The 54,501-nt window shown below is 67.2% G+C and carries 58 protein-coding genes and 1 tRNA gene (2 of these 59 running past the window's edge); 31 read left to right on the top strand and 28 right to left on the bottom strand.

Annotated elements, in window-relative coordinates:
• On the bottom strand, positions 1-822 hold the 5' portion of the coding sequence (locus ASE66_RS07575; RefSeq protein WP_082613276.1) for an AbrB family transcriptional regulator. Its footprint begins 300 nt before the window's first position; the window shows 822 of its 1,122 coding nt (coding positions 1-822); its start codon is at positions 820-822; its stop codon lies beyond the left edge, outside the window.
• 231 nt (positions 823-1,053) lie between these two features.
• Here ASE66_RS07575 and ASE66_RS07570 point away from each other — a divergent pair, with 231 nt between their 5' ends.
• Positions 1,054-2,157 (top strand): DMT family transporter, encoded by a 1,104-nt coding sequence (locus ASE66_RS07570; protein WP_082613275.1) that lies wholly within the window; start codon positions 1,054-1,056, stop codon positions 2,155-2,157.
• A gap of 19 nt (positions 2,158-2,176) precedes the next feature.
• Complete coding sequence (locus ASE66_RS07565) at positions 2,177-3,112, top strand: acetamidase/formamidase family protein (RefSeq protein ID WP_057189009.1); 936 nt, start codon at positions 2,177-2,179, stop codon at positions 3,110-3,112.
• 55 nt (positions 3,113-3,167) lie between these two features.
• On the opposite strand, the gene ASE66_RS07560 is transcribed toward ASE66_RS07565, so the two are convergent.
• Both ASE66_RS07560 and ASE66_RS07555 read right to left on the bottom strand, forming a co-directional pair.
• Entirely contained in the window at positions 3,168-3,620 is a 453-nt protein-coding gene (locus tag ASE66_RS07560) for a PIN domain-containing protein (protein WP_057189008.1), read from the bottom strand.
• A 4-nt stretch (positions 3,621-3,624) separates the two neighbouring features.
• Positions 3,625-3,870, bottom strand: coding sequence for a type II toxin-antitoxin system Phd/YefM family antitoxin (locus ASE66_RS07555; RefSeq protein WP_057189007.1), 246 nt, complete (start codon positions 3,868-3,870; stop codon positions 3,625-3,627).
• A gap of 112 nt (positions 3,871-3,982) precedes the next feature.
• Here ASE66_RS07555 and ASE66_RS07550 point away from each other — a divergent pair, with 112 nt between their 5' ends.
• From ASE66_RS07550 to ASE66_RS07525, 6 genes are all read left to right on the top strand, one after another.
• On the top strand, positions 3,983-4,666 hold the full coding sequence (locus ASE66_RS07550; RefSeq protein ID WP_057189006.1) for a winged helix-turn-helix transcriptional regulator: 684 nt from the start codon (positions 3,983-3,985) through the stop codon (positions 4,664-4,666).
• Positions 4,663-5,049 (top strand): DUF488 domain-containing protein, encoded by a 387-nt coding sequence (locus tag ASE66_RS07545; protein WP_057189005.1) that lies wholly within the window; start codon positions 4,663-4,665, stop codon positions 5,047-5,049. The genes ASE66_RS07550 and ASE66_RS07545 overlap by 4 nt, the downstream gene beginning before the upstream one ends.
• Positions 5,050-5,127: 78 nt before the next feature.
• Positions 5,128-6,066 (top strand): PLP-dependent cysteine synthase family protein, encoded by a 939-nt coding sequence (locus tag ASE66_RS07540; RefSeq protein ID WP_057189004.1) that lies wholly within the window; start codon positions 5,128-5,130, stop codon positions 6,064-6,066.
• Between the two features lie 48 nt (positions 6,067-6,114).
• A complete protein-coding gene (gene trpA, locus ASE66_RS07535; RefSeq protein ID WP_057189003.1) occupies positions 6,115-6,960 on the top strand; it encodes a tryptophan synthase subunit alpha in 846 nt (281 codons plus the stop codon).
• 35 nt (positions 6,961-6,995) lie between these two features.
• Entirely contained in the window at positions 6,996-7,892 is an 897-nt protein-coding gene (gene accD / locus ASE66_RS07530) for an acetyl-CoA carboxylase, carboxyltransferase subunit beta (RefSeq protein ID WP_057189002.1), read from the top strand.
• 34 nt (positions 7,893-7,926) lie between these two features.
• Positions 7,927-9,249: a bifunctional folylpolyglutamate synthase/dihydrofolate synthase gene (locus ASE66_RS07525; RefSeq protein WP_057189001.1), complete on the top strand. Its 1,323-nt coding sequence runs from the start codon at positions 7,927-7,929 to the stop codon at positions 9,247-9,249.
• Here ASE66_RS07525 and ASE66_RS07520 read toward each other — a convergent pair whose 3' ends face one another.
• Together ASE66_RS07520 and ASE66_RS07515 are read right to left on the bottom strand one after the other, a co-directional pair.
• On the bottom strand, positions 9,250-9,669 hold the full coding sequence (locus ASE66_RS07520; protein WP_057189000.1) for a type II toxin-antitoxin system VapC family toxin: 420 nt from the start codon (positions 9,667-9,669) through the stop codon (positions 9,250-9,252). It abuts the gene before it with no gap.
• Positions 9,669-9,926: a type II toxin-antitoxin system prevent-host-death family antitoxin gene (locus ASE66_RS07515; RefSeq protein ID WP_057188999.1), complete on the bottom strand. Its 258-nt coding sequence runs from the start codon at positions 9,924-9,926 to the stop codon at positions 9,669-9,671. Before ASE66_RS07515 ends, ASE66_RS07520 begins: the two co-directional genes overlap by 1 nt.
• A gap of 74 nt (positions 9,927-10,000) precedes the next feature.
• On the opposite strand from ASE66_RS07515, the gene ASE66_RS33140 reads away from it, so the two are divergent.
• Together ASE66_RS33140 and ASE66_RS07510 are read left to right on the top strand one after the other, a co-directional pair.
• Positions 10,001-10,576, top strand: coding sequence for a hypothetical protein (locus ASE66_RS33140; protein WP_244494831.1), 576 nt, complete (start codon positions 10,001-10,003; stop codon positions 10,574-10,576).
• A complete protein-coding gene (locus ASE66_RS07510; protein ID WP_244494840.1) occupies positions 10,464-11,273 on the top strand; it encodes an aldo/keto reductase in 810 nt (269 codons plus the stop codon). The genes ASE66_RS33140 and ASE66_RS07510 overlap by 113 nt, the downstream gene beginning before the upstream one ends.
• Positions 11,274-11,279: 6 nt before the next feature.
• Here ASE66_RS07510 and ASE66_RS07505 read toward each other — a convergent pair whose 3' ends face one another.
• The 3 genes from ASE66_RS07505 to ASE66_RS07495 all read right to left on the bottom strand — a co-directional run bounded on the left by ASE66_RS07505 (position 11,280) and on the right by ASE66_RS07495 (position 14,113).
• Positions 11,280-12,017: an SIMPL domain-containing protein gene (locus tag ASE66_RS07505; RefSeq protein WP_162262461.1), complete on the bottom strand. Its 738-nt coding sequence runs from the start codon at positions 12,015-12,017 to the stop codon at positions 11,280-11,282.
• A gap of 198 nt (positions 12,018-12,215) precedes the next feature.
• Positions 12,216-13,433 carry a tryptophan synthase subunit beta gene (gene trpB / locus ASE66_RS07500; protein WP_057188996.1) on the bottom strand — a complete coding sequence of 406 codons (1,218 nt, stop codon included), beginning with the start codon at positions 13,431-13,433 and terminating at the stop codon, positions 12,216-12,218.
• Positions 13,430-14,113: a phosphoribosylanthranilate isomerase gene (locus ASE66_RS07495; RefSeq protein ID WP_057188995.1), complete on the bottom strand. Its 684-nt coding sequence runs from the start codon at positions 14,111-14,113 to the stop codon at positions 13,430-13,432. Before ASE66_RS07495 ends, trpB begins: the two co-directional genes overlap by 4 nt.
• A gap of 88 nt (positions 14,114-14,201) precedes the next feature.
• Here ASE66_RS07495 and ASE66_RS07490 point away from each other — a divergent pair, with 88 nt between their 5' ends.
• Positions 14,202-15,497: a TAXI family TRAP transporter solute-binding subunit gene (locus ASE66_RS07490; RefSeq protein WP_057188994.1), complete on the top strand. Its 1,296-nt coding sequence runs from the start codon at positions 14,202-14,204 to the stop codon at positions 15,495-15,497.
• 72 nt (positions 15,498-15,569) lie between these two features.
• Complete coding sequence (locus ASE66_RS07485) at positions 15,570-15,905, top strand: hypothetical protein (RefSeq protein WP_057188993.1); 336 nt, start codon at positions 15,570-15,572, stop codon at positions 15,903-15,905.
• A gap of 7 nt (positions 15,906-15,912) precedes the next feature.
• Here ASE66_RS07485 and ASE66_RS07480 read toward each other — a convergent pair whose 3' ends face one another.
• Both ASE66_RS07480 and ASE66_RS07475 read right to left on the bottom strand, forming a co-directional pair.
• Positions 15,913-16,818, bottom strand: coding sequence for an NAD(P)/FAD-dependent oxidoreductase (locus ASE66_RS07480; protein ID WP_057188992.1), 906 nt, complete (start codon positions 16,816-16,818; stop codon positions 15,913-15,915).
• Positions 16,793-17,254 carry an Rrf2 family transcriptional regulator gene (locus ASE66_RS07475; RefSeq protein ID WP_057188991.1) on the bottom strand — a complete coding sequence of 154 codons (462 nt, stop codon included), beginning with the start codon at positions 17,252-17,254 and terminating at the stop codon, positions 16,793-16,795. The genes ASE66_RS07480 and ASE66_RS07475 overlap by 26 nt, the downstream gene beginning before the upstream one ends.
• 193 nt (positions 17,255-17,447) lie before the next feature.
• Here ASE66_RS07475 and typA point away from each other — a divergent pair, with 193 nt between their 5' ends.
• From typA to ASE66_RS07425, 10 genes are all read left to right on the top strand, one after another.
• Positions 17,448-19,271: a translational GTPase TypA gene (gene typA / locus ASE66_RS07470; protein WP_057188990.1), complete on the top strand. Its 1,824-nt coding sequence runs from the start codon at positions 17,448-17,450 to the stop codon at positions 19,269-19,271.
• 221 nt (positions 19,272-19,492) lie between these two features.
• Positions 19,493-21,058, top strand: a complete 1,566-nt coding sequence (locus tag ASE66_RS07465; protein WP_057188989.1) for a putative bifunctional diguanylate cyclase/phosphodiesterase — start codon at positions 19,493-19,495, stop codon at positions 21,056-21,058.
• The gene (locus tag ASE66_RS07460; protein WP_057188988.1) at positions 21,055-21,633 is read left to right on the top strand and encodes a hypothetical protein; all 579 of its coding nucleotides are present in this window, start codon (positions 21,055-21,057) and stop codon (positions 21,631-21,633) included. Before ASE66_RS07465 ends, ASE66_RS07460 begins: the two co-directional genes overlap by 4 nt.
• 58 nt (positions 21,634-21,691) lie before the next feature.
• Positions 21,692-21,934: a type II toxin-antitoxin system VapB family antitoxin gene (locus ASE66_RS07455; protein ID WP_057188987.1), complete on the top strand. Its 243-nt coding sequence runs from the start codon at positions 21,692-21,694 to the stop codon at positions 21,932-21,934.
• Positions 21,934-22,332 carry a type II toxin-antitoxin system VapC family toxin gene (locus ASE66_RS07450; RefSeq protein ID WP_057188986.1) on the top strand — a complete coding sequence of 133 codons (399 nt, stop codon included), beginning with the start codon at positions 21,934-21,936 and terminating at the stop codon, positions 22,330-22,332. Before ASE66_RS07455 ends, ASE66_RS07450 begins: the two co-directional genes overlap by 1 nt.
• 24 nt (positions 22,333-22,356) lie before the next feature.
• Complete coding sequence (locus ASE66_RS07445) at positions 22,357-23,295, top strand: aldo/keto reductase (RefSeq protein ID WP_057188985.1); 939 nt, start codon at positions 22,357-22,359, stop codon at positions 23,293-23,295.
• 154 nt (positions 23,296-23,449) lie between these two features.
• Positions 23,450-24,682, top strand: a complete 1,233-nt coding sequence (locus tag ASE66_RS07440; protein ID WP_057188984.1) for a hypothetical protein — start codon at positions 23,450-23,452, stop codon at positions 24,680-24,682.
• Positions 24,683-24,871: 189 nt separating this feature from the next.
• Positions 24,872-25,921 (top strand): D-xylose ABC transporter substrate-binding protein, encoded by a 1,050-nt coding sequence (xylF, locus tag ASE66_RS07435; RefSeq protein ID WP_413814251.1) that lies wholly within the window; start codon positions 24,872-24,874, stop codon positions 25,919-25,921.
• Positions 25,914-27,218 (top strand): sugar ABC transporter permease, encoded by a 1,305-nt coding sequence (locus ASE66_RS07430; RefSeq protein ID WP_057188983.1) that lies wholly within the window; start codon positions 25,914-25,916, stop codon positions 27,216-27,218. Before xylF ends, ASE66_RS07430 begins: the two co-directional genes overlap by 8 nt.
• Positions 27,219-27,235: 17 nt before the next feature.
• Positions 27,236-28,009 (top strand): ATP-binding cassette domain-containing protein, encoded by a 774-nt coding sequence (locus tag ASE66_RS07425; protein WP_413814250.1) that lies wholly within the window; start codon positions 27,236-27,238, stop codon positions 28,007-28,009.
• A gap of 31 nt (positions 28,010-28,040) precedes the next feature.
• On the opposite strand, the gene ASE66_RS07420 is transcribed toward ASE66_RS07425, so the two are convergent.
• From ASE66_RS07420 to ASE66_RS07405, 4 genes are read right to left on the bottom strand one after another with little or no spacing between them, the layout of a single operon-like run.
• Entirely contained in the window at positions 28,041-28,625 is a 585-nt protein-coding gene (locus tag ASE66_RS07420) for an amino acid synthesis family protein (protein WP_057188981.1), read from the bottom strand.
• On the bottom strand, positions 28,622-29,206 hold the full coding sequence (locus ASE66_RS07415; protein ID WP_057188980.1) for an amino acid synthesis family protein: 585 nt from the start codon (positions 29,204-29,206) through the stop codon (positions 28,622-28,624). Before ASE66_RS07415 ends, ASE66_RS07420 begins: the two co-directional genes overlap by 4 nt.
• The gene (locus ASE66_RS07410) at positions 29,199-30,089 is read right to left on the bottom strand and encodes a UPF0280 family protein (protein WP_057188979.1); all 891 of its coding nucleotides are present in this window, start codon (positions 30,087-30,089) and stop codon (positions 29,199-29,201) included. The genes ASE66_RS07415 and ASE66_RS07410 overlap by 8 nt, the downstream gene beginning before the upstream one ends.
• 4 nt (positions 30,090-30,093) lie before the next feature.
• Positions 30,094-31,578, bottom strand: coding sequence for a hypothetical protein (locus ASE66_RS07405; RefSeq protein ID WP_057188978.1), 1,485 nt, complete (start codon positions 31,576-31,578; stop codon positions 30,094-30,096).
• A 392-nt stretch (positions 31,579-31,970) separates the two neighbouring features.
• On the opposite strand from ASE66_RS07405, the gene nadC reads away from it, so the two are divergent.
• Both nadC and phnN read left to right on the top strand, forming a co-directional pair.
• Complete coding sequence (nadC, locus tag ASE66_RS07400; protein WP_057188977.1) at positions 31,971-32,804, top strand: carboxylating nicotinate-nucleotide diphosphorylase; 834 nt, start codon at positions 31,971-31,973, stop codon at positions 32,802-32,804.
• 21 nt (positions 32,805-32,825) lie between these two features.
• Positions 32,826-34,868: a phosphonate metabolism protein/1,5-bisphosphokinase (PRPP-forming) PhnN gene (phnN, locus tag ASE66_RS07395; RefSeq protein ID WP_057188976.1), complete on the top strand. Its 2,043-nt coding sequence runs from the start codon at positions 32,826-32,828 to the stop codon at positions 34,866-34,868.
• Positions 34,869-35,033: 165 nt separating this feature from the next.
• On the opposite strand, the gene ASE66_RS07390 is transcribed toward phnN, so the two are convergent.
• From ASE66_RS07390 to ASE66_RS07370, 5 genes are all read right to left on the bottom strand, one after another.
• The gene (locus tag ASE66_RS07390) at positions 35,034-35,489 is read right to left on the bottom strand and encodes a MarR family winged helix-turn-helix transcriptional regulator (RefSeq protein ID WP_057188975.1); all 456 of its coding nucleotides are present in this window, start codon (positions 35,487-35,489) and stop codon (positions 35,034-35,036) included.
• A 99-nt stretch (positions 35,490-35,588) separates the two neighbouring features.
• Positions 35,589-36,701 (bottom strand): Gfo/Idh/MocA family protein, encoded by a 1,113-nt coding sequence (locus ASE66_RS07385; RefSeq protein ID WP_057188974.1) that lies wholly within the window; start codon positions 36,699-36,701, stop codon positions 35,589-35,591.
• A 150-nt stretch (positions 36,702-36,851) separates the two neighbouring features.
• Positions 36,852-37,649: an ATP-binding cassette domain-containing protein gene (locus tag ASE66_RS07380; RefSeq protein ID WP_057188973.1), complete on the bottom strand. Its 798-nt coding sequence runs from the start codon at positions 37,647-37,649 to the stop codon at positions 36,852-36,854.
• A gap of 2 nt (positions 37,650-37,651) precedes the next feature.
• On the bottom strand, positions 37,652-38,800 hold the full coding sequence (locus ASE66_RS07375) for an ABC transporter permease (protein ID WP_057188972.1): 1,149 nt from the start codon (positions 38,798-38,800) through the stop codon (positions 37,652-37,654).
• A 66-nt stretch (positions 38,801-38,866) separates the two neighbouring features.
• Entirely contained in the window at positions 38,867-39,802 is a 936-nt protein-coding gene (locus tag ASE66_RS07370) for a sugar ABC transporter substrate-binding protein (RefSeq protein WP_057188971.1), read from the bottom strand.
• 393 nt (positions 39,803-40,195) lie between these two features.
• Between ASE66_RS07370 and ASE66_RS07365 the strand changes: the two genes are divergently transcribed.
• Positions 40,196-41,440, top strand: coding sequence for a Zn-dependent hydrolase (locus ASE66_RS07365; RefSeq protein ID WP_057188970.1), 1,245 nt, complete (start codon positions 40,196-40,198; stop codon positions 41,438-41,440).
• A gap of 99 nt (positions 41,441-41,539) precedes the next feature.
• On the opposite strand, the gene ASE66_RS07360 is transcribed toward ASE66_RS07365, so the two are convergent.
• Positions 41,540-41,935: a RidA family protein gene (locus ASE66_RS07360; protein ID WP_057188969.1), complete on the bottom strand. Its 396-nt coding sequence runs from the start codon at positions 41,933-41,935 to the stop codon at positions 41,540-41,542.
• A 42-nt stretch (positions 41,936-41,977) separates the two neighbouring features.
• Positions 41,978-42,628, bottom strand: a complete 651-nt coding sequence (locus ASE66_RS07355) for a TetR/AcrR family transcriptional regulator (RefSeq protein ID WP_057188968.1) — start codon at positions 42,626-42,628, stop codon at positions 41,978-41,980.
• Between the two features lie 123 nt (positions 42,629-42,751).
• Here ASE66_RS07355 and ASE66_RS07350 point away from each other — a divergent pair, with 123 nt between their 5' ends.
• Genes ASE66_RS07350 through ASE66_RS07335 form a run of 4 tightly spaced genes read left to right on the top strand, consistent with a single transcriptional unit; the run spans position 42,752 to position 46,755 of the window.
• On the top strand, positions 42,752-43,528 hold the full coding sequence (locus ASE66_RS07350) for a cyclase family protein (protein WP_156412070.1): 777 nt from the start codon (positions 42,752-42,754) through the stop codon (positions 43,526-43,528).
• Positions 43,529-43,551: 23 nt separating this feature from the next.
• Positions 43,552-44,478 (top strand): 3-keto-5-aminohexanoate cleavage protein, encoded by a 927-nt coding sequence (locus ASE66_RS07345; RefSeq protein WP_200964566.1) that lies wholly within the window; start codon positions 43,552-43,554, stop codon positions 44,476-44,478.
• Between the two features lie 8 nt (positions 44,479-44,486).
• Complete coding sequence (locus ASE66_RS07340; RefSeq protein WP_057188966.1) at positions 44,487-45,515, top strand: SMP-30/gluconolactonase/LRE family protein; 1,029 nt, start codon at positions 44,487-44,489, stop codon at positions 45,513-45,515.
• Positions 45,516-45,546: 31 nt separating this feature from the next.
• Positions 45,547-46,755: an ABC transporter substrate-binding protein gene (locus ASE66_RS07335; protein WP_057188965.1), complete on the top strand. Its 1,209-nt coding sequence runs from the start codon at positions 45,547-45,549 to the stop codon at positions 46,753-46,755.
• A gap of 9 nt (positions 46,756-46,764) precedes the next feature.
• Here ASE66_RS07335 and ASE66_RS07330 read toward each other — a convergent pair whose 3' ends face one another.
• The 6 genes from ASE66_RS07330 to ASE66_RS07300 all read right to left on the bottom strand — a co-directional run bounded on the left by ASE66_RS07330 (position 46,765) and on the right by ASE66_RS07300 (position 52,139).
• The gene (locus ASE66_RS07330; protein WP_057188964.1) at positions 46,765-47,514 is read right to left on the bottom strand and encodes an ABC transporter ATP-binding protein; all 750 of its coding nucleotides are present in this window, start codon (positions 47,512-47,514) and stop codon (positions 46,765-46,767) included.
• Entirely contained in the window at positions 47,490-48,368 is an 879-nt protein-coding gene (locus tag ASE66_RS07325; RefSeq protein ID WP_200964565.1) for an ABC transporter permease, read from the bottom strand. Before ASE66_RS07325 ends, ASE66_RS07330 begins: the two co-directional genes overlap by 25 nt.
• A 2-nt stretch (positions 48,369-48,370) precedes the next feature.
• Positions 48,371-49,384 carry an ABC transporter substrate-binding protein gene (locus ASE66_RS07320; RefSeq protein WP_244494830.1) on the bottom strand — a complete coding sequence of 338 codons (1,014 nt, stop codon included), beginning with the start codon at positions 49,382-49,384 and terminating at the stop codon, positions 48,371-48,373.
• A gap of 91 nt (positions 49,385-49,475) precedes the next feature.
• A complete protein-coding gene (locus ASE66_RS07315) occupies positions 49,476-50,822 on the bottom strand; it encodes an LLM class flavin-dependent oxidoreductase (protein WP_057188962.1) in 1,347 nt (448 codons plus the stop codon).
• Between the two features lie 723 nt (positions 50,823-51,545).
• Positions 51,546-51,621, bottom strand: a tRNA-Ala gene (locus ASE66_RS07305).
• A 116-nt stretch (positions 51,622-51,737) separates the two neighbouring features.
• Complete coding sequence (locus ASE66_RS07300; protein ID WP_057188960.1) at positions 51,738-52,139, bottom strand: TIGR02300 family protein; 402 nt, start codon at positions 52,137-52,139, stop codon at positions 51,738-51,740.
• 240 nt (positions 52,140-52,379) lie between these two features.
• Here ASE66_RS07300 and cmk point away from each other — a divergent pair, with 240 nt between their 5' ends.
• Entirely contained in the window at positions 52,380-53,006 is a 627-nt protein-coding gene (gene cmk, locus ASE66_RS07295; protein WP_057189236.1) for a (d)CMP kinase, read from the top strand.
• Between the two features lie 203 nt (positions 53,007-53,209).
• Positions 53,210-54,025 (top strand): DUF1194 domain-containing protein, encoded by an 816-nt coding sequence (locus tag ASE66_RS07290; RefSeq protein ID WP_082613296.1) that lies wholly within the window; start codon positions 53,210-53,212, stop codon positions 54,023-54,025.
• Between the two features lie 3 nt (positions 54,026-54,028).
• Here the strand turns inward: ASE66_RS07290 and ASE66_RS07285 are convergent, their stop codons facing one another.
• Positions 54,029-54,501: the 3' end of a multidrug effflux MFS transporter gene (locus ASE66_RS07285; RefSeq protein ID WP_057188958.1), read on the bottom strand. Its footprint extends 724 nt past the window's final position; only the last 473 of its 1,197 coding nucleotides appear in the window; the start codon falls outside the window, past its right edge; its stop codon occupies positions 54,029-54,031.

Here is a 54,501-nt window from a genome sequence, read left to right as displayed (position 1 = left end):
GCAGCCGATGGTGACGCCGAGGATGAGCTGGGCGACATTGACGATCTCGTAGGGTGGCACGGAATCGCTGAAGCCGACGAGATGCACGATGGCCGAGACCAGCATCGGCCCGAGCAATTGCTTGGCCGGCATGCGCAGCGCATGGGCGAGCATCACGCCGGCGATCGCGCTGGCGACCAGCCAGAACCAGCCCAGCGCCGAGGTCTGGAACATCGACGGGCCCTGATTGCGGTTGATGCCGAGCGAGACGCCTTCGAGCCATTGCACGATGAAGGGCAGCGTCATCACCACCAGCAGGATGCGGGCGGAGTGGATCAGCGCGATGGTGCGGGCATCGCCGCCCTTCTCCTCGCCGGTGATCACCATCTCGACGAGGCCGCCCGGCATGCCGGAGAAGAAGGCGGTCACGGGGTCGTAGCCAGCGACGCGGCGGAAATAGGTGACGCAGCACAGGCCGCAGGCGACCATGAACAGCACGAGCCCGCCGATGGTCGGCAGCCAATTCGGCATCTGCGCGATGATCTCCGGCTTGAATCCGGAGCCCAGCATCACGCCGATCACCGCCGACATGGGCGGGCGGATCACCGGGGGAGCGGCCACCGGCGCGCGGGCGATGGCAGCGACGGTGCAGAACACCATCGAGCCGAGCATCCAGGGCAATGGCAGGCGGTAATGGGCGAAGAGCCAGCCGCCGAGGGTGCCGAGTGCCAATGCGAACAGAAAACGGCGCCAGGGAAAGCGTCGCGGCGACAACTCGCTGATGCCGTTGACCGCATCCCTCAGCAGATCCCGCATCGCCCCGATCACCTCCCTGAGACGCATGCCGATGGCAGCGCCACGGCGTTGCTATACGCCATTCGCATGACGATGACAGGGCCTTGTCGGCATGCCGCCCTTGCCCTCGCGGCGGAACGAATGGACGTGGCGGCAACCCCGACAGGCAACCCTGCCATGTCCGCAAGTCACTGACGAACGGGCGGAAAATCGGCGACAGTCGAATCCTGCAGGATATCTGATAGGCCGTCGGCGTCTTCCGCCCGGCTCGGGGCAGCCATGAGCGAAGACCGCCTTTCGGAAGCGACGGGTCGCGGCAGCGAGAGCATCGGCGTGGCCGAAGCGCTGCCTGTTTCAGCCGACGAGGATGGCAGTCCGGGAGAGCCTCCCGAACCGTCCGATTCGCGTCTGGCAGCTGTTCCTCTCCCGCCGGTCCTGTCCGCGCCGTCCCGCGAGAGCTGGCTCGGCACACGTCGCAATCGCTCCCGTCTATGGTGGCGGGGGGCGAGCCCGAACCTGCGCGGCACCGTCTACATGATCACCGCGCTGCTCGTTTATGCGGTGATGGTCGGCGCCTTCAAACATCTCGGTACTGCGATCCCCCTGATCGAGACGCTGATGATCCGCCAGATCATCATGAGCGCGGTTGTCTTCGTCATCGCCGGCCGCAGCCTGCCTCTGGCCTTCAAGACCGATCGGCCGGGCCTTCAGATCTTCCGCGGCCTGATCACGCTGGCCTCGATGCTCTGCGGCTTCAGCGCGCTCATCCATATCCCGCTCGCCCAGGCGACGGCGATCAGCTTCAGCCAGGTGCTGTTCGTCACCATCGCCGCCGTGCTGATCCTGAAGGAGCGCGTCGACACCGCCCGCTGGATCGCGACCGCCCTCGGCTTTGCCGGCGTGCTGATCATGCTCAATCCGTCGGGCGATGGGTTGAACATCTGGGCGCTGATGTCAGTCGGCGGGGCGCTGTTCGGCGCCGGTATCACCATCAGCGTGCGCATCCTCGGCACCAGCGAGCGCACCGAGACGATCCTGATTTATCAGGGCCTGGTGCTGATGGTCGTCCTGGCATGGCCGGCCTGGGCGCTCTGGGTCTGGCCAACAGCCGAGCAATGGTTCTGGCTGGTGCTGCTCAGCCTGTTCGGCACCGCCGGGCAATGGCTGATCACCAAGGCCTATCAGGTCGGCGAGGCGTCGGCGCTGGCGCCGCTCGATTTCAGCCGCCTGATCCTGGCTGGATTCACCGGCTTCGTCTTCTTCGCCGAGGTGCCTTCGCTGACGACGCTCGCCGGCGCCGCCATCGTCATCGGCGCGACACTCTACACCATGCGCCGCAATGCCCGCAGCCGCGTCGGCTCCGACCTCTCTTCCCCGCCTTGACCGACCAGCGAGACAGACCATGGCGCACCATCAGCTCGATGCCTCCCTCGCCACCTGCCATTGGGGCTATTTCGATGCCGGGCTGAAACCGGTGCTCGAGATCGAGAGCGGCGACAGCGTCACCATCCGCACCGTCACCGGCGGCCCCGCCCATCTGCCCGAGGGCAATGCGACGATTCCGCCCGAGATCCACGAGATCCATGACAAGGCCGAGCGCATGCTGCCCGGCCATATCCTCACCGGCCCGATCGCGGTGAAGGGCGCCAGGCCCGGCCAGGTGCTGGAGGTGCAGATCAGGAGCGTGAAGCCGCGCACCGATTTCGGCTACACCATGTTCCGCCCGCTCGGCGGCACGCTGCCGGACGAGTTCGATTACCATGCCTTCCGTTACATCCATCTCGACCGCGAGCGGAACGTCGCGAACCTGCCCTGGGGCATGGAGCTGCCGCTTTCGCCCTTCTTCGGCGTGATGGGCACGGCGCCGCCGGCGCATTGGGGCCGGGTGACCTCGCTGATCCCGCGCGCCTTCGGCGGCAATATCGACAACAAGGAGCTCGGCGCCGGCGCGACGCTCTATCTGCCGGTTTTCGTCGAGGGCGCGCTGTTCTCCTGCGGCGACGGCCATGGCGCCCAGGGCGATGGCGAGGTCTGCATCACCGCGATCGAGACGGCGCTGGAAGGCACCTTCGAGTTCCATCTGCGCGAGGACCTGTCCTACGCGATGCCGCGTGCCGAGACGAAGAGCCACCACATCACCATGGGGATCGATCCCGACCTCGACATCTGCGCGAAAGATGCTCTGCGCGAGATGATCGGCCTGATCACCTCGCGGACCAAGCTGACGCGGGACGAGGCCTATATGCTCTGCAGCCTCGCCGCCGATCTGCGGGTGACCCAGACGGTCAACGGCTCCAAGGGCATTCACTGCATGCTGCCGAAGAGCCTGGTGGCGTGATCCCGGCCTGAGCCTCTCGGATCTCCGCTTCGCCGCGCACCAGAATGGCGCCGGGTCAGCCGTGATGCCGCAGCGCATCCGCGAGGAGCGGATGCTGCAGCTCCGCGAACGGATTGGCGACCGTCACGCCGCGATGGACAAAACCGTCCTGCATGTCTTCGGACAGCAGCAGGGCGCAGCCGGCCTCCGCGGCCGTGACGAGGATGAGCGCATCCCAGAACTGCAGACCGTGGGTGGCGGCAAGTGCGAGCGCGCCGTCCCAGCAGGCGGCATCGACCAGCCGGAAGCTGGTAGTGCTGCGCCATTCCAGGCAGATCTCCCGCGCACGGCCACGCGGCACACCGAGCTTGCGCGTCAGGGCATTGAAGAGCTCCCCGATGACCTGCGACGGCAGCACGATACGCTCTTCCCCCAGAGCGCTCCTGATCTGTCGCGCTCGTGCCACGCGCGGCTGATCATTGAAGCCCTCGGCATAGATCAGAATGTTGGTGTCGAAGCCGACGCGCATCGCCTCAATCGTAGAAGTCGTCGCGCGTGAGACGCGGCAGATTCTGGGCGGGCTGCGAATTCAGCCGCTCCGTCAACCTGTCGAACGCCTCGCGTCGGCGCGCCTTTTCGGCGTCGGCCTCCTCGACGCGGGTGATTTGCACCTTCGGCTGGCCGCGCGAGGTCACGACGACGCGCTCGCCGCTCTCGGCGAGCTTCATCAGCTTCGAGAATTCGCGATTGGCCTGCGCAGCCGAAACCGTCTTCACCATGACGGCCTCCCGATGTAGTGATGTCACTACATTTATGGATATGGTCTCGCGGGAATGCAAGCGGTCCGGATTTCGGACCGCATCGGTCGATCCTTCGTGTTAGGCTGGCGCCATGAGCAGCTATGGCCAGTTCTGCGCGATGGCGCGCGCCCAGGAGACGCTCGGCGGGCGCTGGACCTTGCTGATCGTCCGCGAGATCCTGTGCGGCAGCGGCCGTTTCAATGACATCCGCCGCGGCATTCCGCGGATATCCAAGACCATGCTGTCTGAGCGGCTGCAGGCGCTTGTCCAGGCAGGCGCGCTCCGTCGTAGCGTAGGGGCTGCCGGCCCCGAATACGCGCTGACCCCGGCCGGGCTGGAGCTCGCCGAGCTCGTCAAGGCGATGGGCGTCTGGGGTCAGCGCTGGCTGCCGCGCCATGCCGAGCAGGAAGACCTCGATCTCGAGCCGCTGCTGATCGACATGCAGCGGCGCGTGCGCTTCGCGGCTCTGCCGGACGAGCCGCTGGTGGTGCGGTTCGAGATCAATGGCCATCCCGTGCGGTTTCTGCTGCTCAAGCGCACGGAAGCCTCCTTTTGCAGCCTGAATCCGGGCTTTCCGGAAGCGCTCACCTTGCGCGGCCCGCTGCCGGCGCTGGCCGCCTGGTGGCGCGGCGATGTCAGCTTTGCCGGAAGCAACCGGCTTGGCCTGTCGCTATCGGGGCCGCGCGACCTGATCCGGGCGTTTCCCGGCTGGTTCGAGCTCTATCTTTTCGCCGGCATCTCGCCGGCCCATAGCGATCAAAGGGCCAGCGCATGAGCGTCCGCGTCATCCGCCTCGGCACACCACGCGATCCCGCCGAGGGCACGCGCATCGGCACGGTCCGGCGCGTGCCCCGCGGGGTGCCGAAGGAGCGCTATGCCAGCGAGAACTGGTTCGACGTCTGGTTCCCGGTGCTGTCGCCGACGCCCGAGCTGATGGCGCAGGCCAAGGCCGCCGAGAGCGAGAAGGACTGGACCGGCTTCACCCGCGCCTTCAAGGCAGAGATGGCGGAGCCGGCGCCGCGCCATGCGCTCGACCTGCTGGCGACCCTGTCGCATGGCAGCGATTTCTCGGTCGGCTGCTATTGCGAGGACGAGGCGCATTGCCATCGTTCGGTGCTACGGGCGCTGCTGGCCGAGCGCGGCGCCAAGTTCGCCTGAGGCGGTCCGGATTTCGGACCTGACCTGAGGCGGCTTTCAGACGAGAAGGCGAAAAGCCCCGCTCGCAAGGACCGCCGCATGCCCCCCACCATTCTCGACCGTATCGGCAAGACCTCGCTCGTGCCGCTGCGCCATGTCGTGCCGGCCCATGGCGCCCGCATCCTCCTCAAGCTCGAAAGCGAGAACCCGACCGGGAGCATGAAGGACCGGATGGCGCTCGCCATGATCGAGGCCGCCGAGGCGGATGGGCGGCTGAAACCCGGCGGGGCCGTGGTCGAGTATACCGGCGGCAGCACCGGGGTCTCGCTGGCGCTGGTCTGCGCGGTGAAGCGGCATCCCCTGCACATCGTCACCTCCGACGCCTTCAGTCGCGAGAAGCTCGACCATATGGCGATCCTCGGCGCGAAGCTGACCGTGATCGAAAGCGAGAGCGGCAAGATGACCGGGAAGCTGACCCGCGACATGATCGCGGCGGCCGGCGCGATCGCACAGCAAACTGGCGCCTTCTGGACCGACCAGATGAAGAACCGTGACCAGCTTTCCGCTTATGATGCGATGGCGGCGGAGATCTGGGAGCAGACAAGCGGGCGCATCGACGGCTTTGTCCAGAGCGTCGGCACCGCCGCGTCGCTGCGCGGCATTACCGCCAGCCTGCGAGCCCGGAAGGACAGCATTCGTATCACCGCGGTCGAGCCGGCGGAGTCGCCGGTACTCTCCGGCGGCCCTCCCGGCGCGCACAAGATCGACGGCATCGGCGCCGGCTTCGTCGTGCCGCTCTGGCAGGACGATATCGCGGATACGATCGAGCTGGTTTCGACCGAAGAGGCGCGGGCGATGGCGCTCCGGCTGGCGCGCGAGGAAGGGCTGTTCGCCGGGCTCTCCACCGGCGCCAATGTCATCGCCGCCTTGCGGCTGGCCGAGAGCCTGCACCCGGACGCGACGGTCGTCAGCGTGATGTGCGACACCGGCATGAAGTATTTCGGCAGCTATCGCGCCGCGCTAGCGGCCCCGGCCTGACCCCACGCCCTCTCGCCAGCCGGGCGCGGCCATGCTAACCGCTCCGGCATGAACGAGACCGGACAAGCCCGCATCGAAGCCCGCTTTGCCGCCTGTGCTACGGCGGGCCGCGCCGCGCTGGTGACCTATGTCACCGCCGGCGATCCCGATTTCGACACCGGCAGCGCGATCCTGAACGCCCTGCCGGCAGCCGGCGCTGACATCATTGAGCTCGGCGTGCCCTTCACCGATCCGATGGCCGACGGCGTCCCGGTCCAGCTCGCCGGCCAGCGCGCCCTCAAGGCCGGGCAGACGCTGCGCAAGACGCTCGCCATGGTCACGGCCTTCCGCAAGGCCGGACACGACACGCCGATCGTGCTGATGGGCTATTACAACCCGATCTGGGCCTATGGCGTCGACACCTTCCTCAAGGACGCCCGCAGCGCCGGAATCGATGGACTGATCGTCGTCGACCTGCCTCCCGAGGAAGACGCGGAGCTCTGCCTGCCGGCGCTCGCCGCCGGCGTGAGTTTCATCCGCCTGGCGACGCCGACCACCGACGACAAGCGCCTGCCGCGCGTGCTGCAGAACACCTCCGGCTTCGTCTACTATGTCTCGATGACCGGCGTGACCGGCGGGGCGATCGCGAATTACGACGCGGTCGGCGCAGCGGTCGGCCGGATCAAGCAGCACACCAGGCTCCCCGTTGCGGTCGGCTTCGGCGTCAAGACGCCGGCCGATGCGATCGCGATCGCAAGGGACGCCGACGGCGTCGTCGTCGGCTCGGCCCTGGTCGAGCGCGTCCGGCTCTCGCTCGACGCCGAGGGCAAGGCCACGGAAAAGACGGTTTCGGCTGTCACCTCGCTGGTCGCCGAGCTCGCGGCCGGCGTCCGCACGGTTGTCAAGGCAGCCTGAGCCGTTAGCGGCTTACGCAATTCAAGGATGATCCGATGAACTGGATTTCCGAAGTCGTCCGTCCGCGCATCAAGACGCTGTTCAAGCGCGAGACCCCGGAGAATCTCTGGATCAAGTGCCCGGATTCCGGACAGATGGTCTTCCACAAGGATGTCGAGGCCAATGGCTTCGTCATCCCTGGCTCCGACCACCATATGCGCGTCGCCGCGCAGGACCGGCTGCGGCTGACCTTCGACGAAGGCAAATGGATCGATGTCGCCCTGCCGGAGGCCGTGGCCGACCCGCTCAAGTTCCGCGACGAGAAGCGCTACAGCGACCGGATCAAGGACGCCCGCGCCAAGACTGGTGCAACGGACTCGATCAAGGTCGGCTATGGCCGGGTCAAAGGCCTGCCGATGACGGTCGCGGTGCAGGACTTCCACTTCATGGCCGGCTCGCTCGGCATGGCCGCCGGTGAGGCCTTCATCAAGGCCGCCGAGACGGCGCTGGAGAAGAAGACGCCTCTGGTCGTGTTCGCCTGCGGCGGCGGCATGCGCATGCAGGAGGGCATCCTGTCGCTGATGCAAATGCCGCGCACGACTGTGGCCGTGCGGCGCCTGAAGGCAGCGAAACTGCCCTATTTCGTGGTGCTCACCGATCCGACGACCGGCGGTATCACCGCGTCCTATGCGATGCTGGGCGATGTCCACATCGCCGAGCCGGGCGCCCTCATCGGCTTCGCCGGCCCGCGCGTGATCGAGCAGACGATCCGCGAGAAGCTGCCCGACGGTTTCCAGCGCGCCGAGTATCTCAAGGAACACGGCATGGTCGACATGGTCGTGCATCGCCACGATATTCCGGCGACGCTGGCGCGGCTCGGCCGTCTGCTGACCAAGCAGCCGCTCCCGGCCGTGAACGCACCGGAACCCGAGCCGCAGCCGGCCGCTGCCTGACCGCTTTCCACCCCGGCCGGAGGCCGGTGTCCTGATGAGTACATCCGACCTCCTGCTGGCGCGCTTCCTCGCGCTGCATCCCAAGCTGATCGACCTCTCGCTCGGGCGTATCCTGCGCCTGCTCGAACGGCTGGGCGATCCGCAGAAGAAGCTGCCGCCGGTGATCCATGTCGCCGGCACCAACGGCAAGGGCTCGACGATCGCCTTCATGCGGGCGATCCTCGAAGCGGCCGGCCTCTCGGTCCATATCTACACATCGCCGCATCTGGTGCGCTTCCATGAGCGCATCCGGCTCGGCCGGCCGGGCGGCGGACGCTTCGTCGACGAAGCCTTGCTGGTCGATGCGCTGGAGCGCTGCGAGAAGGCGAATGCAGGCGATCCCATTACCTTCTTCGAGATCACCAACGCCGCAGCCTTCCTGCTCTTCTCCGAGCACAAGGCCGATGTCGTGCTGCTCGAGGTCGGGCTCGGCGGGCGCTTTGACGCGACCAACGTGATCGACCACCCGGCCTGCACGGTGGTGACGCCGGTCTCGCTCGATCATTCCGAATATCTCGGCGACACCGTCACCAAGATCGCCGGCGAGAAGGCCGGCATCTTCAAGCGCGGCGCCCCGGCGGTGATCGCACCGCAGGAGCCGGAACCGACCGCCGTGCTGGAAGCTGCGGCCGAGCGCGTCGGTGCCTCCAAGATCCTGGTCGGCATGCAGGACTTCAACGTCCACGAAGACAGCGGCCGGCTGGTCTACGAGGACGGCGACGGCCTGCTCGATCTGCCGCTGCCGCGTCTCGCCGGGCGCCACCAGCACACCAATGCCGGTACCGCGATCGCAGCCCTGCGCGCCGCCGGCTATGGCGGGCTGCCGGCAACCGCCTTCGAGCGCGGCATGACCGAAGCGGAATGGCCGGCCCGCCTGCAGCGGCTGGCGCGCGGCAGGCTTGCCGAGCTCGCGCCAGCCGGCGCCGAGCTCTGGCTCGATGGCGGCCATAATCCCGATGGCGGGCGCGTGCTCGCCCAGGCCATGGCCGATCTCGAGGAGAAGAACCCGGCGCCGCTCGTCATGATCGCCGGCCTGCTCGCGACCAAGGATGCGCGCGCCACGCTCGGCCACTTCAAGGGGCTGGCGCAAGGCCTTTTCGCCGTCTCGATCCAGAACCAGCTCGCGGCGCGCTCGGCCGAGGACGTCGCGACGCTGGCGCGGGAAGCTGGCCTGAAGGCCGAGGTCGCAGGCTCGGTCGAGCAGGCGCTGCGCGAGATCGCATCTCGGACCTGGCCGGCGCCGCCGCGCATCCTGATCTGCGGTTCGCTCTACCTCGCCGGCGAGGTTCTGGCAGCCAACGGCACGCCGCCGGTTTGATCAATCTGGTTTGAGCCAAGGGTTGAGCGTGGGGACGCCGCAAGACGCGAAATCCCTCTTATTGCGCGTCACCACCGTCAGTGAATGCACCAGAGCCGTCGCTGCGATCATCGCATCGCGCTCGGGGCGCGGATCGGGAACGTGCAGCGCGGCGCAACGCAAGGCTACTGCCGTGTCGAACGCCAGAACGCGGCCTTCGAACTGCGGGAGGATGCGTTTGTGCAGCCAGTTTGCGAAGAGATGCGCCTGTTGCGGATCGCGACGTTCAACGCGAAGGACTCCCTGCTCGATCTCGAGGACGGTCACAGCGGAAATATAGAGGAGGTCGGCGGGAACCGCCTGTGACCAGGCCCAGACGGCCTGATCCGCCCGGTGCATGCGGCGAATCTCCGACAGCACATTGGTGTCGAGCAGATACATCAGTCGAATTCGATCGGCTTGAAGCCGATCTTGTCGCTCATTCTCGGCGGGTCGAACTCGAAATCCGCGCTGTCGGGATCGCCAACCGCCTCCGCCAGGCTGAGGCCTTTACCCGTGAGTTTTCGATACTCGTTGATCGTCAGCAGGACATGCGAAGGCTGGCCGCGATCTGTGATGAAGACGGGCCCTTGCTGGGCGGCCCTCTTGGCGCGTCCGACATCCTGGTTGAATTCGCGGCTGGACAAGGTCATCGGCATCGGCAAACTCCTGTCACAACCTCGAATGTAGATATGTTGCTACATTCTGCAAGCGCCCAGCGACAAGGAGCGCCATGCCAATCCCCGGACTGACGACGCTCGGGCTCATCCTGCTCTGCAGTGCGCTCGGTGGCTGCGTGACCTCGGGCGACACTACCGTCGACGGCATCGACCGCGCCGTCGCCGGCGAGGCGACCTTCATGCAGCAGACCTACATGACCATGGACACGCGTTGCCGCCAGGTGAAGCGGCCGACCGCCGTGCTGACGCAGAAGCCACGGCATGGCACGGTCAGGATGCTGACGCGCAAGGCCAAGGCGGTCTATGGCCCCGGCCCCTACGAGCATTGCGATGGCAGGGTCGGCAACGCGCTCGCCTTCGAATACACCTCCCACCCCGCTTATCGCGGTCGCGACGGCTTTTCGGTGCGCATCCGCTTTCCGACGGCGAGGTCCGCCATGGCCGCTACGAGGTCGATGTCCGCTGAACGACAGGACGACAGCAATGACGCAGGCTTTCGGCAAGGGCGGTCCCGCGGTGTCGCGGATCGGCCAGGGCACCTGGAACATCGAGCGGGCAACGCGGGGCGACGCGATCGCGGCGCTGCGCAGTGGGCTCGATCTCGGACTCTCCCATATCGACACGGCTGAGATGTACGGCGATGGCCTCGCCGAGGAGATCACCGGCGAGGCGATCGCCGGGCGGCGTGACGAGGTCTTCCTGGTCTCGAAGGTGCTGCCGCACAATGCCTCGAAGGCCGGCACGCGCAAGGCCTGCGAGCAGTCGCTGCGCCGGCTCGGAACCGACCGGCTCGACTGCTATTTGCTGCACTGGCGCGGTTCATACCCGCTGGCGGAGACCTTCGCAGCGTTCGAGGAGCTCAGGGCCGAGGGCAAGATCCTGTCCTGGGGCGTCAGCAATTTCGACGTCGGCGATCTCGACGAGGCGCTGCGCGTCGCCGGGCCCGGCAGGATCGCCTGCAATCAGGTGCTCTACCACCTGCGCGAACGGGCGATCGAGCATGCGGTGATCCCCTGGTGCGAGCGCAACGGCGTCGCCGTCACAGCCTACAGCCCGTTCGGGCAGGACGACTTTCCGGAAGCTGGGTCGCCGCCGGGCAAGGTGCTGGCCGAGATCGCCGCGGCCCATGGCGTGAGCCCGCGCCAGGTCGCGCTGGCGTTCCTGACGCGCAATCCCAGCGTCTTCGCGATTCCGAAGGCGGCCAAGGCACGCCATGCGCAGGACAATGCCGGCGCGCTGAAGCTTGAACTCGGCGATGCGGACATCGCCAAGCTCGACGCCGCCTTCCCGCGCGGTCCAAAACCGCGCGGGCTGCCGATGCTGTAGAGAAACCTACCTCTCGATCCGCCAGACCGTACGCAACGCGGCGCTGACGGTGACCTCGCCCGGCTCGACCTGGATCGGCGCGGCGCCTGCCGCCATGCGATAGGCCCGCGCATCGGCCATGGGCCGTACCGGCGGCTCGGCCTCCGCCTCGACGATCGAGACGAGCTCGCCGACCTTGACGCCGAGGCGCTTGGCATAGATCTCGGCCCGGCCGCGCGCCGCTTCCGCCGCCTTGTCGCGGGCCTGGTCCTTGGCCTTGTCCTCGTCGGCGAGGCCGAAGCTGATGCCGGACATGTCGTTGGCGCCGGCAGCGACGAGGGCGTCGATCAGCGGGCCGGCCTTGGCGAGGTCGCGGACGATCACGGTGATGCCGGTGCGGGCCTCATAGCCGTCGATCTTCGGTGCGCGCGCCTGAGGCGAGGACGAGGCCGAAGGCTGCGTCATCCGCGGCGATAGCGCGATCTGCGAGGTCGAGAGATCGCCCTGGGCGACGCCGGCGGCCTTCACCGCCTCGATCAGCTTGGCCAGTGCCGGGGTGTTCTTCGACAGTGCTTCGGCCGCGGTCTTGCCCTCGCTGACCACGCCGGCATGGACGGTGGCGAGGTCGGGCTTCACCCTGACTTCGCCAGTGGTCTGGATCACGATGCCTTCCGCCGGCGCGAGCGGGCCGGAGGTCTGAGCGTGCACGGGAGCGGCGAGCACCGCGAGCGCGGCGATGATGAGGGCCTTCTTCGTCTTCGACATGATCGTCCTTCGCTGGGAATAGTCCGCAGAAGCAAGCGCCGCTTCTGCGGCGCGCACCATGCGCAACCTATTGGGGCAGCATCAGGACGATCCAGAGCATTTCCGCGTTTCTCCGAATCGCGGAAATGCTCTAGGTCTTTGTTTTATCGCATTTTCTTTATGCGAACCGGTGTCCACTTCGCTCGAAAATGCTCTAGGTCACCGCCCCGCCAGAATCTCCGCGACCTGCGGGATGTCCTTGTCGCCGCGGCCGGAGAGGTTGACGACCATCAGATGGTCCTTCGGCTTCTTCGCGGCGAGCTCCGCGACCCTGGCTAGCGCATGCGCCGATTCCAGCGCCGGGATGATGCCTTCGAGCTTGGAGATCAGCTGGAAGGCTTCAAGCGCCTCCTCGTCGGTAGCCGAGAGATAGGTGGCCCGGCCGATATCGTGCAGCCAGGAATGCTCCGGGCCGATGCCGGGATAGTCGAGCCCGGCCGAGATCGAATGGGCATCGTTTATCTGCCCGTCCTCGTTCATCAGGAGATAGGTGCGGTTGCCGTGCAGCACGCCGGGGCGCCCGCCGGTCAGCGAGGCCGCGTGCAGGCCGGACGGGATGCCGTGGCCGGCGGCCTCGACGCCGTAGATCTCGACGCTCTTGTCGTCGAGGAAGGGATGGAACAGCCCCATCGCGTTCGAGCCCCCGCCGATGCAGGCGACGAGCGAATCCGGCAGGCGGCCTTCGAGCTCCTGCATCTGCACGCGGGTCTCGTTGCCGATAACGCACTGGAAGTCGCGCACCATCGCCGGATAGGGATGGGGGCCGGCGACCGTGCCGATGCAGTAGAAGGTCGACGCGACATTGGTCACCCAGTCGCGCAGCGCCTCGTTCATCGCGTCCTTCAGCGTCTTGGTGCCGGATTCGACCGGCACGACGGTCGCGCCGAGCATCTGCATGCGGAAGACGTTCGGCGCCTGCCGGGCGACGTCGACCGCGCCCATGTAGACGATGCATTCGAGGCCGTAGCGAGCGCAGAGCGTCGCGGTCGCGACGCCGTGTTGGCCGGCGCCGGTCTCGGCGATGATCCGCTTCTTGCCCATACGCCGGGCGAGCAGAATCTGGCCGAGCACATTGTTCACCTTGTGCGAGCCGGTGTGGTTCAGTTCCTCGCGCTTGAGGTAGACCTTGGCGCCGCCGAAATGTTCGGTCAGGCGCTCGGCGAAATACAGCGGCGAGGGCCGGCCGACATAATGCTTCAGCCCGTAGGCGGTCTCGGCATGATAGGCCGGATCGACCTTGGCGGCGTTATAGGCCTGCTCCAGCTCCAGGATCAGCGGCATCAGCGTCTCGGCGACAAAGCGGCCGCCGAACTGGCCGAAGCGACCGTTCTCGTCCGGGCCGTTGCGGAAGCTGTTCGGTGCGTGCGGCGCGTTCATGCCTGGCCTACCTTCTTCAATTCTTCTGCCGCCGAGCGGGCGGCCCTGACGAAGTCCGCGATCCGCGCGACATCCTTGATACCGGGTGCGCTTTCGACCCCGGAGGAGACGTCGACACCGGCCGGCCTGGCGATGCGGATGGCCTCCGCGACATTCGCCGGATCGAGCCCGCCCGATAGCATGAAGCGGAAAGCCGGGTCGAGACCGGCGAGCAGACCCCAGTCGAACGGCCTGCCGTGCCCGCCGGGATAGGCGGCGTCCTTCGGCGGCTTGGCGTCGAGCAGGATGCGATCGGCGATGCCGTGATAGAGCGCGACCTGATCCAGATCGGCGGCTGTCGCGACGCCGAGCGCCTTCATCACCGGCAGGCCGGTCGCGGCCTTGATCGCGGCGGCCTGCTCCGGCGTCTCCTTGCCATGCAGCTGGAGCCAGTCCGGCTTTACAATCTTCGCGAGCTCGGCCGCCTGCTGCGGCGCGTAGTCGACGACCAGCGCGACGATCCCGGTCCGGCCGCGAGCCTGGGCGGCGAGCTCGACCGCGCGCTCGGGCGTGACGTAGCGCGGGCTTTTCGGATGGAAGTTGAGGCCGATCATGTCGGCGCCGGCGGCGAGCGCCGCTTCCAGCGTCTCGGGAGTCGAGAGGCCGCAGATCTTGATGGGAAAGGCGTCGTCGCGTGTCATGCGGGCGCTCTAGCACATAGCCCTTCCCGCCGCACTCGTGACATGATGTCGGTCGAAATCGGTAACGCGCGGCGAGAGTGGACGACGAATGGGGCGACGTTTCTTTGCAGGCCTGGCGGCGTTCCTGCTGATGGCCGGCCTCGTCTCGCTCGGCGTCTACATGTGGAGTCAACCCAGGACGCTGAAGCTCGCTGTCGGCCCGCTCGGCTCGGAGGATGCCCGGCTCGCCGCCGCCCTCGTCCAGGGCCTCAGCCGCGAGAAGAAGCCGGTGCGGCTGCGGCTTGTCCTGACCGAGGGCTCGGCCGAGAGCGCGAAGCGGATCGATGACGGCAAGGTCGATCTCGCCATCGTCCGTCCCGACATCGCCCTGCCGGCCAAGGCCGATACCGCGCTGATCACCCGCCGCTCCTTCCCCTTCTTCATCGGTTCCAAGGATTTGGGCACCGACCGCATCTCCGGGCTACGCGGCAAGCGCATCGGCGTGGTGCAGACCCCCGCCGGCAATCTCGACCTGCTAAAGCTCGTGCTCTCGCAATATGAAGTGCGGCCGGAGGAGGTGACGGTCGTCCCGCTCTGGCCGGAGGACGTCTCGACCACCATCGCAGATGGCCATATCGACGCGCTCTTCGCCGTCAATGCACTGAATGCCCGGGTCGTCACCGAGGTGAGCTCTCGGCTGCACCGGGCTTTCGGCGAGCATCCGACCATCATCCCGATCCGCGAGGCCGACGCGCTCGCCGCCCGCAATCGCGCGATCGAGAGCGGCGAGATCGTCCGCGGCGCGCTTGGCGGCGACCCGCCGCTCCCGGCCGAGAACCTGCCGACGATTTCGATCACCTCGCGGCTGATGGCGGCGCAGTCCCTCGACGGTGCCCGGGTCGGTGAGCTCGTCGGCGCGATTCTGTCGCTGCGCGTCACGCTCGCCGCGGAATTGCCGGCGATCCAGGGGCTGGAGACACCCGAGACCGACAAGGACGCGCCGCTCGCGGTACATCCCGGCGCCGCCGCCTTCATCGATGGCGAGCAAGAGACCTTCTTCGAGCGCTATGGCGACTGGTTCTATCTCGGTGTGATGGCGCTCTCGCTGGTCGGTTCCGGCGCGGCCGGCCTGTTCGGTGTCGAGAGCGCGACGCGACGCAAGCGGGCGATGGCGGATCTGAGCCGTCTCGTCGTCCTGCTCGGCGGCATGCGGACCGCCGCCGATGAGCCGGAGCTCGCAGCGATGGAGCGCGAGGCTGACGCCATCCTCGCCGGCGTGCTGGCAAACTATGCGCGCGGCGACATCGATTCCGGCGGGATCGGCGCCTACCGCTTCGCCATGGACCAGCTCGGCCGCGCGGCGACCGAGAGGCGCATCGTCCTGGCCGAAGCGGAAGCCGAGTGATCAGCTTTATTCCTGCCGCAAAGCCGGGGCATGCGGATGGCGCGGCCGCACCGACAGCTTCGAGAGCTCCTCATGACCTCCGCCTTTGCCTCGCTCGCCCTCGGGACGCTGCTGACGCTCTCCGCAGCCGTGCCGCTCCGAGCCCAAGCGCCTGAAAACTGGCCGCAAGTGAAATGCGAGCGCTGGCGTAGCGCCTATGACGAGGCGCTGAAGCGTTTCGGCAGGAAGGGGCTGGGGCAGGAGTTCATTGCCGGCAACGAGGCCTTCATCGCCTCCGGCTGCCAGAACCCGCCCGATGTCTGCCCGCGCAGTGCCGAAGAGCTCAACTTCGCCAATGTCATGGTGATGGCCGGCATGAATGCCGGCGTGTCCTCGACCTTCATGCCCTACGCCTGCCGGAAGTCGTGATCCGGCGCTACAGCAAGGACATGTGCAGGCCGGTCCCGGCAAGCACGCCGTCGGCGACCGCGAGCGCGACGCTGTGCCGGCCGGTCGCGGCATCGCCCGCCGCATAGACGCCGGCGACGCTGGTCTGCTTCATCCCGTCGACGCGCAGCAGCGGGCCGAACGGGCCGTCGTCGAACACACAGCCGAGCTCTTCTGCCAGCGGGCTCGCCGGGCAGATGCCGGCGGCGACGAACAGCGCCTTGACCGGCGCCAGCCGGCCATCGGCAAGCCGCAAACCCGCCATCGCGGTCCCCTCGCCCTCGGCTACCACGATCCGGGCACGCTCGACCGCAACGCCGCGCCGCTCCAGCATGGCGCTCGCTTCGGCATCGGGCTCGGCCTCGCCGTTGAGGAACAGCGTGACCTCGCCCCAATCGGCAACGAGCGACGCCTTCAGCGCCGAGAATGAACCACTCGCCAGCACGCCGAGCTTGCCGCCGCCGAGCTCGTAGCCATCGCAATAGGGGCAGTGCAGGACGCTCTTGCCCCAGCGCTCCCTCAGGCCGGGGATCGCGGGCAGTTCGTCGCGCACGCCGGTCGCGAGCAACAGGCGCCGCGCTTGGTACTCGTCGCCGGCGGAATCTACGACGCCGAAGCCATCATCTGAAGGTTCGGCCTCGGCGACCCTGGCGTCCCGCCAGGTCACGGTCGGATAGGCGAGCAATTGCGCCTTCGCCTCAGCGACGATCGCCGCCGGCTCGCGCCCGTCCTGGCCGAGAAAGCCGTGCGAATGGCTGGAGAAGCGGTTGCGCCGCTGGCCCTCGTCGATCACCAGGATGCTGCGGCGCGCCCGCGCCAGCTGCAGTCCGGCTGAGAGTCCGGCGAAGCTGCCGCCGACGATGATGGCATCATATGGCTTGGTCGTGCTTGGCATGGGCCTGCCTCCGTTCGTCGAAGCGACGGCTGAAATCCGCCGCGAGATCGGACAGCCGCACCCGGTCGAAATGGCCGGCGAGCAGCGTCTCGGCCTCCGCGAACGCCTCGCCCAGCGCCGCGTTCACAGCCTGCTCGACCAGGCATTGCGGGTTCTCGCTGCGATGACCGAGCGCGATCAAAGCGGGCTCGCCGAGCGCGCGATGGACGTCGCCGAGCGTGATTTCAACGAGCGCGCGCGCCAGCGTCCAGCCACCACCATGGCCCTTCTCGGAGCGCACCAGCCCGGTTTCGCGCAGGCCCGCCATGGTGCGGCGGATCACGACCGGATTGGTGCCGAGGCAGGCGGCGAGCTCCTCCGAGGTCATGGCTGCGCCGCGGTCGGCCATGTGCAGCAGCACGTGCAGGGTGGCGGAAAGGCGGCTGTCCTGTTTCATGTAACTTTCAATGTTACATGACTAAACGCCTGTCAAGCGCCCAGCGAAGCCAGGGCGTCGCCCGGTTTAGGTTGCCCAAACGCCATCAAGCGTTTATGTGCAGCGCAACGAATTCCAGATTCACTCAGACAGATGGCTGTGCCGGCCGGGGTCTCCCTGCCGGCTCGCGGTCATGAAACAAGGCCCCGACCGCATGTCCATGCGCAACATCGCCATCATCGCCCACGTCGACCACGGCAAAACCACGCTGGTCGACAAGCTGCTGCAGCAATCCGGCACCTACCGCGACAACCAGCGCGTGATCGAGCGGGTGATGGACTCCAACGAGCTCGAGAAGGAGCGCGGCATCACCATCCTGGCCAAGGCCACCTCGGTGGTCTGGAAGGATACGCGCATCAACATCGTCGACACCCCCGGCCACGCCGATTTCGGCGGTGAGGTCGAGCGCATCCTGAACATGGTCGACTCGGCGATCGTTCTGGTCGACGCCGCCGAAGGCCCGATGCCGCAGACCAAGTTCGTGGTCTCGAAGGCGCTGAAGCTCGGCCTTCGCCCGATCGTCGCGATCAACAAGGTCGACAAGCCCGACGCCCGCGTCACCGAGGTGATCAACGAGGTCTTCGACCTGTTCGCCGCGCTCGACGCCAGCGACGAGCAGCTCGATTTCCCGATCCTCTACGGCTCGGGCAAGCAGGGCTGGATGGCGCCCTCGCCGGAAGGTCCGCAGGATCAGGGCCTGGCCCCGATGTATGACCTGATCCTGAAGCATGTGCCGGAGCCGCGCATCGAGGAAGGTCCGTTCCGCATGCTTGGCACGCTGCTCGAGGCCAATCCCTATCTCGGCCGCATCATCACCGGCCGCGTCGTCTCGGGCTCGGCCAAGCCGAACCAGCAGATCAAGGTACTGTCGGGCGACGGCACGCTGGTCGAGAGCGGCCGCATCACCAAGATCCTGGCCTTCCGTGGCCTTGAGCGCACGCCGATCGAGGAAGCCATCCCCGGCGACATCGTCTCGATCGCCGGCCTGGTCAAGGGCTCGGTCGCCGACACCTTCTGCGACCCCAGTGTCGAGACCCCGATCAAGGCCCAGCCCATCGACCCGCCGACGGTGTCGATGACCTTCATGGTCAACGATTCCCCGCTTGCCGGCACCGAAGGCGACAAGGTCACCACCCGCGTCATCCGCGACCGCCTGTTCAAGGAGGCCGAGGGCAATGTCGCGCTGAAGATCGAGGAGGCCAAGGATAAGGACTCCTATATCGTCTCCGGCCGCGGCGAACTGCAGCTTGCCATCCTGATCGAGCAGATGCGCCGCGAGGGCTTCGAACTCGGTGTCTCGCGTCCGCGCGTCGTGCTGAAGCGCGACGAGGCCGGCCAGCTGCTCGAGCCGATCGAGGAGGTCATCATCGACGTCGACGAGGAGCATTCCGGCGTCGTCGTGCAGAAGATGAGCGAGCGCAAGGCCGACATGCTGGAGATGCGTCCGTCGGGCGGCAATCGCCTGCGCCTCGTCTTCCACGCCCCGACCCGCGGCCTGATCGGCTATCAGGGCGAATTGCTCACCGACACGCGCGGCACCGCGATCATGAACCGGCTCTTCCACGACTACCTGCCCTATAAGGGCGAGATCGGCGGACGTCGCAATGGCGTGCTGATCGCGATGGAGACCGGCGAGGCCGTCGCCTACGCGCTCTGGAACCTGGAAGACCGCGGCCCGATGATGATCGAGCCCGGCTGGAAGGTCTATCAGGGCATGATCGTCGGCGAGCACACCCGCGAGAACGATCTCGAGGTGAACGTGCTCAAGGGCAAGAAGCTGACCAACATCCGCACCACGTCGAAGGACGAGGCCGTGCGCCTCACCCCGCCGATCCGGATGACGTTGGAGCGCTCGCTCGCCTGGATCGACGATGACGAGCTCGTCGAGGTCACTCCGAAGTCGATCCGCCTGCGCAAGGGCATCCTCGACCCCAACGAGCGCAAGCGCTCGCAGAAGCAGAAGGCCGAGGTGGCCTGACAGGCCTTCCCACTATCCAGAACTTGCGCGGCCCGGACACTCGTTCGGGCCGCTTTCTTATCTGGGCTCGCCTGCGCGCAATTACGGTGCCGATCCGCCCCTGAGACGCTCTCTTAACGAATTATTGCGATCGTCTCCGGACCGCCGGAGCCGGCCGCCTTGCCTACCGGTGGCTGATCGCGGCCAGCGATGAGGATTGTCTCGTGTCGTCGGGAGGCTCCTTGTCCAGGATCTGGAACGTCATCGTGAAGCATCGCGTCAGCATCCAGGATCTGAGCCTGATCATGGCTATCGTCCTGGTGCTGACCTACATCGCCTTCGAGATCGATGTCTTCGTGACCCAGGGCAGCAACGCGCCGCTGGAGCAGAAGCTTGTCGAGCTCGATGAGGCGCTGCTGCTCGGCGGGCTACTGTCGATCGGCCTGCTCATCTTCGGCGCGCGCCGCTACATGGAGCAGAAGCGCGAGATGGCCCGGCGTATCGCCGCCGAGGGCCGGGCCCGCGAACTCGCCTACCAGGACCCGCTCACCGGGCTGGCGAACCGCCGCCAGTTCGAGGAGGCGCTGGTGACGGCGGCGGCCTCGCCGCCGGCCCAGGGGCAGGTCCATGCCGTCTTCCTGCTCGATCTCAACGGCTTCAAGCAGATCAACGACACCTATGGCCACGACTCCGGCGACGAGGTGCTGCGGATCGTGGCGGAACGTCTGCTGCGTGCGGTGCGCGAGGGCGATCTGGTCGCGCGTCTTGGTGGCGACGAATTCGTGCTGCTGGCGCAGCATCTGATGGGGCCGGAGGCGGCCGCCAACATCGCGGCGCGCATCATCCACGGCCTCAACGAGCCGATCCGGACCGGCAGGGTCGAGCACCGGGTCGCGACCGGCATCGGCATCGCCTTTCTGCCCGATGATGCGCAGACGGGGCCGGAGGCGCTGCGCAAGGCCGATCTCGCGCTCTATCGTGCCAAGGGCGAACGCCGCTCCGCCTTCCGTTTCTTCGAGGAGGAGATGGACCGCATGGTGCGCCAGCGCGACCAGATGGAACGTGAATTGCGGGAGGCACTCCAGCAGGACCTGATCAGGCCCCGGTTCCGTCCGTCGATCGATCTGGCAACCGGCAAGGTGACCGGGTTCGAAGCCGTGCCGAGCTGGATCGTCGACGGGACCGACCTCTTTCCGCCCGAGCGCTTCCTGCCTGTCGCGGAGGAGACCGGGCTGATTCATCAAATCGCCGGCCGCCTCCTTGAGATCGCCTGCGAGGCGGCGCGCGAATGGCCTGATGATATCGTCCTGTCGATCGACATCCTGCCGGCCCAGCTCAAGAATCGCTCACTCGGCGACAGCATCCTCGCGACGATCCGCACTTTGGGACTGCCGCCGTCTCGTCTGGAGATCGACATCTCGGAAAGCGCGATCGTCCACGACCTGCATGCCGCCAAGGCGGCGCTAGGCTCCCTTCGGGAGGCCGGTGTCCGGGTCGCGCTCGACAATTTCGGCACGGGCTACTCGAATCTCTATCACATCCGGGAATTCGGCTTCGACAAGGTCAAGATCGATCGCCGCTTCGTCTCCAACATGCAGGACGAGGATGCGGCCAGCGTCGTGCGCGCGCTTGCAGGGTTGGGGCAGGGCCTCGGCATCGCCGTGAGCGCGGACGGGATCGCAGGCCCGGCGGGCGATGCCGCTCTGCTCGCGACCGGAATCCGCGAAGGACAGAGCGCCTCACAGCTGCTATCCGCCGACGCGGCGCGCATGCTGGCGCGCGAAGGACTGACTCAGGCCAGCGCGTGATAAATCAAACAGCCGCCGGCACGCCCGTCGAGATCCTGCTGATCACCGGCCCGGCCGGGATCGGCAAGTCGACCCTGTGCTGGGAGATGGGCGCTATGCTGGCTGAGGCCGGCATCGCCCATGTCGCGATCGAGAGCGACGAACTCGACCGCGTCTTCCCGAAGCCCGGCGCGGCGGAGCTTGCTCCACTGGCGCCCGGCGCCCGCGACGTCAGCCAGCTCAATCTCGCGGCGCTCTGGGGCACTTATCGTGCTCTCGGCCACAGCCGCCTGATCATGTCAGGCGTGATGATGCATGTGGAGTTCGACAAGCGCTGGATTCTCGCCGCCATCCCAGGAGCTCGCATCACGGTGGTACGCCTGCGCGCCGGCGACGACAGCTTGCTTGAGCGCCTTGATCGTCGCGAGATCGGCGCGGGTCGCGACGTCCAGATCGAGCGCTCGCTGCGCCAGGCGAGGCGGCTCTCCAGCGAGGTGGTGGACGACTTCATCGTCGTCGATACCGATGGCCGCATGCCCTCAGAACTGGCGCGCGAAGTGCTCGGCACGATCGATTGGGCGCGCTCTGACGCATAGATCGCATTGACATGATTGCCTTTGCATCTTTACTCTCATGTAAAGAAACGAGGCGCTGATGACCTCTCCCCTCAACATTCGCAATCCAAAAGCTCACGCTCTCGCCAGCAAGCTCGCTGATCTGCGCAGGGTCTCGATCACCGAGGCTGTCGTCGGCGCGTTGGAAGCCGAGCTACGGCGCGAACAGGGGCGGATTCCGCTGTCCGACCGACTGGAGGCACTGGCGGACCGGGCGCTCACCAAGGCGGGAAGCGGCCGCGCGGTCGACGAAGACGAGCGCGACGCGCTCTGGACTCGCTGATGTTCGTCGATACGTCCGTCTTCGTCGCGATCCTGTGCAAGGAGCCGGAAGCGGGACTGTTCGCCGCCAAGCTGGAACGGGCCAAGGCACGCTTCACCTCGCCGCTGGTGCGTCTCGAAGCCTGCATGGTGCTGGCGACGCGCATGGCTCGCGAGCCGATCGACGTCGAAACCGATTTCGACGCGTTTCTTGAGATCGCTGACATCGCAGTCCTGCCGATCACCGATGCGGTCGCGCGTGAGGCGGTCGCGGCCTTCCAGCGTTACGGGAAGGGCCGGGGTGCGCCGGCACAGCTCAATCTCGCCGATTGTATGTCCTATGCTTGCGCCCGGGCCGCGGGAGCTCCGATCCTGTTCAAGGGGCGCGATTTCTCCCGTACCGATCTCGACCTCGCCTGAGCAGCCTTCCAAGGGGATTCCACCATGCAGTTCCGCAATCTCGGCCGCTCCGGCCTGCGCGTTTCGCTCGTCGGCCTCGGCTGCAACAATTTCGGTGGCCGGATCGACCTTGAGGCGGCGCGCAAGGTCGTCGACGCGGCGATCGAGCACGGCATCACCCTCTTCGACACCGCCGACATCTACGGCAATCGCGGCGGCTCTGAGTTGGCGCTCGGCGAACTGCTCGGCGCCCGCCGCAAGGATATCGTGCTCGCCAGCAAGTTCGGCATGAACATGGACGAGGAGGGCGTGAAGAAGGGCGGCTCGCGGCGCTACATCATCGAGGCGGTCGAAGCCTCGCTGAAGCGGCTGCGGACCGACTGGCTCGACCTCTACCAGCTGCACCGGCCCGACCCGCTGACCCCGATCGAGGAGACGCTACGCGCGCTCGAGGACCTGATCCGCCAGGGCAAGGTCCGCTATATCGGCTGCTCGAACCTGTCGTCCTGGCAGGTCGCCGATGCGCACTGGACGGCCAAGACGTTCGGCACAGAGGGCTTCGCCTCGGCCCAGGACGAGTACAGCCTCCTGGTGCGCGGCGCCGAGAAGGAGCTGATCCCGGCCATTGGCCATTTCGGCATGGGGCTCCTGCCCTATTTTCCGCTCGCCAACGGCCTGCTGACCGGCAAATACCAGCGTAATGCCCCGATGCCGGAGGGCGCGCGCATGACCCGCGAGGCCCAGCGCGCCGGCGAAGTGCTGACCGAGGCGAACTGGGGCAAGACCGAGAAGCTCGCCGCCTTCTGCGAAGCACGCGGCAGGACGCTGCTGGAACTCGCCTTTTCCTGGCTCGCCGCCCAGCCGGTCGTCTCCAGCGTCATCGCCGGCGCGACCAGGCCCGAGCAGATCGCCGCCAACGTCAAGGCGGCGGACTGGGCGCTGACGCCGGAAGAGCTTACCGAGATCGACGCGATCACGCGCTGAAATCGGCCGCGAGAGCGCCTCAAAGAAGCCCAACGGCACAGCGAAAGCGTTTAACCTTGCCTCCCTGCCCATGCGACGGGGCGGAGAGGCTGTTGTCAAATCCCTGCGCCTGGGGTTCCCTTGCGCAACTGCAGCGGAGGCCGCTGACTTCGTGATGCGCATCGCCCATCTCCTGGCGTTCGCCCTGTCCCTGACCGCCCTGCCCGCCGAGGCGCAGGACAAGCCCGCTGCTGCGCCGCAGCCGGAGCCGATGCGCATCGTGCTGACCCGCAGCGCCGAGCCCTGCGACGGCGATTGCCGCGAATGGCTCGCCGCCCAGGGCGCGATCACCAGCGACACGCTCGGCGAGCTACGCCGCGCGCTCGCCGGGCTGAACGGGCGCAAGCTACCGCTGCTGGTCTACTCGACCGGCGGCACGGTCGAAGCCGCGATCGCCATGGGCGAGCTCGTCCGCAAGAGCGGCCTCGACATCGCCGTCGCCCGCACCGTCTTCAGCCAGCGGGACCCCGCGCTCGGCACGATCGACGAGCGCAGCCCGCTCTGCGCCTCCGCCTGCACGCTCTTCCTCGCCGGGGGGCAACGCCGCATCATCCCGTCGCAATCGCGCATCGGCGTGCATCAGCAGACCATCGTCGAGACCGAGACGACGACGGTGCGCGACTACAAGATCGTGCGCGGACGCAGGGAATTGGTCGACGAGAAAACGGAGACGCGGACAGTCAAGCAGGAGCAGGCGACCGGCGAAATCGACGCCAAGATGAGGCGCTATCTCGACGCCATGGGACTCGACCGCTCCTTCATCGAGGTCACGGTGGCGACGCCTGCCGACACGATGCGCTACCTCAAGCCCGACGAGATGCTGGCGACAACGATCGCGACCGAGATCGGCTCGGTCACGCTCGCCTTTTCGGGACTGCGATCGTCGCAAGCACCCGGAGCGCCCGCGGGCTTCAACGCGGCACCTGTGCTTCCGGCGACATTGGTCGCGCCGGCGACGCCGATCGGCTCGGTCGAGCTCGGGCCGCATCGCGGCGGCAAGCTGCGGCTGGCCTTGTCCGTCGGCGAGGGCCGCTACCAGCAGACGACCACTCTGCAGATGCGGCTCCTTTTCGGCGATGCGCCGGTCCCGACGCGGCTGCGCACGGTCACGCTGACCCTGCCCAACAGCCCGCCGATCGTCGCGCGCAACGAGGACGGCAGCGATCCCGAGGGGACGATGACCGCCGACGTCCTGCGCGAGACCCTGTGCGGCCTGACCGACCGGACGGCGGTGTCGCTGAAGATCGATCCGCCGGCGGAGGACGGCGCACCCTCGACCTGGCAGCGCAGCGGCACGGCCGCCGAGCTCCTGCGCCTGCCGACACTGCGCACGACCATCTGCCGCTGAAGAAGCCGGCACGAAATTCCATCCGGAACTAATCGCTTTTCGGCAGGCTCAATCGATTACATGCAATCTTTGCGTGCAGCCGCCGCTGCCTTCAATGTGTGCTTGACAGCGCCCGATCCGATAAGCTCACCTGCCCTCCAACCAGACGCGCCGCACGAAAGCGCGCGGCGCAATCGAGGGAGAAACGCCGTGTTGAGACGCCACATTCTCGCCGCGGGCTTGGCGCTCGCGGTCTCCGGCAGCGCATTCCCCGCTTTCGCCCAGAGCAAGGGCCCGGTGGTCGGGGTCAGCTGGTCGAACTTCCAGGAGGAGCGCTGGAAGACCGACGAGGCCGCGATCAAGGCGGCGATCGAAAAGGTCGGCGGCACCTATCTCTCGGCCGACGCGCAATCCTCGCCCGCCAAGCAGCTCACCGATGTCGAGAGCCTGATCGCCCGCGGCGCCAAGGCGCTGATCGTATTGGCGCAGGATGCACAGGCGATCCGCCCCGCCGTGCAGAAGGCCGTGGACGAGGGCATCGCCGTCGTCGGCTATGACCGGCTGATCGAGATCCCGCAGGCCTTCTACCTGACCTTCGACAATGTCGAGGTCGGCCGGATGATGGCGCGTGAGATCGTCAAGGCGAAGCCGGAGGGCAACTACGTCTTCATCAAGGGCTCGAGCTCGGACCCGAATGCCAACTTCCTGTTCCAGGGCTCGATCGAGGTGCTCAAAACCGCGATCGACGGCGGCAAGATAAAGAATGTCGGCGAGGCCTATACCGATGGCTGGCTGCCGGCCAACGCCCAGCGCAACATGGAGCAGATCCTGACGCGCAATGCCAACAAGGTCGATGCCGTCGTCGCCGCCAATGACGGCACTGCCGGCGGCGCCATCGCCGCCATGGCGGCGCAGGGCCTCGCCGGCTCGGTGCCGGTCTCCGGTCAGGACGCCGACCGCGCAGCGCTCAACCGCGTCGCGCTCGGCACCCAGACGGTGACGATCTGGAAGGATGCGCGCGAGCTCGGGCGCAACGCCGCCGAGATCGCGATCAAGCTCGCCGGCGGCGCCAAGCTGACCGAGGTCGCCGGTGCGACCGCCTGGGATCAGGGACCGAGCAAGGCCAAGATGACCGCGCTCTTCCTGAAGCCGGTGCCGGTGACCAAGGACAATCTCGGTGTCGTCATCGAGGCCGGTTGGGCGCCGAAGGCGGCGGTCTGCCAGGGCGTCGCCGCCGGCAAGGTCAAGGCCTGTGACTGAGATCGCTCCCGCGCCGGCCTCGCCGGCGTCGGAAGCGAAAAGCCTCGCCGATCACCTGCGCACGATCGAGTTCGATGCGCGGATGGTCGGCATGATCGCCGCGCTGGCGGTGATCTGGCTCGGCTTCAACTGGCTCTCGGGCGGCGCCTTCCTGACGCCGCGCAATCTCTGGAACCTCTCGGTCCAGACCGCCTCGATCGCGGTGATGGCCTGCGGCATGGTGCTGGTCATCGTCACCCGCAATATCGACCTCTCGGTCGGTTCCATGCTCGGCTTCGTCGGCATGGTCACCGGCCTCGTCCAGGCGCGGCTGCTGCCCGATCTCATCGGCTTCGAGCACCCGGCGACCTGGTTGCTCTCGATCCTCGCCGCGATCGCGCTCGGCGGCCTGATCGGCCTGTTCCAGGGCGCGCTGATCGCCTATCTCGCCATCCCCTCCTTCATCGTCACGCTCGGCGGCCTGCTGGTCTGGCGCGGCGGCGCCTGGTGGGTCACGCAAGGCCAGACCATCGCGCCGATGGATTCGCGCTTCCGCCCGCTCGGCGGCGGCATCGAGGGCGCGATCGGCACCACCGCCTCCTGGGCGATCGGGCTTGTCATCTGCGCCCTGATTCTCACCGCGATCGTCTTCACGCGCCGCCGGCGCAAGCGCTACGGCTTCGCCCTGCGCCCGTTCTGGGCCGAGATCGCGCTGGCTGCGCTCGCCTGTGGCACGGTGATTGGAAGCGTGTTGATCGCCAACGCCTATCTCCTGCCGGCCGGCGTCGCCCGCCGGATGACCGAGGCGCAAGGCGGAACCTGGCCTGAGGGCGGGCTTGCCATCGGTCATGGCCTTGCCGTGCCGGTGCTGCTGGCGCTCGCAGTCGGCGTCGCCATGAGTTTCCTGGCGACGCGTTTGCGCTTCGGTCGCTATGTCTTCGCCATCGGTGGCAATCCGGAAGCCGCGCAGCTCTCCGGCGTCAACACGCGAAAAGTGCTGATGCTGGTCTACGGGCTGATGGGCGTGCTGGTCGGCATCGGCGCCTGCATCTCGACCGCCCGGCTCAACGCGGCGACCAATTCGGCCGGGCAGCTCGACGAGCTCTATGTCATCGCCGCGGCGGTGATCGGCGGCACCTCGCTCGCGGGCGGCGTCGGCACGATCGTGGGTGCGATGCTGGGCGCGCTGGTGATGCAGTCGCTGCAATCGGGCATGGTTCTGATCGGCGTCGACACGCCCTTGCAGAACATCGTCGTCGGCATCGTGCTCGTGCTCGCCGTCTGGCTCGACGGGCTCTATCGCAAGCGGCTCGGCTGACGGAGGGTGCCATGGACATGACCACGCCCCTCGTCGAGATGCGCGAGATCTCGATCGCCTTCGGCGGCATCAAGGCGGTCGACCATGCCAGTGTCGATCTCCATGCTGGCGAGGTCGTCGGGTTGCTCGGCCATAACGGCGCCGGCAAGTCGACGCTGATCAAGATCCTGTCGGGGGCCTATCGCGCCGATGCCGGCGAGATCAGGATCGCCGGCGAGCCGGCCGCGATCTCCTCGCCGCGCGACGCCAAGCGCCACGGCATCGAGACGATCTACCAGACGCTCGCTCTGGCCGACAATGTCGATGCCGCCGCCAATATCTTCCTTGGCCGCGAACTGCTGACCTCCTGGGGCACGCTCGACGACAGCGCCATGGAAGCCGAGACCCGCAAGGTCATGGGTCGGCTCAACCCGCATTTTCGCCGCTTCAAGGAGCCGGTGAAGGCGCTCTCCGGCGGCCAGCGCCAGTCGGTCGCTATCGCCCGCGCGATCTATTTCAACGCCCGGGTGCTGATCATGGACGAGCCGACGGCGGCGCTGGGACCGGCAGAAACGAAGCAGGTCGCCGAGCTCATCCTCGAGCTGAAGAAGCAGGGCATCGGCATCTTCCTGATCAGCCACGATTTGCACGATGTCTTCGACCTCGCCGACCGCGTCAGTGTGATGAAGAATGGCAAGGTCGTCGGCAGCGCCCATGTCCGCGACGTCACGCAGGACGAGGTGCTGGGCATGATCATCTCCGGAAAATGCCCGCCCGGCGCGGTGGCCGGGCCGGGCGCGCTGCGCAGCTAGCAGCGCTCACGAAAGGACGTGCGGGCGCCTCTCAGCGCAAACCGTCCTCGCCTTTCGCCTCGGCATGGGTGAGCCCGCCGACGCGCGGCAATGGCCGGCCGCCGCTGGTCAACGCTACTGCGACGACGATTTCGCCGGCGCGCGGGGCGTCCGAAATCCGGACCTCCATGCCGTCGAAATGGCTGCGGACATAGGCCGCCGCCTTGTGGCCGAGCGGCACGTCGAGCACGACGCCGAGCGAGCCACGCTTCTTCGAGGACGGGATCAGCGCCGGCGCCTTGCCCAGGAGCTTTCGCAGCGGGGCACCGAGCTTGGGATGCAGGATCGCGGCGGCGTGCTCCAGCTCGCCGTCCTCGCCGACGGCGGCGGCCTTGCCATAGCCCTGGACCGCCTCGCCTTCGATGCCGAGCGCAGCCAGCGCATGGCGGCCGAGCAGATCGCCGAGCTCCTCGCCGATATCGATCAGCTCGGAGAGGTCTTCCTGATAGGTGCCGGCGAAGGGATTGGCGATCACGGCGACGGCGGCGGCGCGCTTGATCGGCGGCGAGACCGGCCGGCCGAGCTCGCTATGGGTCTCGTCGAGAACCGTGACGATCTTGCGAATCCGGGCTTTCATCGCAGGCCGTCCTCACCCTTGATCTCGCTCGCCTTGAGCCCGCCGACGCGGGCGTGGATGCGCGAGCCGGTCGTCATCACCAGCGCGAACAGCAATTCATCGGCCCGGGGCGCGTCGGTGATGCCGATCTCGAAGGAGTCGAAATGACTGCGGACATAGGATGCGTTGACATGGGTGACCGGAATGTCGAGCCGCGTGCCGGGCCCGCCGACCTTCTTGGTCGAAGGCACGATCGCCTTGGCGTCGCCGAGCAATTCGCGCATGGCGTAGCCGCCCGGCACATGCCAGAGCGCGCCGTGCTCGAGCTCGCCGGCGGCGCCGACGATGGCGCCCTTGCCATAGCCCTCGATCGCCTTGACGTCGCCGCCCATCGCCGCAAGCAGGCGCTGCGCCATGGAAAGGCCGAACGGCTTCAGATCGTCCATGAAGCCCTGGATGTCTTCGACATAGCGGCCGGCATAGGGGTTGGCGATCACGGCCAGCGCCGCGCCGCGCTTCAGCGGCACCGAAGCGGCCGGGCCGCCCTCGTGAAAAATCTCCTCGACGGTCACGGCGTATTTTCGCACGGCGATCTCAGGCACGGGCAAGTCTCCTCTCGGGGTCTTCTTGAACGATCATAGGCGTGGGAAGCGTGCGGCTCACGCCCTGCAGATGCATGGCGGCCGAGACGATCAGGCCGGCCTGACGCAGGCGTTCCGCCTCGGCGAGGCCGGCGGCGAGCGCGGTTTCGATCTCGTCCGTGGCAAGCGGGCCGACATGCCGGGTGACCAGCCGCTCGCCGAGATCGCTGTCGGCCTGGATGGAACTGGCCGGCAGGCGCTCGACCGCGGGATGGCCAGGCAGGTCGATCGCATTGGCGATCACAGTCGCGGAGGCGTCGGCCATGGCCGCGCTCGGGGCCAGCACAGTCACCGCCTCGGCGATCCCCAGCGAGAAGCTGCGCCCGGGATAGCCCGAGGTCGCAATGCCGGCGACACCGTCTTCCGGCCGGATCGTTGCGGTGGCGAAGAACTCCGGCTGGTCGGGGCGTTTCACCAAGCCGATGCGGAATTGCGCGCCGGCGGCGAGATGCAAGGCGATGTCACCGCCATTGTTGACATAGGCGCGGGTGAGCGGCGCGGCCGCGTGCATCGCGCCGAGGATCTCCTGCGCCACCGAGCCGGCGACGGCCGCCATCGGCGTGATGAAGCTGCGCTCGGCGAACGGCGCGACCGCGGCATGCATGCGCCGGGCGACGGGGCCGAGCGGCAGCGGACTCGTCCTGCTCACCGCCGTTCGCAGCAGCTTCAATTCATCGCAGAGCTCGGCGAGCAGGCCGTCGAAGCGTAGAACAGCCGCCTCATGCGCGGCCTTCACCGCGCTTTGCTCTCCGACGGCCTCGATGACGAGATCGATCGGCCCCTGCTGCAGGAGCAGGCGCCTGCCATCCGGCAGGAAGCGCGCGGAGGGAGCCTCGAAGCGCATCGCCCTAGCCGAGCGAGCGGCGCGGCTGCTCGGGCGCCAGCGGCCAGGGATTGTCCGGGCGCTGGGGCAGGCGCAGCTGGCTGCCGCCCTTGAGCGAGGCGAGCGGCTGAATCGCATCCATATGGCCGCCGAGCGCCTCGTAATCGGTCAGGCTCATGGTGAATTCGAGCGGCGCGACCAGTGCCGGCGTCGGCACGTAGCCGAAGGCGTTCTCGGGCAGGCGGGTGACGTCGACCATGAAGGTGATGCCGCCGCCCGGCCAGATGTAGACCGGCGCGCCGCCGCAGGTGACATAGGTCAGCGCGTCCTTGACCGAGCGGGTCAGCCGGACCGGGTTCTCAGTGACGCCGGCGCGCAGCGAGCCGCCGGCGCCGCCGATGAAGAGCACGGTCGAGAGCGCCGGCTCGCAATTCTCGGCGATGCGCTCGACCGCATCGACCAGCGGCTGCGGCATCTGCGTCTCGACCGGAACGAGGTTCTCGTCGAGCTCGTAATAGGCGGCATGCTCGCCGGTGGTCGAAACCATCAGGAGGCGCAGGCCGGCATAGGCGACCTTGGGGTCGAATGGCCCGAGAATGGTGAGTGGGTCGCTGATATTGGTGCCACCCCAGCCGGTGCCCGGCTGCGCCACCTGGAAATAGCGGCCAGGCGTCGAGCGACGGCCCTTCAGCTTGATGCCGGTGCCGGGCATGCCGAGCAGCTTGCCGGCCTGGTGCTCGGAGAGCACGCCGGTGATGTGATCGTCGACGACCACGACCTCGTCGACCTTGCCATGCCATTGCTTGGCGAAGATGCCGATCGTCGCCGAGCCACAGCCGACGCGCATCCGGCTCTCCTGGACGCCGTTGACGATCGGCGGCTTGCCGGCCTGCACGATCACGCTCTCGCCATCGTCGATGGTGAGCTCGACCGCCTTGCCGTTGCTGAGCTGGAGCAGCGCGTCGCAGGTGACACGACCCTCCTTCTTCGAGCCGCCGGTGAGGTGGTGGACGCCGCCGAGCGAGAGCATCTGCGAGCCGTATTCGCCGGTGGTGACGTGGCCGATCGCCTCGCCCTCGACCCGCACCGTCGCCTGCTCGGGGCCGAGAAAGCGATCGGTGTCGATCTTCACCTTGATGCCGCAATAGCTGAAGATGCCCTCGGTCACGACGGTGACCATTTCGACGCCGTCGACCTCGGACGAGACGATGAACGGGGCCGGCTTGTAGTCGGGATAGGTGGTGCCGGCGCCGATCGCTGTGATGAAGGTGCCCTGCTGGTGCACGATCTCCCCGTCCCATTCGCGTGATCCGGCGAAGGGCACGATCTCGCCGCCATGCTCCAGCGTGCGCTCGAGCACGACATGCGGCTCCATCCGCACCAGCTCGCCCTCGACATTGCCGTAGCGATCGCAGGCGCCGACGGCGCCGGGCTTGATGAAGCACATCACCGGGCAGGCATCGCAGCGGATCTTGTCGTCCGCGACCGGGCTCGCTTCGTCCAGCGCCATGCTTGATCCTCGCCGCAGAGCGGATGTTCGGATTTTGTTTGTGTACAAACGATACTGGCGCGCCTCTTAGACCGAGTCAAGACAAGGCGAGGCGTGAGGCGGCGCCCAATCTACGCCGGATTTCGGGATTGGCCCACGCGTCGGTCAGTGCAGCCGAGCCAGCGCCGGTCAGCAAGGCCGGAAAAGGGCCGCGGCAGTCAATTCTTGCATACAAGATTAGTTGCGGCCCCGCACGAGGCTAATTCTACCGTGCGGAGATGACCTCGCCGTGACACGCTTGCCGGTTGCAAGCACGGCTTCGATGGCGCATTGACAGCCAAATTTCCCCGCTGCTATTGTTTGCATACAAACATGTTTCGAGCGGCGCCGCCGCGGGAGAAAAGGGGCCTTCCATGTATGACAGCTTCGCCACGGATCGCCTGATCGACCATTGGCTGATCGAGGACATCGGCGCCTGCGACCTCACCGTCCAGGTGATGATCGAGGCCGACGAGACCGGCAAGTTCCAGATGAACGCCCGCGAGCCGATGATCGTCGCCGGCGTCGAGATCGCGGCCCGGGTGTTCAAGCGCTACGATCCCGAGCTCAAGGTGACCCTGCTGGTCAAGGACGGCGACAAGGTCGAGAAGGGCGCGATCCTGGTCGAGATCGAGGGCGCCGCCCGCAGCGTGCTCACCGCCGAGCGCACGGCCCTCAACATCGCCCAGCGCCTCTCCGGCATCGCCAACGAGACCGCCCGCTATGCTGCCGCCATGGCCGGCAGCAAGGCGCGCCTGATCGACACCCGCAAGACCACGCCGGGCCTGCGCATGATGGAGAAGCACGCCGTGACCTGCGGCGGCGGCCTCAACCACCGCCTCGGCCTCGATAACGGCGTGATGATCAAGGACAACCACATCGCCGTCTGCGGCAGCATCACCGCCGCCGTCGAGCGCGCCCGCAAGAAGTTGCCGGTGCTGACCAAGCTCGAGGTCGAGTGCGACAATCTCGGCCAGGTCGAGGAAGCCGCCAAGTGCGGCGCCGACGTGATCATGCTCGACAACATGTCGGTCGCCGACATGACCGAAGCCGTCAGGTTGATCGCCGGCCGCGCCAAGATCGAGGCCTCCGGCGGCATCAACATCGACACGATCGGCCCGATCTCCAAGACCGGCGTCGACTACATCTCGACCAGCAAGATCACCCAGTCGGCTCCGGCGGTGGACATCGGCCTCGACGAAGCCTGAGCAGGGAATGCGGCCAAGGGAATGCGGCAAGGTACCTTCTTCCTCGTCGTCGGCCCAAGCGGGGCCGGCAAGGACTCGCTGATCGACGGCGCCCGCACGCTGCTGGAGCCGACCGGCCGCTATGTCTTCGCGCGGCGCGTCGTCACCCGCCCGGCCGGCTCGCCGGGCGAGGACCACGAGGCGGCGACGGACGAGGCCTTCGACGCGCGCGAGGCTAAGGGCGACTTCCTGATCACCTGGGGCGCCCATGGCCTGCGCTACGGCCTGCCGGCCGAGCTGAAACGCCTGGTCGAGGCCGGCCGCAACGTCATCGCCAACGGCTCGCGTGCCACGATCGCGGCGCTCGCCAAACGCCTGCCGCGCTTCGTCGTCGTCGAGGTGACCGCGCCGCCCGAAGTGCTCGCCGCCCGCATCGCCGGGCGCGGGCGCGAGAGCGGCGAGGCCATCGAGAAGCGCCTGTCGCGCACGGTCGAGCCGCGCCCGGAAGGGATCCGGGCGGCAACGATCTGCAACGACCAGAGCGTCGAGATCGGTGTCGAGCGCTTCATTGCCGCAGTCGAGGCCGCCGCCAACACGATGCGGCTGCGCCGTTTGCCGCTCTTCGCCGGCCGGGCGCATTGCGCCTATCTCCCGGCCAAGGGCGAGATCGTCAACGGCTTCGATTATCTCGGGCCGGGCCGGATCGAGATTTCGGGAGCGACGGCCAGCACCCGCTCGGACGTGCAGGTCATCGACCTGCCCTCGCTGCTCGCCGGCGACGAGATCGGCATGTCGTCAGAGGCCTTCGACGAGCTCGGCCTGCCCGAGGGCAGCGAGGTCACGCTCCGGCGCACGCCTTCGCCCGAGAGCCGCGCCGCGCTGACCCGCAAGATCCAGGGCGGCGAGCTCTCGGAAGCCCAGTACCACACGCTGATCCGCGACATCGTCGAAGCCCGCTATCCCGATGGCGAGGTCGCAGCCTTCCTGGTCGCGGCGACGCAGAAGCTCTCCGACGCCGAGGTCGTCGCGCTGGCGCGGGTGCGCAGCCGCTTCGCGCAAAAAATCACCTGGCCGGACAAGATCGTCGTCGACAAGCACTCGATGGGCGGCATTCCCGGCAGCCGGATCACGCTGATCGTCGTGCCGATCGTCGCCGCGCACGGCGCCTTCCTGATGCCGAAGACGTCCTCGCGCGCCATCACCTCGGCGGCCGGCACGGCCGATGCGATGGAGGCCCTCGCCCGCGTCGAACTCAACCCGGCCGAGCTGCGTGCCTGCGTGGAAAAGGCGCGCGGCTGCATCGCCTGGAACGGGCGGCTGAACCATTCGGTCGTCGACGACGTGATGAACGCGATCACGCGGCCGCTCGGCATCGATTCGAATCGCTGGTCGGTTGCCTCGATCCTGTCGAAGAAGTTCACCGCCGGCTCGACCCATGTCATCGTCGACCTGCCCTATGGCCCGCGCGCCAAGCTGAAGAGCGAGGCCGAGGCCGCCGAACTCGCATTGTTGTTCGAAACGGTCGGAGCCGGGCTCGGCCTCGTCGTCCAGGCCTTCCCGACCGACGGAACCCGGCCGATCGGGCGCGGCATCGGCCCGGCGCTGGAATGCCGCGATGTCGGCTGGGTGCTCGACAACGACCCGCAGGCGCCGGCCGACCTCGTCGAGAAGGCGCTGTTCTTCGCCAGCCATATCCTCGCCTGGGACCCGGCGCTGGGCTCGGTCGCGGCCGGACGCGCACGGGCCGAAGAGCTGTTGCGCTCCGGCGCTGCACGCGCCGCCTTCGAGCGGATCATTGATGCGCAGGGGCGGCGCGAGCCGCCGGTCGCGCCCGGTCTGCTCGTCCATACGGTACGCTCGCCCACGGCCGGCACGGTCACGGAGATCGACGGCTGGGCGGTCGCCGGTATCGCAAGGCGCGCCGGAGCGCCCTTCGACAAGGCGGCGGGCATCGACCTGCGCCGCCATGTCGGCGATACGGTCGCCGCAGGCGATCCGCTCTTCGCTATCCATGCCAGTGCTTCGAGCGATCTCGAAGAAGCCAAGGCGATGGCGGACAGCTGCGACTGCTACGTGATCAGTTAGTTGCGTCGCGAAAACCCAAGCCCAAGTCATTCGGGCCAAGCCGCGAAGCGGCGCAGAGCCGGGATCCATTCCGGAACGCCAATTGGAAAGGCTCAGGAATGGATCCCGGGTCTCCCTTCGGTCGCCCGGGATGACCAGCGTTTGTGTGGATTGACCTAAAGAGCCTCAGCGCAGCTGCTTCAGCAGGGCGATCAGCGTCGCCCGCTGGTTGGTCGCGAGCGGCGCCAGCGTCACCTTGGTCACCGTCTCCGCCTTGGGCAGAAGCTCGCGGGTGTAGTCGATGCCGGCCGGGCTGAGTTCGACGATGAGCCGCCGGCCATCCTCGGGATCGGGTTTGGTCTGCACCAGCTTGCGCTTGAGCAGCCGGTCGACCACGCCCTTGATCGTGGCGGCGTCCATCGCGGTCTGGCGGCCGAGCAGGTTCTGCGAGGAACCGCCATCCTGATAGAGCCGCGCCAGCACCGCCCATTGCGTCGGCGTCAGGTCGGTGCCCATGATCTCATTGAAGATCGAGACATGGCGCTGCGCCACCTGGCGCATGATGAAGCCGACCTGCTCGGCGAGATCATAGCTCTCGTCGGCAGGCTCGGGCGTCTCGGCCGCATTGCTCGGTCGCGCCATCGCTGATCCTCGTTCGTATACGAACGATATCCCTAGAGTATATCCCGCGAAAGTGGGACCCACTTTCGCGACCGGGACCTGTTCCAGCGAAGCAGGTCCTCAGACGCTCGTCCAGCGCTTGTCGCGGAAACTCCGGGCCGCAGCCTCGACAGTGCGCTCGATGCGCAGGCCCGCCGCGAAATCGAGGAGATGCGCGGGCTCGCCGGCAATGGCCCGCAACAACTCGCGACATTCGATGATCTTGAGCTCGTTGAAGCCGAGGCCATGGCCGGGCGCCGGGATGAAGCGGCCATAGGGCTCGTGCGCCGGGGCGGTCAGGATGCGGCGAAAGCCCCGGACGTCGCTGGCGCCCTCGGCGGTATAGAGCTCGACCTCGTTCATCCGCTCCTGATCATAGGCGATCGTGCCCTTGGCGCCGAAGACCTGCAGGGCGATCCGGCCCTTGCGGCCCCAGGCCGAGCGGTTGAGGGCGACGAGCCCGGAGGCGCCAGTCGAGAGGCGCAGCAGCAGCGTGGCGATATCGTGTGTCTCGACCGGACGGCTGCCACCGGCCGCGAGCGGCCGCTCTGGATAGGGCCTGGCCATGTCGGCCATCACCGAATCGACCTCGCCGATGAGCACCTTGATCAGCGAGAAGGCATGCACGCCGAAATCGTCGAGCGCGCCATGCCCGGAGGCGGCCTCGCTTTTCCAGGAGAAGAACGCGCCGGCATCGGCCATGAAGTCCTCGTCCATCTCGACGCGGACATGGTTGACCTCGCCGATCGTGCCATCCGCAATCAGGCGTTTCGCCAGGCGGATCGCCGGATTCTGGATGTAGTTGTAGCCGAGCGCTGCGACCGCGCCGGCCGCCTTCGCCGCCGCCAGCATCGCTTCGGCATCACCAAGGCTGGTCGCCATCGGCTTCTCGCACCAGACATGCTTGCCGGCGGAAAGCGCGGCGATCGCCATCTCGGCATGAAAAGCGTTCGGCGTGGTGATCGAGACGACGTCGACATCGGGATGGGCGATGAGCGCCTTCCAGTCGGCGGTCGCCTCGGCGAAGCCGAACTCGCCGGCACGCTGCGCCGCCAGGGCTTCGTCGACCTCGCAGAGCACGGCGAGCTTCGGACGCGGCACGTCGCCGAAGACCGGGGCGACGGCGTTCCAGGCGAGCGCATGGCACTTGCCCATATAGCCGGTGCCGATCAGGCCAACGCCGAGCGCGCGCATGAGGAGATCCTTTTCTCGTCAAAAATGCCCGGTCATCCCGGACAAGCGGCGAAGCCGCGCTGATCCGGGATCCATTCCTGAACCGTTCCGGAATGGATCCCGGGTCTCCCTGCGGTCGCCCGGGATGACAGCGTCAGGGTAGGCGGCACATCAGACCGTGCCGCCGAGCTCTTCCGAGACCGCCTGCAATTCCTTGCCGCCGGCCATCAGGTTCTGCAGCTCGTCCATGGCGATCCCGGACTTGGCGTAGGTGCCGAGCGTCTTGCCGCGGTTGAGCACGGTGAAGCGATCGCCGACGGCATAGGCGTGGCGGACGTTATGGGTGATGAAGATCACGCCCAGCCCCTTGGCTCGCACGAGGTTGATGTATTTCAGCACCATCGAGGTCTGGGCGACCCCGAGCGCCGAGGTCGGCTCGTCCAGGATCAGCACCTTGGCGCCGAAATAGACGGCCCGGGCGATGGCGACGCATTGGCGCTCGCCGCCGGAGAGCGTGCCAACCGCCTGGTGCGGGTCGCGGATGTCGATGCCGATCCTGTGCATCTCGTCGCGGGTCACTGCATGGGCGAGGTCGAAATCGATCCATTTCAGCGGGCCGAAGCCACGGATCGGCTCGCGGCCCATGAAGAAGTTCCGCGTGATCGACATCAGCGGGATCATCGCCAGATCCTGGTAGACCGTGGCGATGCCGGCATCGAGCGCATCGCGCGGGCTCGAAAAGGCAACCGGCCGGCCCTCGACCAGGAACTCGCCGGAGCTCGGCTTGTGGCAGCCCGAGAGCGTCTTGATCAGCGTCGACTTGCCGGCGCCGTTGTCGCCGAGCAGGCAGAGCACCTCGCCGGCCGAGACCTTGAGCGAGACGCCCGAGAGCGCGATCACCGAGCCGAAATGCTTGACGATGTCGCGGACCTCGATGAGCGGGGCCTGCTCCGGAGCTGCTTTTGTCATGTTCAGCGCTCCCCTGTCGCCTTGCGGCGGATGAAGTTGTTGAACAGCACGGCGAGCAGCAGCATGCCGCCAAGGAAGACCTGGAACCAGTCGCTGTCGAAGCTGGTGTAGGTCAGGCCGATCGAGACCATGCCGAAGATGATCGCGCCGAAGAAGGCACCGACCGCCGAGCCGTAGCCGCCGGTGAGGAGGCAGCCACCGATCACCGCGGCGATGATCGCCTCGAACTCCTTCTGGAAGCCGCGGCGGGCATCGGTCGAGCCCGCGTCGAGCACGGTCAGGATGGCAACGAGGGTGGCGGCGCAGGCGGTCAGCACGAATAGGGTCGTCTTGACCATGTTCACGGGCACGCCGGAATTGCGGGCCGCATTGGGATCGCCCCCGGCAGCGAAGATCCAGTTGCCGAAGCGCGTGCGCAACAGGACATAAGTCGCGAGCGCAGCGATGGCGAGGAACCAGAGCACCCCGACCGGAACGCCGGTCACAGTCGGCGTGCCGTTGGGAAACTTGGCGATCAGGTTGGCCTGCGCCAGCCAGGCGAACAGCCCCTCCAGCGCCTGGCCGGAGAAGAGCTCGCGGACGATGCCGTCGCCCGCCTTGTCGCCGATCCCACGCAATTGCGTCGAGCCGCCCGTCGCCCATTTCAGACCGACCAGCGAGAGCCCGCGCAGGATGAAGAGAAAGGCGAGCGTGACGATGAAGGAAGGCAGGCGGGTGCGGATGACGATCTGGCCGTTCACCGCCCCCATCAAACCGGCGAAGACGAAGGTCGCGACGATCGCCGCCAGCAATGGCAGATCGCCGACGACGATCAGCGCGCCGAAGACGAGGCCGGCGAAGGCGATCATCGAGCCGATCGAGAGGTCGAACTCGCCGCCAATCATCAGCAGCGCCGCAGCGATGGCGAGGATGCCGAGCTGCGATGCCGGCGAGAGCACCGTCATCACCCCGGCGAGGGTGAACATCGCAGGGTTGGCGGTGAGGCCGAAGAAGACGGTCACCAGGACGAGGCCGGCGACCGCGCCAAGCTCGGGCCGGCGCATCAGCCGGGCGAGAAGCGAGACGCGGCGCAAACGCTCGTCACGGGCCTCTGCAGCAGGGTCATTGGGCCGGGACGGGCCCGCAGCGAGATCGGCGGTCGACGTCGTCATGGCGCGCCTCCTGAGCTTCCGAACGATCCGGGAGGAAAGGCGGCGCCGGCCGGCGCCGCCCTAAGCTCAGCGGATGCCCTTGGCCGAGAGGTCGACGACCTGGGCCGCCTTCTCCTTGGTGATAAGGTTCGGGCCGGACGGGACGTTGCCGCCGGGCACCAAGCCGTATTCGGCATTGAGCGCCAGGAAGGCGACCGGCAGGTAGCCCTGCAGGAACTGCTGCTGGTCGATGCCGAAGGCCGCTTCGCCCGCCGCGATCGCCTTGAGGAAGTTGGCCGAGAGATCGAAGGTGGCGACACGGACGGTCGCGATTTTGCCGGCTTCCTTGACGCCCGCCAGGGTCGGCTCGCCGCCAAGCGAGGCGCTGAGCGCCATCACCGTGTCGACGCTGGCGTCAGAGAGCGCCGCCTTGACCTTGGAGCGGATCTCGGTCGGATCGTTCGAGACCGGCAGGACCGTGACCTTGCCCTTGAAGCCTTCGGCGAAGCCCTTGCAGCGCAAATCGAGCGCGACATTGCCGACCTCGTGGTTGACGCAGACGCCGACCTTGCCGCCCATGCTGGCGAGCTTCTCGCCGGCGGCCTTGCCGGCGTCAAACTCGTCCTGGCCGACATGCAGGAGGGCGCCGAGCTTCTTCGAGACATCGGAGCCCGAATTCATCGAGATCACCGGGATGCCGGCGGCGACCGCCTTCTGGATGGAGGGGCCGAGCGCCGAGGCATCGGGGATCGAAACGACGAGACCGGCCGGCCTCTGGTTCACCGCGGCGTCGATCAGCTGGCTCATCGCGACCATGTCGAAGGTCTCGGGAGCGCGGTAGTCGACGGCGACCTTGAGGTCGGCGGCGGCCTTGGCGACGCCGTTCTTCACCACCGACCAGAACGGGTCCGCGGCCTGGCCATGGCTGACGACGATGATCCTGGTCTGCTGCGCGACGCTTGGCGTCGCTCCTGCGACCGCGATGGCGGCGACAGCAATCATCCCTGCGAGAAACCGCTTCATCTCATCCTCCCTTGCGGGGATGTCCCCCGCTTTCGTTATCGGTCCGATCGGGTTCGATCGGCCGGTTTTCGGGCGATTTGGCGGGCCGCGAAGCGTCGCGGACTACCTGGATGGCGAAGAAGGGAGGACGCGCTTCGAGCGCGGCCGCCGACTCTGCGCTTCATTCAAAACGAAACAAAAAAACCGTTTTCGATATTCAATAGAATAATCATTCCACTTCGCATGCGCGCCTGTCAAGCGCCTTCTGCGCCGATGACATACCGGAGCGCGTACCTGACCGTTCCACCCCGACCGGAGAAACCCATCACCAATATCGATTTGCCATGAGCGGGCGGCCGCCTCGATTGTGGCTCTCGAAGCGGCGCGCTCAGCGTCCGGCATCGGGGGACATTCATGGGCCTGCCAGCGACTGCGCGCATCGATATCGGGCGCTTCTGGACGACGATCGAGCGCTCGGGCGAGATCGGCACCGGCCGACCGGGCGGTCTGTCGCGGCTGGCGCTCGGCGATGCCGACAAAGAGGTGCGCGACGTCTTCATCGACTGGTGCCAGCAGGCCGGGCTGAGCGTGCGCGTCGACGGCATCGGCAACATCTTCGCGCGCCGGGCCGGGCAGGACGACAGCCTGCCGCCGGTGGTGATGGGCAGCCATCTCGACACGCAGGTGAATGGCGGGCGCTTCGACGGCATCGCTGGCGTGCTCGGCGGGCTTGAGGTCTGCCGCACGCTCGACCAGCTCGGCCACCGCACCAAGCGGCCGATCGAGGTCGTCAACTGGACCAATGAGGAGGGCGGGCGCTTCTCGCCGCCCATGGTCGGCTCCGGCTGCTTCACCGGCGCCTATACACTCGACTGGGCGCTGGGCCGGCGCGATGACGACGGCAGGACGATCGAAGAGGAGCTCGATCGCATCGGCTATCGCGGCGAGATGGAGGCGGCCCCCCATCCCTTCGACGCCTATGTCGAGTTCCATATCGAGCAGGGGCCGATCCTCGACCGCGAGGGCATGCAGGTCGGCGTCGTCATCGGCGGCTTTTCCAGCACCGGCATGCTGGTCGAGTTCCGCGGCGAGACCGCCCATACCGGCCCCTGGCCGATGGAGCGGCGCAGGAACGCGCTCATCGCCGGCGCGCGCCTGTTGGTGGCAGTCGACGATCTCGGCTGGGAGCATGCCGGCAGCGGCGGCAAGGCGACGGCCTCGCGCCTCGTGGCTTGGCCGAACAAGCCGGGCATCCTCTCGGACTGGGCACAGGCGACCTGCGATGTCCGCCATGCCGACCCGGAAACCGCAGCGGTGATGGCCGAGCGCGTGCGCCGCGCCATCCACGAGGCTGCGGCGCGGGCCGATTGCACGGCCGAGATCCTCGATGTCTGGAACTGGGGCGGCAAGGTTTTTGTCGACGAGTTGATCGAGCAGGTCCGCGCCACCTCGCTCGAGCTCGGCTACCGCACGCGCGACATTCTCAGCCAGGCCGGGCACGACGCCTATTTCGTCGCCCGCCATGCGCCGACGACGATGATCTTCGCGCCCTGCAAGGGCGGCATCACCCACAACAATGGGGAATTGTGCACGCCGGATGATCTCGAGCCCGGCCTCAACGTGCTCTTGCATACGGTGGTGGCGCGGGCGGACCGCTGAATCGAAGCGTCATTGCGAGCGCAGCGAAGCAATCCAGGGGCGGTAGCGCTCTACGTCCTTCTGGATTGCTTCGTCGCTGCGCTCCTCGCAATGACGGGTTCAGCCGAGCGCGGCGACGCATTCGATCTCGATGTCGAAGGGCAACGGCCAGGGCCGGATCGCGGCGCTGGTCCGGGCCGGAAAGCCCGTGGTGAAGTAGGTCCGGTAGACTGCGTTGACGCCGGCCATCAACGCGGGATCGGTGACGAAGATCGTCGCCTTGATCACCTCGTCGAGCGAAGAGCCGCCATGGCGCAGGGTGACGGCGAGCGCATCCATCGCGGCACGGGTCTGCGCCTCGATATCGCCGCTGACGATCTCGCCGGTCGTGACGTCGATCGGCGGCATGCCGCAGGTGAAGAGCAGGTCACCGACGCGGGCCAGTGCCGAGGTCGGCGCGCCGAGTCGGCGGATCGCCTCGGAAATGACGGGCACTTCGATGATCTCTCGGCGCATGGCTTGATCCATCTTCCTTTGTCTACGAGCGGATGCGCCAACTCAGCCGGGGCGGCCGCTCAGCAACCCTTCGATGCCGCCGGCACAGAAGCCGGTCAGGCGCTGCAGCAGGAGATCGGCGTTCTCGGCCACGGGAACGGAATCGCGTTCCTGATCGAGCCGTACCGCGCGGTCGCCGGCGGCCATGGTCATCACGAGCGCGCCGACCATGAACAGATAGGCGTCGACCAGGGCGCCGGTCGGAGCTTGCGGATAGAGCTTGCCGAGTGCGGTGAGAAACTGCCTGGCGGTCGGGTCGAAATGCTCGGCGAGGACGCCGCGCGCCGCCTCGCGCGGGTCGACGGCTTCGCGGGCGGTCATCATGGCGAAGGCGGCGCCCTGGACGCCCTCCGTGAAACGCTGGCGCACGGAGGGGCCGATGAAGGCGGCGACGATCTCGCCGATGTCGAGCGCCGGCCGGGCCAGAGCCTCACCGAGCGCCTGGGCGCGCGCCAGCGCCAGGGCATGCGCCCGGCGGGCGAAGACGGCGCGGTAAAGCGCCTCCTTCGAGCCGAAATGATAGCTGAGCTGCGAGAGCCGCACGCCCGCCGCGGCGGCAAGATCGCGCATGGAGGCGCCGTCGGCACCGCCGCGCTCGGCGAAGAGCCGCTCGGCAGCGTCGAGAATGCGGTCGCGCGTCGGCATCGCGGACATCGTGCCCTCCGGAAATCCCAGCAAATCCGCTCTTACCAGAAAGCGGCGGGCTTGCTATAGGTCGGACGTTCGTCCAAATTCGAACCATAGACAACACACGCTCCGGGAGGACACACCGGCATGCTGCCTGGCCGCCTCGTCGACCTGTCGATTCCGCTCGAGAACGACGTCCCTGCCGACCCGCCCTTCCAGAAGGTCAGGATCGATTATCGCACGCATGAGGCGACGGCGAAGGACATTGCGGCGGCGTTTCCGGGGCTGACGCCCGAGCAGCTCCCGGACGGCATGGGCTGGGCGGTCGAGCTTGCGACGATCTCGACCCATAACGGCACCCATGTCGACGCGCCCTGGCATTACCATCCGACCCAGGATGGCGGCGCGCCGGCGCTCAGGATCGACGAATGCCCGCTCGACTGGTTCCTGCAGCCCGGCGTGAAGCTCGATTTCCGCGATCTGCCTGATGGCCATGTCGTCACGCCCGCCGAGATCGACGCCGAACTCGCGCGCATCGGCCACAGCTTAAGCCCGCTGGAGATCGTCATCGCCAACACACGGGCCGGCGCACGCTATGGCGAGGCCGACTATGTCGATTCCGGCTGCGGTTTCGGCCGCGAGGCGACGCTGCATCTGGTGCGGCAGGGCATCAAGGTGGTCGGCACCGATGGCTGGAGCTGGGACGCGCCGTTCAGCCATACCGCCCGCCGTTTCGCCGAGACCGGCGACGCCTCGCTGATCTGGGAAGGCCACAAGGCCGGGCGCGAGGCCGGCTATTGCCAGATCGAGAAGCTGCACAATCTCGAAGCGCTGCCGGCGACCGGCTTCATGATCAGCTGCCTGCCGGTGAAGGTCCGCAACGGCTCGGCCGGCTGGACCCGGGCCGTGGCAATTTTTCCGGGCTGAACGCAGGGACGAAGGAGAGCTACGTGAGCAAGATCATCATCACCTGCGCCATCACCGGCGGCATCCATACGCCGACCATGTCGGAGCATCTGCCGATCACGCCGGACGAGATCGCGAGCCAGGCGATCGCGGCGGCGGAGGCGGGCGCGGCGATCCTGCATTTGCATGCACGAGACCCGAAAGACGGCCGTCCGACGCCGGATCCTGCGGTGTTCATGGAGTTCCTGCCGCGGATCAAGCAGGCGACCGATGCTGTCGTAAACATCACCACCGGCGGCGGCCTGACCATGACGGTCGAGGAGCGCCTCGCCGCGCCGCTGAAGGCCGCGCCGGAGATGTGCTCGCTCAACATGGGCTCGATGAACTTCGCGCTGCATCCGCTGGCGGAGAAGTACAGCGACTGGAAGCACCCCTGGGAGCAGCCTTACCTCGCGAACACCAAAGACTTCATCTTCCGCAACACCTTCGGCGACATCGAGCGCATCTACAAACTGCTCGGCGAGGGCCACGGCACCAAGTTCGAGCACGAGTGCTACGATGTCGGCCACCTCTACAATCTCGCGCATTGCCTCGATCGCGGCTGGTTCCGGCCGCCGGTCTTCCTGCAACTGATCTTCGGCATTCTGGGGGGCATCGGCGCCGATCTCGACAACCTGATGTTCATGAAGCGCACGGCCGACAAGCTCTTCGGCAAGGATTATCACTGGTCGGTGCTCGCCGCTGGGCGCCACCAGATGGCGTTCTGCACACAAGCCGCGATGCTGGGCGGCAATGTCCGCGTCGGGCTCGAGGACAGCCTGTTCATCGGCAAGGGCAAGCTTGCGACCTCCAATGCCGAGCAGGTCGCCAAGATCCGCCGCATCGTCGAGGAGCTCGGCTACGAGATCGCCACGCCCGAGGAGGCCCGCGCGACGCTCGGCCTCAAGGGCGGCGACCGCGTGAATTTCTAGGAGCTGGGATGTCGCCTCGCCTTAACCCGCTCGACGGCTTCACCATCGATCCCGCCGCGCTTGGCTATATCGGCGAAGGCCTGCAGCGGCCGGAGTGCATACTCGCCGAGCGTGACGGCTCGCTCTGGAGTGCCGATGCGCGCGGCGGCGTGGTGCATATCAGGCCGGATGGCACGCAGGAGCTGATCACGCAGACGGCGAGCCGCGGTTTCGCCGAGGCTGCCGACGAGGAGGCGCGCTTCGTCTCCGGCACCTTGCCGAACGGCCTCGCCTTCGCCCGCAATGGCGACGTGCTGATCTCGAATTTTGGCACCGACCGGCTGGAGGCGATGACGCGCTCGGGCGAAACCCGCGTACTGGTCGACGCCATCGACGGGCAGGCGATCGGCAAGGTCAATTTCGTGCTGCGCGACAGCAAGGACCGGATCTGGCTGACGATCTCGACCCGGACGACAAACTGGATGCGGGCGATGAGCCCCGATGTCCGCGACGGCTATGTCGCGCTCTATGATGGCGGGCGGCTGCGCATCGTCGCGGATGGATTCGCCTTCACCAACGAGATCCGGCTCGATGCCAGGGAAGAATGGCTCTACGTCGCCGAGACCTGCGCCTGCCGGGTTACCCGGCTGCGCGTCCAGCCCGATGGCTGCCTCACCGATCGCGAGATTTTCGGCCCGAGCGACCATGGCGCCTTCATCGACGGCATTGCCTTCGACGCCCATGGCAATCTCTGGGGCACGCATGTGATGGTCGACCGGGTCTTCGCGATCACGCCCGAAGGCGACCTTCGCATCCTGCTCGACGACGATCGCGGCAGCGCGGCCGGCAAGGCGCTGATGGCGGCCTTTGCTCGGGACGAAGTAACCCCTGAGTTGATGCTCGCCTGCGGCGGCGCGATCGCGCCCTGGTTCGCCAGCATCACCTTCGGCGGAGCCGATCTTCGTACCGCCTATATCGGCAGCCTGCGCGGCAGCCGCATCCCCTGCTTCAGATCACCGGTCGCCGGCCTGCCGATGGCGCACTGGCGCGACCGCTAGCAACGACGAAAACACCACGGGAGGAATTCACATGAAGGGTCTGGTCTCGGCGCTCGCTGTCGCCACCGCATTGTTCGGCGCTCTGCCCGCCGCCGCCGAAATCTCGGACGGCGCCATCAAGATCGGCGTGCTCACCGACATGTCTGGCGTCTATTCCGACATCACTGGCAAGGGCTCGATCACTGCTGCCCGCATGGCGGTCGAGGATTGCCTGAAGGCGGAATGCTCGGGCATGAAGATCGAGGTGGTCTCGGCCGACCATCAGAACAAGGCCGATGTCGGCTCGGCGATCGCGCGGGAATGGATCGACCGGCAGGGTGTCGATGTGCTCGCCGACATGTCGAACGCCTCGCTGCAGCTCGCCATCCCGCCGCTGCTGAAGGACAAGAACCGCGTCGGCCTCTTCCCCGGCGGCACGGCACGCCTGACCGGCGACGCCTGCCAGCCCGACCATGTCGTCCAGTGGATGTGGGACACCTATGTCCAGGTCGCCGGGATCGCCAACCACCTGACCAAGCCCGGCACCAAATGGTATCTGGTCACTGCCGACTACGCGCTCGGCCACCAGCTAGAAGCCGACGCCAAGACCCTCGTCACCGCCAAGGGTGGCAGCTATGTCGGCTCGGTCCGGCACGCCTTCCCGGCGGTCGATCTCTCGTCGCAGCTCCTGACCGCGCAGGGCTCCGGCGCTGACCTGATCGCGCTCGCCAATGCCGGCGGCGATACCGTCGCCGGCATCAAGACGGCGCGCGATTTCGGCATCGGCCAGGACAAGCAGAAACTGGTCGCCTTCTTCCTGACCGCGATGGACGTGAAGAGCGTCGGCCTTGCCTCGGCGCAGGGCACGATCCTGACCGAAGGCTTCTACTGGGATATCGACGAGCGCACCCGCGCCTTCTCGGAGCGCTTCAAGGCGGCGCATGGCGCGGTGCCCTCCGCGATCCAGGCCGGCGTCTATTCCTCGGTCCGGCACTATCTCAAGGCGGTCGTCGCCGGAAAGTCGGACGAGGCCAAGACGGTGATCGCCAAGATGCGCGAGCTGCCGATCGAGGACGAGGTCGTGCGCAATGCCAAGCTCCGCGAGGACGGGCGCATGGTGCACGATTTCTACGTCTTCCAGGTCAAGAAGCCGGCGGAGTCGAAGGGCGAATGGGACCTCTACGACCTCGTCGCCACCATCCCCGGCGACCAGGCCTTCCGCCCGCTCGCCCAGAGCGCCTGCCCGGCGATCAAGAAGTAGCTGAGCCGCTCAGGCGACGCGGCGCAGCTCCTCCTGGGTCACGCCGAGGCTGCTCAGCAATTGGCCACGCACCTCGGCGAAACGCCGCTGCCGCGGTCCCGCCTCGGTCGGAAGATCGACCTTGAGGTCGACGACGAAGCGGCCTTCGTCGAGCACGAGCACGCGCTGGGCCAGATGGATCGCTTCGTCGACGTCATGGGTGACGAGCAGCACGGCGGGGCGATGGCGGGCGCAGAGATCGAGCAATAGCGCCTGCATGCGCAAGCGGGTCAGCGCATCGAGCGCGCCGAAGGGCTCGTCGAGCAACAGCAGCTCGGGCTCACGCACCAGCGAGCGGGCGAGAGCGGCGCGCTGCTGCTCGCCGCCTGAGAGCTGGGTGGGCCAGGCCTGCGCCCGCGCCGTCAGCTCGACCTCGGCGAGGGCGTGCAAAGCGCGCTCGCGCGGCGTCTCGCTCTTCAGCCCGAGCGAGACATTGTCGACGACCTTCTTCCACGGCAGCAGGCGTGCATCCTGGAAGACGACCGAGACCGCATCGGGCGTGCCGAGCCGGCCGGAGCCGGGCACGCCATGGTCGAGCCCGGCAAGCGCGCGCAGGAAGGTGCTCTTGCCCGAGCCCGAGCGGCCGAGCAAGGCGACGAACTCGCCGCGGCCGATGTCGAGATCGACATCGTCGATGATGGTGCGCTCGCCATAGCGGCGAGTGAGGCCGCGAACCGCGACGACGGGCGGCTGGGTCAGTCGGCCAGAATCTTGCGCCATGGCAGAGCCTTTCGGGTGATGAAGCGGACGAGCCAGTCCGAGCTCAGGCCGAGCGCGGCATAGACGGCGAGGCACAGGATGATGACCTCGGTCTGGCCATAGGTGCGGGCGAGGTTGATCATGTAGCCGAGGCCAGAGGTGGCGTTGACCTGCTCGACCACGACAAGGGCGAGCCAGGAATAGGTGACGCCGAAGCGCAGGCCGAGCAGGAAGCCGGGCAGCGCCGCCGGCAGCACGACATGGCGCAGGAACTGCGTGTTGGAGAGATCGAGCGTCTCGGCCAGCTCGATGAAGCGGGCATCGGTCGAGCGCAGGCCGTCATGGGTCTGGATATAGATCGGCGCGAAGGTGATCAGTGCGATCGTCAGGATCTTCATGCCCTCGCCGATGCCGAACCAGAGCATCAGCAGCGGGATGAGCGCCAGCGCCGGGATGGCGCGCTTGATCTGGATCGGGCCGTCGACGAGGTATTCGCCGATGCGGCTGAGGCCGGCGATGACGCCGAGCGTGGCGCCGGCGATGATGCCCCAGAACAGGCCCCAGAAGGAGCGCTGGAACGAGGTCCAGAGGTTCTCCTGCAGGCGCCCGTCCTGGATCAGCTCCAAGCCCGTGGTCGCCACCGTCCAGGGCGCCGAGAGGATGCGGTCGTCGATGAAGCCGGTCGCTGATCCGATGCTCCAGAGGATGAGCAGCAGTACCGGGCCGAGCGCAGCGCCGTAGGGGATCGGCCGGCCCGGGCCGAGCTTGCGCCGGCGGCGGGGCTTGTCAGCCACGCCCGCAGGCTGGCTACGCGCGAGCTTGAGCCAGCCGGGATCGGCGGCGCCATGCGCGCCGGAGAGCGAGATGTCGGCCATGCTCATTCTCCCTGATAGGCCGCGCCGGCGACCTGCTCGAAGCGCCGGTCGAACAGCGCCTGCGCCTTCAGCACCGGCTTCTTCAGCTCGGCGGCGAGGAGGTCGATCGTCTCCTGCTGGCGCTCGATCGCCCCGCTCCAGTCGAGCGGCACGTCGGGATCGCCGTTGGATTCGACCAGGAAGCGGCCGGAATCAGCTTTGAGGCCCTGATCCTTGACGTAGTAGCCCTTGATCCACTCCTCGGGATGGGTCTCGACCCATTTCGTGGCACGGCCCCAGGCCTGGACATAGGCGCGGATCGCCGCCGCCTTGCCGGGGTCCTCCAGCGAGGCCTTGACGACGTAGAGATAGGCGGGATCATCGCGCAGGCCGTGCGGCAGCGCCCTCGCGCCGTCGCGCTCATAGTTCTGGACGAAGCGCTGCTTGTTCGCCTCCGCGATCGGCGCGGCATCAACGAGCTTGCTCGCCAGCGCATTGACATAGGCGTCGCCGACGCTCGGCAGTTCGACGAGCTGGACCTCGTCATGCCGGAGGTTGAGTTTCTTCAGCACACGCAGCACCAGCGCGCCCTGCGCCTGGCCGGGGCTGAAGGCGATCTTGCGACCCTTGATATCCTCGAGCCTCGAAATGCCGGAGCCCGGCGCCGTGGCGATCACATAGATCGGGTGGCCGACCGGATCGCGCCGGAACTTCGCCGCGACGATCCTGACGTCGAGCCCAGTCCACTGCGCATGAATCGGCGGGATATCGGCGACGGCGCCGATGTCCAGCGCCTTGGCGCGGAAGGCCTCGATCGTCTGCGGGCCGCCGGAGATATTGGCCCATTCGACCTTGAAGGGCAGCTTGGCGAGCTCTCCCGACAGAGTGAGCGTGACCCTGGTCTGCGGATCGCCGATCACCAAAGTTGTCCCCGGTGGGACGCGCTCGGGGATCGGTGCGGTCTCCGCCAAGGGTTGGGCGGCAACAGGGCCGGCCAGCAGTGCGGCTGCAAGGGGCAGGAGGTAGCTCAGTTTCATCTGATGTCCTCGATGGGCATGCGTCATCGCTTGACGGGCGGGGCCCGCACTGCGTCACGCATTGGGAAGGTTGTCGGCGCCGCCGAACGCCTCAGGCGCTCTTGCGCTGCTCCGCGGCGAAGAGGCTCTCCGGCCGCGGCAGCGCGTAATGGTCGCGCAAGGTCGCGCCGGAATAGTCCTGCCGGAACAGGCCGCGCTTGCGCAGGATCGGGACGACCTCGGCGACGAAGCTGTCGAAGCCCCCGGTCAGCCAGGGCGGCATGACATTGAAGCCATCGGCCGCGCCCTGCTCGAACCAGGTCTGGATCTCATTGGCGACATGCTCCGGCGTGCCGACGACGACGCGATGCCCGCGCGCACCCGCGAGACGCTGGATCAATTGGCGGATCGTCGGATTCTCGCGGTCGACGATGTCGACGACGAGCTGGAAGCGGCTCGCCAGCCCCTTCGGCCCGTTGGTGTCGATGATGTGGCGCGGCACGGGTCCGTCGAGGTCGTAACCGCTGAGATCGACGCCGATCATGCGCTTGAGCTGGTCCAGCGAGGCGGCCGGCTGGATCAGCTCGTTGATCTCCTCCTCGAGTCGATCGGCCTCGACCTGCGTCGAGCCGAGGAAGGGGCTGATCCCGGGCAGGACGCGGAGATGATCCGGTCGGCGACCGAGCGCGGCGGCGCGGGTTTTGATGTCGGAATAGAATTCCTGCGCGCTGCCAAGCGTCTGATGCGCCGTGAAGATCGCCTCGGCGAACTGGGCGGCGAAGGAGCGGCCGTCTTCCGAGGAGCCGGCCTGGACGTAGACCGGCCGCCCCTGCGGCGAGCGCGAGACGTTGAGGGGCCCGCGCACCCTGTAGTGCTTTCCGACATGGTCGATGCGGTGGACCTTGTCGGCATCGGCGAAAATGCCGCTCTGCGGGTCGGCAACGAGCGCATCGTCCTCCCAGCTGTCCCAGAGCTTGGTGACGACGTCGAGGAATTCGCGAGCCTTTTCATAGCGCTCGCCATGTGGCGGATGCTCCGGCAGCCCGAAATTATGGGCTGCCCCGGCATCGCTGGTGGTGACGATGTTCCAGCCGGCGCGGCCGCCGCTGATATGGTCGAGCGAGGCAAAGAGCCGAGCGAGGTTGTAGGGCTCGTTATAGGTCGTCGAGGCCGTGCCGATCAGGCCGATCTTCTCGGTCGCCGCGGCGATCGCGGTCAACCAGGTCACCGGCTCCAAGCGAACACGCGAGGAATAGCGGACGTTCTCCGCCAAAGACGGGCCGTCGGCGAGGAAGACCGCATCGAACTTTGCAGCCTCGGCCTTCTGCGCCAATTCCTGATAGTAGCGGATGTCGAGCACTCGCTCCGGCTCCGACTCCTTGTAGCGCCAGGCCGCCTCATGGTGGCCGCCGGGATAGATGAACAGGTTGAGCGTGAGCTGGCGGCCGGCATTGGACATCGCGCACCTCGCATAGAGCGAATGGTTTGACAGGGCGCGACCCTCGCAACCCTCTATCTTTCACGATGACGGCCAGCAGTACAAGTGGTCAAGAGAAGTATTTTTTAAAAAGAACGGTTCATCCAGCATATTATTACACAGTTATAGCTGGACTCAGTGGGCGGTTCACAAAATTCTATTCAGAATAAATGGCTGAATATAATTCCCCTTATGGGATGATCCTCCCTGCCTACCCAGCCGCTCAAGATAACCTTCCCATTTTGCGGCTCTTTGGGTCGACGATCAGCGCGTATTGATAGCCGTGCAGCTGCTGATCCGCTGTTCGACCTCGGCGGGAAGCGGCTGCAAGGCGACCGGCATCGGCAGGACCGCGCCCTTCGCGCCATCGACGCCCTGAACCCCATCCCCGATCCGGGGCAGGCCAGCGACCGTTGCGTGCAGGATTTCGCGGCAGCTCGATAGAAACGAGGTCGGTTCCGCCGACACTGCCCTTGGGGAGTTACCTCCTCACCGTTGGAGCAGTTTCCTTTTTCTGCCGCATCCGACCGGCTACCGTAGAGGCAATGGAGATAATCGGCGATGGCGGCACGGCCATCGCCATGGGCTTAGGGCGCATTGGCCGTGAGGCAAGGACCGCTCGACGTCTACGACGAATAGATGTCGGGGCTAGCGCCGCAGCGCTGAACCGAATTGCCAGAAAACCAGCCATTTACAAGGAAGATTTGGTGGAGCCAGGCGGAATCGAACCGCCGACCTCTTGAATGCCATTCAAGCGCTCTCCCAACTGAGCTATGGCCCCACTCTGCCGACCTTCTTGGGGNGACGAAGCGCTCTATAGGCAAGCTTGCGTCGAGACACAAGCACTGATGTCACGTTATCGTCGCGCTTTTTTCAAAGCCGCGATTCCGACGCGGCTCAGGCGTCGTCGTCGCCCTCGATGTCGCCATCGATCAGGTCGGCGACGTCGTCGTTCTCTTCCTCATCCTCTTCCAGGAAGGTGTCGTCGTCATCGCCGGCGGCGCTGTCATCCTCGACTTCGATGTCGTCGTCGCTGGTGACCACCGGCTCCTTCTCGGCGGCTTCCGCATCGGCCTCATCGAGCGAGACGAGCTCGACCGCGCCGTCGGCGGCCTCCGCCTCGTCCTCGTCATCCGGCGCCGGCTTCGGTGCCGGAGCCGCCTTGCCCTGCGGCTCGAACAGCGAGCGCGGATAGGACTGGCCGGTATAGGGCGAGACGATCGGATCCTTGTCGAGATCGTAGAATTTGCGGCCCGTGACCGGGCAAACGCGCTTGGTACCAAGTTCCGGTTTCGCCACGGCGTCGGACCTTCAAGTTCGTACAGGGTTCGTAAAAGCAGGGGCGTCCGTTAGTCGGGCTAAGCGTCCCTGTCAAATGCTGATTTGGCCGCGAGGCGAACCTGCGGCACCGACTGCAAAACCGCTTCGCATCGACGCGCCCGGTGCTTTAGAAGTCCGCCTCGACCTGAGCACCGGCGAAAGACGAGACTCGTGCCCATATCCCAGCCTGTAATCGCCCCCAGACAGAGGACCGAGCGCCTGGTGATCGCCGTCGATGGACCGGCGGCCTCCGGCAAGGGTACGCTGGCGCGCCGGCTCGCTGCGCATTACGGCCTGCCCTATCTCGACACCGGCCTGCTCTACCGCATGGTCGCCCGCACCTTGCTCGATGCCGGCGAGCCGCTCGACGACGCCGAGGCCGCCGCCGCCAGCGCCGCCGGCTTCGACGATGCGACAATCGACGAATCGCGGCTGCGCGGCCGCGAGATCGGCGAGGCCGCCTCGGTGGTGGCCGCGATTCCCGCAGTCCGGCGTGCCCTGATCGACCGGCAGCGCCGCTTCGCCGCGGCGGCTGGCGGGGCCGTGCTCGACGGGCGCGACATCGGCACCGTGATCTGCCCGGATGCCACGGTGAAGCTCTTCGTCACCGCGACGCCCGAAGTCCGCGCCGCGCGCCGGCACAAGGAACTGGCGGGGCGCGGCGAGACCACGGCCTTCGACGGCATCCTGGCCGATATCCGCCGGCGCGACGCCAGGGATTCAGGCCGCGGCGACGCGCCGTTGAAGGCGGCGGAGGATGCGGTGCAGCTCGACACCTCGGCGCTCGGCGTCGAGGAGGCCTTCCAGGCCGCACTCGCCATCGTCGAAGACCGCGGCCGCGGCTGAGGCCGGCTCGGCTTAAGCCTGGGCTTGGGCTTGGAGCTTGGGCGAAGGCCGGTGCCCATTTTTCGGGCCAATGCTCCCGCTTTGCCGCTTGGCGCGAATCGAAACTAGGAGCAGACTTCGACGACATTCGTTTGAAGCCTGCCTTCGCCCGGAACCCGTCTTCTTTCGGCGTCACGCTTCGACGACAGATGACGGAGGTTTCGATGCGGCCCTGGCTGTTCGGTCTCTTTTGTCTCGCGGCCGCCGGCTTTTGGCCGGCGTCGGCGCCAAATGCGCAGCAAGCGGCAGCGCCGCCCGAGGAGGTCGATGTCGCGCTGGTGCTGGCGGTCGACGTCTCCTATTCGATGGATCTCGACGAGCTCGCCTTGCAGCGCAACGGCTATATCGAGGCCTTCCGCTCGAAGCTGCTGCACGAAGCCATCGCCAAAGGCGCGATAGGCAAGATCGCCGTCACCTATTTCGAATGGGCCGGCGGCGACTTCCAGCACATCGTCAGGCCCTGGACCATCATCGAGACCCCGCAATCGGCGATCGCCTTCGCCGAGGAGCTCGGCGAGGCGCCGACCCGGCGCGGCCGGCGCACCTCGATCTCGGGCGCGATCGATCTTGCCGTCTCGCTGCTCGAGGCGAGCAACGTCACGCCGATGCGCCGCGTCATCGACATCTCCGGCGACGGCGCCAACAATGACGGACGGCCGGTCACGGCCGCCCGCGATGCGGCGCGCGACAAGGGCATCGCCATCAACGGCCTGCCGGTGATGCTGAAGCAGGCGAGCTATTTCGACATCGACAATCTCGACGTCTACTATGAGGACTGCGTCGTCACCGGCATCGGCGCCTTCGTGATCCCGATCCGCGAACGCCATCAGTTCGTCGATGCGACGCGGACCAAGCTGGTGCGCGAGATCGCGGAGCTGCCGGCCGGTCCCGAGGCCCTGATCCAGAAGGCGCAGGCCAAGGCGCCGCGCCTGTCCTGCATGCAGGGCGAGCGGCAATGGCGCGACCGGATGGGGAACTGACGATCAGACCTTGCCGGCGCGGATCCCGGCGCTGGCATGGAAGAGGATCAGCGTCGCGACGCCGATCACCGACATCACGGCAGGCAAGGGCAGCGCGCTGCCCTTGAGCAGATGGCCGACGAGCAGGCCGACGCAGGCCGCGAGCAGCATCTGGCACAGGCCGGTCAGGGACGAGGCTGCGCCCGCCCGTTCGGGAAAGGGCATCATCGCCGAGGCCTGCGCCTGCGGCATGGTCAGGCCGACGCCGCAGGCATAGAGCGCCATCGGCCCGACGACGCCGACCGCCCCACCGAAGCCGGTGGCGACCCCGGCCAGCATGGCGAGGCCGCCGGCGGCAAGACAGGCGACGCCGAGCGCGATCACACCGTCGAGACCGCGACGGCCGACCAGGCGCTGCGCGATGATCGTGCCCAGGATGAAGCCGAGCACGGCGCAGCCGAACGAGAGCCCATAGGCCGGCGCCGTCAGCCCGTAGA

Origin of the sequence: Allobosea sp. Root483D1 (assembly GCF_001429505.1) — a bacterium.
Lineage (GTDB): Bacteria > Pseudomonadota > Alphaproteobacteria > Rhizobiales > Beijerinckiaceae > Allobosea.
This window is presented reverse-complemented; position numbering and strand designations above follow the sequence as displayed.

What these genes read in the sequence shown, in the direction of transcription:
- ASE66_RS07570 (WP_082613275.1), top strand. Translation starts at nt 1,054, where the DNA reads ATGAGCGAAGACCGCCTTTCGGAAGCGACGGGTCGCGGCAGCGAGAGC.
- ASE66_RS07565 (WP_057189009.1), top strand. Translation starts at nt 2,177, where the DNA reads ATGGCGCACCATCAGCTCGATGCCTCCCTCGCCACCTGCCATTGGGGC.
- ASE66_RS07560 (WP_057189008.1), bottom strand. Translation starts at nt 3,620, where the DNA reads ATGCGCGTCGGCTTCGACACCAACATTCTGATCTATGCCGAGGGCTTC.
- ASE66_RS07555 (WP_057189007.1), bottom strand. Translation starts at nt 3,870, where the DNA reads ATGGTGAAGACGGTTTCGGCTGCGCAGGCCAATCGCGAATTCTCGAAG.
- ASE66_RS07550 (WP_057189006.1), top strand. Translation starts at nt 3,983, where the DNA reads ATGAGCAGCTATGGCCAGTTCTGCGCGATGGCGCGCGCCCAGGAGACG.
- ASE66_RS07545 (WP_057189005.1), top strand. Translation starts at nt 4,663, where the DNA reads ATGAGCGTCCGCGTCATCCGCCTCGGCACACCACGCGATCCCGCCGAG.
- ASE66_RS07540 (WP_057189004.1), top strand. Translation starts at nt 5,128, where the DNA reads ATGCCCCCCACCATTCTCGACCGTATCGGCAAGACCTCGCTCGTGCCG.
- trpA (WP_057189003.1), top strand. Translation starts at nt 6,115, where the DNA reads ATGAACGAGACCGGACAAGCCCGCATCGAAGCCCGCTTTGCCGCCTGT.
- accD (WP_057189002.1), top strand. Translation starts at nt 6,996, where the DNA reads ATGAACTGGATTTCCGAAGTCGTCCGTCCGCGCATCAAGACGCTGTTC.
- ASE66_RS07525 (WP_057189001.1), top strand. Translation starts at nt 7,927, where the DNA reads ATGAGTACATCCGACCTCCTGCTGGCGCGCTTCCTCGCGCTGCATCCC.
- ASE66_RS07520 (WP_057189000.1), bottom strand. Translation starts at nt 9,669, where the DNA reads ATGTATCTGCTCGACACCAATGTGCTGTCGGAGATTCGCCGCATGCAC.
- ASE66_RS07515 (WP_057188999.1), bottom strand. Translation starts at nt 9,926, where the DNA reads ATGCCGATGACCTTGTCCAGCCGCGAATTCAACCAGGATGTCGGACGC.
- ASE66_RS33140 (WP_244494831.1), top strand. Translation starts at nt 10,001, where the DNA reads ATGCCAATCCCCGGACTGACGACGCTCGGGCTCATCCTGCTCTGCAGT.
- ASE66_RS07505 (WP_162262461.1), bottom strand. Translation starts at nt 12,017, where the DNA reads ATGTCGAAGACGAAGAAGGCCCTCATCATCGCCGCGCTCGCGGTGCTC.
- trpB (WP_057188996.1), bottom strand. Translation starts at nt 13,433, where the DNA reads ATGAACGCGCCGCACGCACCGAACAGCTTCCGCAACGGCCCGGACGAG.
- ASE66_RS07495 (WP_057188995.1), bottom strand. Translation starts at nt 14,113, where the DNA reads ATGACACGCGACGACGCCTTTCCCATCAAGATCTGCGGCCTCTCGACT.
- ASE66_RS07490 (WP_057188994.1), top strand. Translation starts at nt 14,202, where the DNA reads ATGGGGCGACGTTTCTTTGCAGGCCTGGCGGCGTTCCTGCTGATGGCC.
- ASE66_RS07485 (WP_057188993.1), top strand. Translation starts at nt 15,570, where the DNA reads ATGACCTCCGCCTTTGCCTCGCTCGCCCTCGGGACGCTGCTGACGCTC.
- ASE66_RS07480 (WP_057188992.1), bottom strand. Translation starts at nt 16,818, where the DNA reads ATGCCAAGCACGACCAAGCCATATGATGCCATCATCGTCGGCGGCAGC.
- ASE66_RS07475 (WP_057188991.1), bottom strand. Translation starts at nt 17,254, where the DNA reads ATGAAACAGGACAGCCGCCTTTCCGCCACCCTGCACGTGCTGCTGCAC.
- typA (WP_057188990.1), top strand. Translation starts at nt 17,448, where the DNA reads ATGTCCATGCGCAACATCGCCATCATCGCCCACGTCGACCACGGCAAA.
- ASE66_RS07455 (WP_057188987.1), top strand. Translation starts at nt 21,692, where the DNA reads ATGACCTCTCCCCTCAACATTCGCAATCCAAAAGCTCACGCTCTCGCC.
- ASE66_RS07450 (WP_057188986.1), top strand. Translation starts at nt 21,934, where the DNA reads ATGTTCGTCGATACGTCCGTCTTCGTCGCGATCCTGTGCAAGGAGCCG.
- ASE66_RS07445 (WP_057188985.1), top strand. Translation starts at nt 22,357, where the DNA reads ATGCAGTTCCGCAATCTCGGCCGCTCCGGCCTGCGCGTTTCGCTCGTC.
- ASE66_RS07440 (WP_057188984.1), top strand. Translation starts at nt 23,450, where the DNA reads ATGCGCATCGCCCATCTCCTGGCGTTCGCCCTGTCCCTGACCGCCCTG.
- ASE66_RS07425 (WP_413814250.1), top strand. Translation starts at nt 27,236, where the DNA reads ATGACCACGCCCCTCGTCGAGATGCGCGAGATCTCGATCGCCTTCGGC.
- ASE66_RS07420 (WP_057188981.1), bottom strand. Translation starts at nt 28,625, where the DNA reads ATGAAAGCCCGGATTCGCAAGATCGTCACGGTTCTCGACGAGACCCAT.
- ASE66_RS07410 (WP_057188979.1), bottom strand. Translation starts at nt 30,089, where the DNA reads ATGCGCTTCGAGGCTCCCTCCGCGCGCTTCCTGCCGGATGGCAGGCGC.
- ASE66_RS07405 (WP_057188978.1), bottom strand. Translation starts at nt 31,578, where the DNA reads ATGGCGCTGGACGAAGCGAGCCCGGTCGCGGACGACAAGATCCGCTGC.
- nadC (WP_057188977.1), top strand. Translation starts at nt 31,971, where the DNA reads ATGTATGACAGCTTCGCCACGGATCGCCTGATCGACCATTGGCTGATC.
- phnN (WP_057188976.1), top strand. Translation starts at nt 32,826, where the DNA reads ATGCGGCAAGGTACCTTCTTCCTCGTCGTCGGCCCAAGCGGGGCCGGC.
- ASE66_RS07390 (WP_057188975.1), bottom strand. Translation starts at nt 35,489, where the DNA reads ATGGCGCGACCGAGCAATGCGGCCGAGACGCCCGAGCCTGCCGACGAG.
- ASE66_RS07385 (WP_057188974.1), bottom strand. Translation starts at nt 36,701, where the DNA reads ATGCGCGCGCTCGGCGTTGGCCTGATCGGCACCGGCTATATGGGCAAG.
- ASE66_RS07380 (WP_057188973.1), bottom strand. Translation starts at nt 37,649, where the DNA reads ATGACAAAAGCAGCTCCGGAGCAGGCCCCGCTCATCGAGGTCCGCGAC.
- ASE66_RS07375 (WP_057188972.1), bottom strand. Translation starts at nt 38,800, where the DNA reads ATGACGACGTCGACCGCCGATCTCGCTGCGGGCCCGTCCCGGCCCAAT.
- ASE66_RS07370 (WP_057188971.1), bottom strand. Translation starts at nt 39,802, where the DNA reads ATGAAGCGGTTTCTCGCAGGGATGATTGCTGTCGCCGCCATCGCGGTC.
- ASE66_RS07365 (WP_057188970.1), top strand. Translation starts at nt 40,196, where the DNA reads ATGGGCCTGCCAGCGACTGCGCGCATCGATATCGGGCGCTTCTGGACG.
- ASE66_RS07360 (WP_057188969.1), bottom strand. Translation starts at nt 41,935, where the DNA reads ATGCGCCGAGAGATCATCGAAGTGCCCGTCATTTCCGAGGCGATCCGC.
- ASE66_RS07355 (WP_057188968.1), bottom strand. Translation starts at nt 42,628, where the DNA reads ATGTCCGCGATGCCGACGCGCGACCGCATTCTCGACGCTGCCGAGCGG.
- ASE66_RS07340 (WP_057188966.1), top strand. Translation starts at nt 44,487, where the DNA reads ATGTCGCCTCGCCTTAACCCGCTCGACGGCTTCACCATCGATCCCGCC.
- ASE66_RS07335 (WP_057188965.1), top strand. Translation starts at nt 45,547, where the DNA reads ATGAAGGGTCTGGTCTCGGCGCTCGCTGTCGCCACCGCATTGTTCGGC.
- ASE66_RS07330 (WP_057188964.1), bottom strand. Translation starts at nt 47,514, where the DNA reads ATGGCGCAAGATTCTGGCCGACTGACCCAGCCGCCCGTCGTCGCGGTT.
- ASE66_RS07325 (WP_200964565.1), bottom strand. Translation starts at nt 48,368, where the DNA reads ATGGCCGACATCTCGCTCTCCGGCGCGCATGGCGCCGCCGATCCCGGC.
- ASE66_RS07320 (WP_244494830.1), bottom strand. Translation starts at nt 49,384, where the DNA reads ATGAAACTGAGCTACCTCCTGCCCCTTGCAGCCGCACTGCTGGCCGGC.
- ASE66_RS07315 (WP_057188962.1), bottom strand. Translation starts at nt 50,822, where the DNA reads ATGTCCAATGCCGGCCGCCAGCTCACGCTCAACCTGTTCATCTATCCC.
- ASE66_RS07290 (WP_082613296.1), top strand. Translation starts at nt 53,210, where the DNA reads ATGCGGCCCTGGCTGTTCGGTCTCTTTTGTCTCGCGGCCGCCGGCTTT.